Source organism: Rhodococcus sp. NPDC056506, assembly GCF_042794945.1.
Lineage (GTDB): Bacteria > Actinomycetota > Actinomycetes > Mycobacteriales > Mycobacteriaceae > Rhodococcus_F.
Map to the genome: position 1 here is coordinate 1 of NZ_JBHTSW010000003.1, position 57671 is coordinate 57671.

The 57671-nt window shown below is 62.0% G+C and carries 52 protein-coding genes (1 of these 52 running past the window's edge); 28 read left to right on the plus strand and 24 right to left on the minus strand.

Going from position 1 to position 57671, the window contains the following annotated elements; translation table 11 throughout:
* The first annotated feature begins 129 nt into the window (after window positions 1-129).
* Window positions 130-1308: an acyl-CoA dehydrogenase family protein gene (locus ACFQ6H_RS03810; protein WP_378542469.1), complete on the plus strand. Its 1179-nt coding sequence runs from the start codon at window positions 130-132 to the stop codon at window positions 1306-1308.
* A gap of 35 nt (window positions 1309-1343) precedes the next feature.
* Window positions 1344-2264, plus strand: coding sequence for a biphenyl-2,3-diol 1,2-dioxygenase (bphC, locus tag ACFQ6H_RS03815; protein WP_095968411.1), 921 nt, complete (start codon window positions 1344-1346; stop codon window positions 2262-2264).
* A 63-nt stretch (window positions 2265-2327) separates the two neighbouring features.
* On the opposite strand, the gene ACFQ6H_RS03820 is transcribed toward bphC, so the two are convergent.
* The 3 genes from ACFQ6H_RS03820 to ACFQ6H_RS03830 form a co-directional block, all read right to left on the minus strand.
* Entirely contained in the window at window positions 2328-3641 is a 1314-nt protein-coding gene (locus ACFQ6H_RS03820; protein ID WP_378644034.1) for a bifunctional o-acetylhomoserine/o-acetylserine sulfhydrylase, read from the minus strand.
* Between the two features lie 38 nt (window positions 3642-3679).
* Window positions 3680-4195 (minus strand): OsmC family protein, encoded by a 516-nt coding sequence (locus ACFQ6H_RS03825; protein ID WP_007732784.1) that lies wholly within the window; start codon window positions 4193-4195, stop codon window positions 3680-3682.
* 241 nt (window positions 4196-4436) lie between these two features.
* Entirely contained in the window at window positions 4437-5198 is a 762-nt protein-coding gene (locus ACFQ6H_RS03830) for an enoyl-CoA hydratase-related protein (RefSeq protein ID WP_378628950.1), read from the minus strand.
* 117 nt (window positions 5199-5315) lie between these two features.
* On the opposite strand from ACFQ6H_RS03830, the gene ACFQ6H_RS03835 reads away from it, so the two are divergent.
* Window positions 5316-5909, plus strand: a complete 594-nt coding sequence (locus ACFQ6H_RS03835) for a TetR/AcrR family transcriptional regulator (protein ID WP_378531438.1) — start codon at window positions 5316-5318, stop codon at window positions 5907-5909.
* 6 nt (window positions 5910-5915) lie between these two features.
* Here the strand turns inward: ACFQ6H_RS03835 and ACFQ6H_RS03840 are convergent, their stop codons facing one another.
* Window positions 5916-6566, minus strand: a complete 651-nt coding sequence (locus ACFQ6H_RS03840) for a TetR/AcrR family transcriptional regulator (protein ID WP_378644503.1) — start codon at window positions 6564-6566, stop codon at window positions 5916-5918.
* A 277-nt stretch (window positions 6567-6843) separates the two neighbouring features.
* Here ACFQ6H_RS03840 and ACFQ6H_RS03845 point away from each other — a divergent pair, with 277 nt between their 5' ends.
* The 3 genes from ACFQ6H_RS03845 (at window position 6844) to ACFQ6H_RS03855 (ending at window position 10434) form a co-directional block, all read left to right on the plus strand.
* Entirely contained in the window at window positions 6844-7647 is an 804-nt protein-coding gene (locus ACFQ6H_RS03845) for an SDR family NAD(P)-dependent oxidoreductase (RefSeq protein WP_378644036.1), read from the plus strand.
* 72 nt (window positions 7648-7719) lie between these two features.
* Entirely contained in the window at window positions 7720-8841 is a 1122-nt protein-coding gene (locus tag ACFQ6H_RS03850) for a DUF5938 domain-containing protein (protein ID WP_378531440.1), read from the plus strand.
* A gap of 72 nt (window positions 8842-8913) precedes the next feature.
* A complete protein-coding gene (locus ACFQ6H_RS03855; RefSeq protein WP_378644038.1) occupies window positions 8914-10434 on the plus strand; it encodes an AMP-binding protein in 1521 nt (506 codons plus the stop codon).
* Between the two features lie 2 nt (window positions 10435-10436).
* Here the strand turns inward: ACFQ6H_RS03855 and ACFQ6H_RS03860 are convergent, their stop codons facing one another.
* Both ACFQ6H_RS03860 and ACFQ6H_RS03865 read right to left on the minus strand, forming a co-directional pair.
* Window positions 10437-11993 (minus strand): alpha/beta hydrolase, encoded by a 1557-nt coding sequence (locus ACFQ6H_RS03860; RefSeq protein ID WP_378644040.1) that lies wholly within the window; start codon window positions 11991-11993, stop codon window positions 10437-10439.
* 76 nt (window positions 11994-12069) lie between these two features.
* Window positions 12070-12837: a MerR family transcriptional regulator gene (locus ACFQ6H_RS03865; protein ID WP_378446830.1), complete on the minus strand. Its 768-nt coding sequence runs from the start codon at window positions 12835-12837 to the stop codon at window positions 12070-12072.
* Between the two features lie 174 nt (window positions 12838-13011).
* Between ACFQ6H_RS03865 and ACFQ6H_RS03870 the strand changes: the two genes are divergently transcribed.
* The 4 genes from ACFQ6H_RS03870 to ACFQ6H_RS03885 all read left to right on the plus strand — a co-directional run bounded on the left by ACFQ6H_RS03870 (window position 13012) and on the right by ACFQ6H_RS03885 (window position 16486).
* Window positions 13012-13962 (plus strand): TauD/TfdA dioxygenase family protein, encoded by a 951-nt coding sequence (locus tag ACFQ6H_RS03870; RefSeq protein WP_378644042.1) that lies wholly within the window; start codon window positions 13012-13014, stop codon window positions 13960-13962.
* Between the two features lie 131 nt (window positions 13963-14093).
* The gene (locus tag ACFQ6H_RS03875; protein ID WP_378644044.1) at window positions 14094-15224 is read left to right on the plus strand and encodes an ABC transporter permease; all 1131 of its coding nucleotides are present in this window, start codon (window positions 14094-14096) and stop codon (window positions 15222-15224) included.
* Window positions 15221-15907, plus strand: coding sequence for an ABC transporter ATP-binding protein (locus tag ACFQ6H_RS03880; protein WP_378644047.1), 687 nt, complete (start codon window positions 15221-15223; stop codon window positions 15905-15907). Before ACFQ6H_RS03875 ends, ACFQ6H_RS03880 begins: the two co-directional genes overlap by 4 nt.
* Window positions 15908-15934: 27 nt before the next feature.
* Complete coding sequence (locus tag ACFQ6H_RS03885; RefSeq protein ID WP_378644050.1) at window positions 15935-16486, plus strand: TetR/AcrR family transcriptional regulator; 552 nt, start codon at window positions 15935-15937, stop codon at window positions 16484-16486.
* Window positions 16487-16495: 9 nt separating this feature from the next.
* On the opposite strand, the gene ACFQ6H_RS03890 is transcribed toward ACFQ6H_RS03885, so the two are convergent.
* Window positions 16496-16870, minus strand: a complete 375-nt coding sequence (locus ACFQ6H_RS03890; RefSeq protein WP_378644053.1) for a nitroreductase family deazaflavin-dependent oxidoreductase — start codon at window positions 16868-16870, stop codon at window positions 16496-16498.
* A gap of 109 nt (window positions 16871-16979) precedes the next feature.
* On the opposite strand from ACFQ6H_RS03890, the gene ACFQ6H_RS03895 reads away from it, so the two are divergent.
* From ACFQ6H_RS03895 to ACFQ6H_RS03920, 6 genes are all read left to right on the plus strand, one after another.
* Window positions 16980-17654 carry a TetR/AcrR family transcriptional regulator gene (locus tag ACFQ6H_RS03895; protein WP_378644056.1) on the plus strand — a complete coding sequence of 225 codons (675 nt, stop codon included), beginning with the start codon at window positions 16980-16982 and terminating at the stop codon, window positions 17652-17654.
* A 195-nt stretch (window positions 17655-17849) separates the two neighbouring features.
* Window positions 17850-19322 carry an aromatic amino acid ammonia-lyase gene (locus tag ACFQ6H_RS03900; protein ID WP_378644059.1) on the plus strand — a complete coding sequence of 491 codons (1473 nt, stop codon included), beginning with the start codon at window positions 17850-17852 and terminating at the stop codon, window positions 19320-19322.
* Window positions 19323-19421: 99 nt separating this feature from the next.
* Window positions 19422-20537, plus strand: coding sequence for an ABC transporter ATP-binding protein (locus ACFQ6H_RS03905; RefSeq protein ID WP_378531460.1), 1116 nt, complete (start codon window positions 19422-19424; stop codon window positions 20535-20537).
* Window positions 20534-21184, plus strand: coding sequence for an ABC transporter permease (locus ACFQ6H_RS03910; RefSeq protein WP_378446824.1), 651 nt, complete (start codon window positions 20534-20536; stop codon window positions 21182-21184). The genes ACFQ6H_RS03905 and ACFQ6H_RS03910 overlap by 4 nt, the downstream gene beginning before the upstream one ends.
* The gene (locus ACFQ6H_RS03915; RefSeq protein ID WP_378644062.1) at window positions 21181-21921 is read left to right on the plus strand and encodes an ABC transporter permease; all 741 of its coding nucleotides are present in this window, start codon (window positions 21181-21183) and stop codon (window positions 21919-21921) included. The genes ACFQ6H_RS03910 and ACFQ6H_RS03915 overlap by 4 nt, the downstream gene beginning before the upstream one ends.
* An 11-nt stretch (window positions 21922-21932) precedes the next feature.
* Window positions 21933-22841, plus strand: a complete 909-nt coding sequence (locus ACFQ6H_RS03920) for an ABC transporter substrate-binding protein (RefSeq protein WP_378644065.1) — start codon at window positions 21933-21935, stop codon at window positions 22839-22841.
* Between the two features lie 650 nt (window positions 22842-23491).
* Here ACFQ6H_RS03920 and hutG read toward each other — a convergent pair.
* The 11 genes from hutG to ACFQ6H_RS03975 all read right to left on the minus strand — a co-directional run bounded on the left by hutG (window position 23492) and on the right by ACFQ6H_RS03975 (window position 37112).
* Window positions 23492-24460 carry a formimidoylglutamase gene (hutG, locus tag ACFQ6H_RS03925; protein ID WP_378644068.1) on the minus strand — a complete coding sequence of 323 codons (969 nt, stop codon included), beginning with the start codon at window positions 24458-24460 and terminating at the stop codon, window positions 23492-23494.
* Window positions 24461-24483: 23 nt separating this feature from the next.
* Entirely contained in the window at window positions 24484-25674 is a 1191-nt protein-coding gene (hutI, locus tag ACFQ6H_RS03930; RefSeq protein WP_378644071.1) for an imidazolonepropionase, read from the minus strand.
* A gap of 37 nt (window positions 25675-25711) precedes the next feature.
* The gene (gene hutU / locus ACFQ6H_RS03935) at window positions 25712-27385 is read right to left on the minus strand and encodes a urocanate hydratase (protein WP_317552059.1); all 1674 of its coding nucleotides are present in this window, start codon (window positions 27383-27385) and stop codon (window positions 25712-25714) included.
* 51 nt (window positions 27386-27436) lie between these two features.
* A complete protein-coding gene (locus ACFQ6H_RS03940; protein ID WP_378446819.1) occupies window positions 27437-28873 on the minus strand; it encodes a purine-cytosine permease family protein in 1437 nt (478 codons plus the stop codon).
* Window positions 28874-29075: 202 nt separating this feature from the next.
* Window positions 29076-30440 carry an FAD-binding oxidoreductase gene (locus tag ACFQ6H_RS03945; protein WP_378644074.1) on the minus strand — a complete coding sequence of 455 codons (1365 nt, stop codon included), beginning with the start codon at window positions 30438-30440 and terminating at the stop codon, window positions 29076-29078.
* Window positions 30441-30456: 16 nt separating this feature from the next.
* Entirely contained in the window at window positions 30457-31530 is a 1074-nt protein-coding gene (locus ACFQ6H_RS03950; RefSeq protein WP_378644077.1) for an aminotransferase class I/II-fold pyridoxal phosphate-dependent enzyme, read from the minus strand.
* Window positions 31527-33095, minus strand: a complete 1569-nt coding sequence (gene hutH / locus ACFQ6H_RS03955) for a histidine ammonia-lyase (protein WP_378644080.1) — start codon at window positions 33093-33095, stop codon at window positions 31527-31529. Before hutH ends, ACFQ6H_RS03950 begins: the two co-directional genes overlap by 4 nt.
* Window positions 33096-33205: 110 nt before the next feature.
* Complete coding sequence (locus ACFQ6H_RS03960; protein WP_378644082.1) at window positions 33206-33997, minus strand: IclR family transcriptional regulator; 792 nt, start codon at window positions 33995-33997, stop codon at window positions 33206-33208.
* Between the two features lie 91 nt (window positions 33998-34088).
* Entirely contained in the window at window positions 34089-34751 is a 663-nt protein-coding gene (locus ACFQ6H_RS03965; protein ID WP_317552053.1) for an IclR family transcriptional regulator, read from the minus strand.
* Between the two features lie 37 nt (window positions 34752-34788).
* Window positions 34789-35931, minus strand: coding sequence for a CaiB/BaiF CoA transferase family protein (locus ACFQ6H_RS03970; protein WP_378644084.1), 1143 nt, complete (start codon window positions 35929-35931; stop codon window positions 34789-34791).
* A gap of 11 nt (window positions 35932-35942) precedes the next feature.
* Entirely contained in the window at window positions 35943-37112 is a 1170-nt protein-coding gene (locus tag ACFQ6H_RS03975) for an acyl-CoA dehydrogenase family protein (RefSeq protein WP_378644087.1), read from the minus strand.
* Window positions 37113-37346: 234 nt separating this feature from the next.
* On the opposite strand from ACFQ6H_RS03975, the gene ACFQ6H_RS03980 reads away from it, so the two are divergent.
* The 6 genes from ACFQ6H_RS03980 to ACFQ6H_RS04005 all read left to right on the plus strand — a co-directional run bounded on the left by ACFQ6H_RS03980 (window position 37347) and on the right by ACFQ6H_RS04005 (window position 47182).
* Window positions 37347-41969, plus strand: a complete 4623-nt coding sequence (locus ACFQ6H_RS03980) for an NAD-glutamate dehydrogenase (protein WP_378644090.1) — start codon at window positions 37347-37349, stop codon at window positions 41967-41969.
* Window positions 41970-42078: 109 nt separating this feature from the next.
* Entirely contained in the window at window positions 42079-42834 is a 756-nt protein-coding gene (gene hutC, locus ACFQ6H_RS03985) for a histidine utilization repressor (RefSeq protein ID WP_378446969.1), read from the plus strand.
* Window positions 42835-43051: 217 nt separating this feature from the next.
* The gene (locus tag ACFQ6H_RS03990; protein ID WP_378644092.1) at window positions 43052-44446 is read left to right on the plus strand and encodes a serine hydrolase domain-containing protein; all 1395 of its coding nucleotides are present in this window, start codon (window positions 43052-43054) and stop codon (window positions 44444-44446) included.
* A gap of 96 nt (window positions 44447-44542) precedes the next feature.
* Window positions 44543-45622 (plus strand): dipeptidase, encoded by a 1080-nt coding sequence (locus ACFQ6H_RS03995; protein ID WP_378644094.1) that lies wholly within the window; start codon window positions 44543-44545, stop codon window positions 45620-45622.
* Window positions 45623-45654: 32 nt separating this feature from the next.
* Window positions 45655-46590 (plus strand): alpha/beta fold hydrolase, encoded by a 936-nt coding sequence (locus tag ACFQ6H_RS04000; protein WP_378531488.1) that lies wholly within the window; start codon window positions 45655-45657, stop codon window positions 46588-46590.
* Window positions 46591-46675: 85 nt separating this feature from the next.
* Window positions 46676-47182: a ClbS/DfsB family four-helix bundle protein gene (locus tag ACFQ6H_RS04005; protein WP_378542501.1), complete on the plus strand. Its 507-nt coding sequence runs from the start codon at window positions 46676-46678 to the stop codon at window positions 47180-47182.
* 34 nt (window positions 47183-47216) lie between these two features.
* On the opposite strand, the gene ACFQ6H_RS04010 is transcribed toward ACFQ6H_RS04005, so the two are convergent.
* Window positions 47217-47390 (minus strand): hypothetical protein, encoded by a 174-nt coding sequence (locus ACFQ6H_RS04010; RefSeq protein WP_378644095.1) that lies wholly within the window; start codon window positions 47388-47390, stop codon window positions 47217-47219.
* A gap of 216 nt (window positions 47391-47606) precedes the next feature.
* Here ACFQ6H_RS04010 and ACFQ6H_RS04015 point away from each other — a divergent pair, with 216 nt between their 5' ends.
* Window positions 47607-48401 (plus strand): SDR family NAD(P)-dependent oxidoreductase, encoded by a 795-nt coding sequence (locus ACFQ6H_RS04015; protein WP_378644097.1) that lies wholly within the window; start codon window positions 47607-47609, stop codon window positions 48399-48401.
* A 1-nt stretch (window position 48402) separates the two neighbouring features.
* Here ACFQ6H_RS04015 and ACFQ6H_RS04020 read toward each other — a convergent pair whose 3' ends face one another.
* The 4 genes from ACFQ6H_RS04020 to ACFQ6H_RS04035 are packed head-to-tail and all read right to left on the minus strand — an operon-like array spanning window position 48403 to window position 51169.
* Window positions 48403-48861, minus strand: a complete 459-nt coding sequence (locus tag ACFQ6H_RS04020) for a nuclear transport factor 2 family protein (protein WP_378629073.1) — start codon at window positions 48859-48861, stop codon at window positions 48403-48405.
* Window positions 48862-48912: 51 nt separating this feature from the next.
* Window positions 48913-49701 carry an SDR family NAD(P)-dependent oxidoreductase gene (locus tag ACFQ6H_RS04025; protein WP_378644099.1) on the minus strand — a complete coding sequence of 263 codons (789 nt, stop codon included), beginning with the start codon at window positions 49699-49701 and terminating at the stop codon, window positions 48913-48915.
* A gap of 30 nt (window positions 49702-49731) precedes the next feature.
* Entirely contained in the window at window positions 49732-50028 is a 297-nt protein-coding gene (locus ACFQ6H_RS04030) for a hypothetical protein (RefSeq protein ID WP_378542511.1), read from the minus strand.
* Complete coding sequence (locus tag ACFQ6H_RS04035; protein ID WP_378446803.1) at window positions 50006-51169, minus strand: Rieske 2Fe-2S domain-containing protein; 1164 nt, start codon at window positions 51167-51169, stop codon at window positions 50006-50008. The genes ACFQ6H_RS04030 and ACFQ6H_RS04035 overlap by 23 nt, the downstream gene beginning before the upstream one ends.
* A 237-nt stretch (window positions 51170-51406) precedes the next feature.
* Between ACFQ6H_RS04035 and hsaA the strand changes: the two genes are divergently transcribed.
* The 5 genes from hsaA (at window position 51407) to ACFQ6H_RS04060 (ending at window position 56517) form a co-directional block, all read left to right on the plus strand.
* Entirely contained in the window at window positions 51407-52573 is a 1167-nt protein-coding gene (gene hsaA / locus ACFQ6H_RS04040) for a 3-hydroxy-9,10-secoandrosta-1,3,5(10)-triene-9,17-dione monooxygenase oxygenase subunit (protein ID WP_378644101.1), read from the plus strand.
* A 38-nt stretch (window positions 52574-52611) separates the two neighbouring features.
* On the plus strand, window positions 52612-53904 hold the full coding sequence (locus tag ACFQ6H_RS04045) for a glutamine synthetase (RefSeq protein WP_378644103.1): 1293 nt from the start codon (window positions 52612-52614) through the stop codon (window positions 53902-53904).
* 134 nt (window positions 53905-54038) lie between these two features.
* Complete coding sequence (locus tag ACFQ6H_RS04050; protein ID WP_378644105.1) at window positions 54039-54920, plus strand: SMP-30/gluconolactonase/LRE family protein; 882 nt, start codon at window positions 54039-54041, stop codon at window positions 54918-54920.
* Window position 54921: 1 nt separating this feature from the next.
* Window positions 54922-55938: a TIGR03617 family F420-dependent LLM class oxidoreductase gene (locus tag ACFQ6H_RS04055; RefSeq protein ID WP_378644108.1), complete on the plus strand. Its 1017-nt coding sequence runs from the start codon at window positions 54922-54924 to the stop codon at window positions 55936-55938.
* 30 nt (window positions 55939-55968) lie between these two features.
* Entirely contained in the window at window positions 55969-56517 is a 549-nt protein-coding gene (locus tag ACFQ6H_RS04060) for a pyridoxamine 5'-phosphate oxidase family protein (RefSeq protein WP_378644110.1), read from the plus strand.
* A gap of 112 nt (window positions 56518-56629) precedes the next feature.
* Here ACFQ6H_RS04060 and ACFQ6H_RS04065 read toward each other — a convergent pair whose 3' ends face one another.
* Window positions 56630-57671: the 3' portion of an FAD-dependent oxidoreductase gene (locus tag ACFQ6H_RS04065; RefSeq protein WP_378644506.1), read on the minus strand. It continues 491 nt past the right edge of the window; only the last 1042 of its 1533 coding nucleotides appear in the window; the start codon falls outside the window, past its right edge; it ends in the stop codon at window positions 56630-56632.

Sequence of the window (57671 nt, forward strand, 5' to 3'; positions counted from 1 at the left end):
CACAGGGGGTGCTCCCACTCACCGGGAAGCGTTTCTGCACTTCGGCGGGCTCCCTGCCACCGTTTCATCAACAGATTTTCATTCTGCCTAGGCGCTCGCCGGGTACCGAAACCAGAAAGCCGGAAGATCATGGGTCAGGTTCTAGACAACATTTCACAGTTCGCCGACGAGATCCGCGCCGACGGAGTCGAGGGCGACAAGCTGATGCGCTTGACGGACGGCAGCGCGAAGCGACTGCGCGACTCCGGTGTCATCCGGATGTTCCAGCCGAAGGAGTTCGGCGGCCTCGAGGCACATCCGCGTGAATTCGCCGAGACCGCAATGGCTATCGGCGCGATGGACGGTGCCACCGGCTGGGTCAGCGGCATCGTCGGCGTCCACCCGTGGGAGCTCGCGTTCTTCGACCGCAAGGCTCAGGAAGAGGTCTGGGGAACCGATCCCGATACGTGGATGGCGTCACCGTACGCGCCGATGGGTGTCGCGAGGCCGGTCGAGGGTGGGTACATCCTCAACGGCCGCTGGTCGTTCTCCTCGGGTACCGATCACTGTGACTGGATCATGATCGGTGCGATGGTCGGTGACGAGACCGGTAAGCCGCTGATGCCGCCGAAGCACCTGCACGTGCTGTTGCCGCGCTCCGATTACGACATCGACCAGGACAGCTGGAACGTCGTGGGCCTGCGCGGAACCGGTTCGAAGGATCTGATCGTCAAGGACGCGTTCCTGCCCACCTACCGCACGATCGACGCCGGAAAGGTGTACGACGGAACGGCATGGAAGGAAGCGGGCCGTACGGAGACGTTGTACAAGTTCCCGTTCTCGTGCATCTTCCCGCTCGGTATCACCTCGTCGTTGATCGGTATCGCGGAGGGTGCGTTGGCGTGCAACATGGCTGCGCAGCGTGAGCGGGTGACGGTCAGTGGTGTTCCGATCAAGGAAGATCCGTATGTGCTCTTCGCGATCGGTGAGGCGGCTGCCGAGATCGCTGCTTCTCGGGCTGCGATCTTGGAGACGGTGGATCGTTTCTGGGACATGACGGAGAAGGGGCAGGAGGTCTCGTTCGAGCTTCGTGCGATCGGTCGGCGTACGCAGACTGCTGCGGCGTGGCGGGCGGTGCGGGCGGTGGATGAGATCTTTGCTCGTTCCGGTGGTGGCGCTTTGCAGTTGAGCACGCCGATGCAGCGGTTCTGGCGTGATGCTCATGCCGGTCTGGCGCATGCGATTCACGTGCCCGGTTCCATTTTCCATGCGTCGACGCTCTCGCAGCTCGGTGGCGAGCCGCAGGGCATCCACCGCTCGATGATCTAGTCCCACAAACATTCTCGAAGCAAGGACGGTTAGGAATGACTGAAATTCGGGGTCTGGGATATCTCAGGATCCAAACGCAGGACGTGGCTCGCTGGCGCGAGCTCGTGGTCGACGGACTCGGCCTCGCGGTCGGTAGTGGCCCGGAAGCCGACGGCCTCTACTTGCGCCTGGACGAGCGTCGTGCGCGACTGATCGTCCTGCCCGGCGAGACGGACAAGGCTCTCGCAGTGGGCTGGGAAGTGCGAGATCAGTTCGCGCTCCAGCGTGTTCGTGAAGCGGTCGAGAAAGCCGGAGTCGAGGTCGAGGTACTCTCCGAGGTCGACGCCAGCTACCGCGATGCCGAGCAGGTCATCGCCTTCGACGATCCCAACGGCAATCGCGTCGAGGTGTTCTTCGGGCCGGTGCTCGACCACAGCCCGTTGGTCACCCCGCACGGCGGCCGTTTTGTCACCGGCGATCAGGGCCTCGGCCATGTGGTGCTTCCGGTTACGCGCTTCGACGAGGCATACACCTTCTACACCGAGGTGCTCGGATTCCTCCCGCGCGGTTCCATCCGTCTCGGCGGAATCGACGCGCCGCCGCCGGCCCGTCGAGTCCGTTTCATGGGTGTCAATCAGCGTCACCACAGCCTCGCGCTGTGCCCGGCGCCGCCCGTGGACGAGCCCGGTCTCGTGCACTTGATGATGGAAGCCGAGACTCTCGACGCTGTGGGTCAGGCTCTCGATCGTGTTGCCAAGCTCGGCTTCTCGATCTCCTCGACGTTGGGTCGCCATACGAACGACAAGATGGTGTCGTTCTACGTGCGTGCACCGGGTGGCTGGGATCTGGAGTTCGGGTGCGAGGGCATGCTCGTCGACGAAACCTTCTACACCGCTGAGGAAATCACAGCGGACAGCTACTGGGGCCACGACTGGTCCGACAGTGAACCGCTGGCTGCGTTCACTCCCAAGAGCTAGCTCTTCGCAACGAAAAAGCTCGGCCCCAATGCATGTCGGGGCCGAGCTTTTTCGTGTGTTCGATCAGGAAGCTGCTGCTGCCAAACCGGTTTCGAGGTCGGCGAGAATGTCGTCGATCCCTTCGATGCCAACCGCGAGGCGGACGAGCCCCGGGGTGACGCCCGAAGCGAGCTGCTCTTCGGGGGTGAGCTGCGAGTGCGTCGTCGACGCGGGGTGGATGACGAGTGAGCGAACGTCACCGATGTTGGCGACGTGGCTGTGCAGTGTCAGGGCGTTGACGAACTTCTTGCCCGCATCGACACCACCGGCAAGCTCGAATGCGACGATTGCGCCGGTGCCCTTGGGTGCCAGCTGCTTTCCGCGTTCGTGCCAGGGCGAGGATTCCAGTCCGGCGTACGCGACCGACGTGACTTCGGCGCGGCCCTCGAGGAATTTCGCGACCTTCTGGGCGTTGGACACGTGGCGCTCGATGCGCAGGCTCAAGGTTTCGATGCCCTGCGAGATGAGGAAGGCGTTGAACGGTGCGATGGCCGAGCCGAGGTCGCGCAGAAGCTGAACGCGTGCCTTGAGGGCGTAGGCGGGTGCACCGAGATCGGCGAAGGTGACGCCGTGGTAGCTGGGATCCGGGGTGGTGAAGTTGGTGTGGCGCCCCTGGGTCCAGTCGAAGGTGCCACCGTCGACGATGACGCCGGCGATCGCGGTGCCGTGTCCGCCAAGGTATTTGGTGGCGGAGTGGACGACGATGTCAGCGCCGTGCTTGAGCGGTTGAATGAGGTAGGGCGTTGCGACGGTGTTGTCCACGATCAGCGGGATGCCGTTCTCGTGGGCGACCGCACTGATACCGGGAATGTCGAACACGTCGTTCTTGGGGTTGGAGATGGTTTCACCGTAGAACGCCTTGGTGTTCGGACGGATGGCCGCACGCCAGTGCTCGAGATTGTCCGGGTCTTCGACGAAGTCGACGGTGATACCCAGCTTGGGCAGCGTGTAGTGGAAGAGGTTGTACGTGCCGCCGTACAGACGGGGGCTGGAGACGATGTGGTCGCCGGCCTCGGCAATGTTGAGGATCGCGAAGGTCTCGGCGGCCTGACCGGACGCAACCAGCAGAGCTGCGACTCCACCTTCGAGGGCGGCGATGCGCTGCTCGACGGCATCCTGCGTCGGGTTCATGATGCGGGTGTAGATGTTGCCCGGCTCGGCGAGGCCGAAGAGCGCGGCAGCGTGGTCGGTGTTGTCGAAGACGTAGCTGGTGGTCTGGTAGATCGGCAGTGCCCGAGCGTTGGTGGCGCTGTCCGGGCCCTGCCCGGCGTGGACCTGCTTGGTTTCGAACGACCAATCGGCAGTCGGATCGGCTTCGACGGGGGTGTTCTCGCTCATGAATTCATACTCCGTGGTGAAGGGTGGGTTGATGCGGGTCAGGCGGTTTCGACGACTGTATGCACTGGGACGGGATTGCGGGTGAGATCGAGTACGGGGCAGTGGGCATCGACGGTCTCCTGCAGCTCCAGGTAGCGCTCGCGAGTTTCCGGACCGGTCAGGGTGACGACCACGCGGACCTCGGAGAATCCCGGACGGACCGCGTCGTCGAAGCCGAAGAATCCACGGACGTCGAGATCGCCTTCGGCTCTGGCCGAGATGTCGTCGAGCGCGATACCGAGTTTGTCGGCCCAGACGCGGTAGGTGACCACCTGGCAGGACAGAAGAGAAGCGAGGTAGTACTCGACTGGATTGGCTGCGGTGTTCTCGCCGCCGAGAGCCGGTGGCTCGTCGACCTCGACGCTGTACTTACCGAGAGAAATGGTGCTGGCAACGGCGTCGTGCGCCTGGGCGGAAGCCTTGAAGACGACGTGCGCTTTGCTCGCGTCCTTGTCGATGGCGTCGGCGTTGGCTGCTACGACGGAACTCAGGTGGGAGATGGAAGCGGTGGTCATGACAGAAATGTCCCCTGATCTGGGCGTACATACGAGTATCGACGCGAGCGGCGCTCACGTCGTAGGTCCGATCAGAAGATCGGACACCCGGAGGTACAGACATGCGCAAAATCGACGTGGCGTCGCCGCGTCAGCAGCGTGCCCGTCTCGTATGCGCCAGTTCCCGTCACAGGAGAGACTGTAACCGGTTCACACCCTTTCCGACCAGATGTATAGGAAATCTGTCTCGGATCGTGGTCCGTCATGTAGGCGACAGTCCGCTCCACCGGGGTGTCCGACGACCCGCAAAAGCGTCGAGTCCTTCGGCGATGTCCGGGGAACGCAGCACTGCTTCCTTGGCATCGTCGGTGACGTTCCATCCGACGGCATCGGCTTCGGCGTAGAGAGCGTCGATCGCCTTCAAGCTCAAGCTCACCGAGGTGGGGGAGGACTCGCAGATCTCGGCCGCCATCACCAACGCCTCGTCGAGTGCCTTGCCTGGCGCAGTGACCACGTTGACGACGCCCAGGTCCCTGGCCCGTTCGGGATCGAGTGTGCGGCCGGTGATCAGGAGTTCGCGGGCGATGTTGATCGGAAGTGCCCGAGGTGCCCGAAAGAGTGCACCGGACGTCGCAACCAAACCACGCTTGGTTTCGGGAAGGCCGAATTGTGCTGTGGCAGAGGCGACGATGAGATCACAGGCCAAAGCGATTTCGAAACCTCCACCCAGTGCGTATCCCTCGACTGCAGCGATCAGGGGCTTGTTCCGCTGACGCCGAATGACGCCGTACTCACCGCCGCGAGGCATGCGAAGGTCGGCCCGCTCTCGGATATCGGTTCCGGCGCAAAAGATGTTGGGGGTTCCGGTGATGATGCCGACCCACAGATCAGGGTCGTCGTCGAGAAGATTCAGCGCGGCTTCGATTCCCTCGGCAGTCTCACGGTTGATCGCGTTACGGCGTTCTTCGCGTTCGATCCTGACGATGAGAACGCGGTCATGGCGTTCGGTGGAAACAGTCGACATAATTGGACTGTAGTCCACCTATCGGAGGCGGAGGTGCGTCACCTGACGGGACGGACATTGGACACATTCCGGACTGTGGCGAAGACTGTGTTCTGAGGCGGAGAAGGGCAGGTCGACGTGATTTCCAAACGAGAACAGAACAAGCGCGACACCAACGACAGGTTGCTCTCGGCTGCACGAATTCTGTTCTCGGCGCAGGGTTTCGCCAGCACGACCGTCGACGACATCGCCGAGCGAGCCGAGGTGTCACGAGCCACCTTCTTCAATTACTTCCAGGGCAAGGACTCGGTTCTCGAGGCGCTGCACAGTGATCATCTCGATCAGCTTGCGACACTGGTGGATCAGCTCATGGAATCGCCGATGTCGACTTCTGATCGGATCTCCCGGATTTTTCAGGACTTTGCGCAGCAAGCGATCATGCATCCGCGCTATCTGCGCATGGTGACTGCGGAACTCGAGCGCGACTTCGCCTCCTCCGGAGCGGGGGCGGCCCACGATCATCGGTTCCACGTGGAACTTCTACGGATCGTCACCGCCGGGATCGAAGCCGGCGAAGTGCGATCGGACTATCCGCCGCTGTTTCTCGCGCAGATGATCGGCGGTACTTACGGCGCGTTGGTTCGCTTCTGGCGGCAAGACGCCGACTACGACGTGGTCGGCGAATTCGATCGCGGAGCGAAGTACGTGGCCGAGGGCATTGCCGCTCGCTGAACTGACTCAGGGAGTGGGCACTACCAGGGGCAGCATCTGCTGGACGCTCTCCGAAAGATAGTTCGCAGCAGTCTGATCGCCGGACAGATGACGCAGCAGACTCTGCTGGAACAGGCCGTCGAAAATCGCGTACATCGCCGGCGAGGTGACCGAGGGTTCCACGTCGAGAAGCTCGGCATAACGAGAAACGATGCGCCAGATCATGTTTTCGAGACTCTCGTCGATCGCGGCGACGTCGGCTCGGAAGGACTCCTCGAACATCGACTGCGCGCGCAGGTCGTACCAGAGACGGTGCATCGTCGGTTCGTCGATCATGGTCTCGGCCAGCAGTGCCCCGAAACCGGTTTTCAGTTCCTCCGGCGTCTGAGCGGTGGCGACGATGCCGTCGTAGCGGGTGACGCAGCGCGCCTTGTAGTGGCGGACGCAGTGGGTGATCAGGTCGACCTTGTCGCTGAAATAGTAGTGCAGGACGCCGTGTGAGAACTCCGAATTCTGGGCGATTTCGCGCAGACTGGTGCGCGCGTAGCCCAATTCGGCCAGGGTTTGCAGTGCGGCCTCGGCGAGTTGATCACGTCGCTCGGAGAATTTGTCGACCTGGCGACGCGACACCTTGTCTGCGTTGGACCGTTTGTCTGTGTTGGACCGCTTATCCGACAAGGTGGGCACAGCATTTTTCACTGCCCCACTTGGCTTCTCGACTGTCGTGGTCACGATGGCACGTCCTGTTCCCTGCGGTTTCCACAGCGGCACGATCGCCGCGTCCGAATCAGTGTAACCCCTGGTCTTTGACGAGCGTGTAACAAAATCTTGACAGTCGTCAAGATTTCTCTTGACACTCGTCCAAAGTTGAATACTCTGTGACTCACACCACTTGGCAGCGTCGCTGTGAACGGTGGCATCGCGAGAGTCGTTTCAGTCATGGAGGCAGTCGAAAATGAGCGTGTTTGATCTCGAGGGACGAAAAGCACTGGTCACAGGTGGTGCCAAGGGGCTCGGAGCCGGAATGGCTGAGGCGTTGGCGAAGGCGGGAGCGTCGGTGATGATCGGCGACGTTCTCGAAGACGAGGGTCGCGCCACCGCGGAAGCCGTCGGTTCGGGTGGAGTCAAGACCGGCTTCCTGAAGCTGGACGTCACCGACGACGCCAACTGGGAAGAAGCAGTTGCTGCAACCGCGGAGACTCTGGGCGGCTTCGACATCCTCGTCAACAACGCCGGCATCGAGATTTCCTCGCTGGTGGTGGACCTTGATCCGGGCGACATCCGCCGCATGTGTGAGGTGAACATCCTCGGAACGGCGCTCGGAACCAAACACGGGCTGCGCAGCATGCGTCCGGGTGGCGTCGCCGGAACCGGCGGATCCATCATCAACATTTCGTCGGTGGCAGCAACCATTCCATTTCCCGGCATCAGTGGTTACTCCGCGACCAAGTCCGCGGTCGACCGCTTCACCAGGGTTGCTGCAGCCGAGTCGGGCAAGCTCGGCTACGGAGTCCGCGTCAACTGCATCTACCCGGGTCTTGTTGCCACGGAGATGGGTCTCGGACTCGCAGCGGACATGGAGAAGCTCGGCCTCTGGCCCAGTGCCGAAGCAGCCGTCGGCGACGTCATCGGTCTCACCCCGCTCGGCCGTCTCGGCGAAGTGAACGACATGGCGGACGCCGTGGTGTTCTTGTCCTCCGACGCCGCACGATTCATCACCGGTATCGGCCTTCCCGTCGACGGTGGCATGGGCATGTAACTCGCCCCCCCCAATTCGCACGTACGCCCTTCTCTCGTCCCCCTTCTCACGTCTCCGAAAGGTTCCACGAACATGTCCGAAAAGAAGCCAGTCATCGTCTACGGCGTCTCCGGGTATACCGGCCGTCTGGTGTGTGAATACCTGCGCGAGTTCAACATCCCGTTCATCGCGGCCGGCCGCGACGCCGCTCGCATTCAAGAGGTTCTCGACAAGATCCCCGGTTTGGACACCGTCGATCACGAGGTCGTAGAGGTCGAGCACACGGTCGAGGCGCTCACCGAACTGTTCACCGGTGCTCAGGTTGTCAGCAACATGGTCGGGCCGTTCATCAAGCTCGGCGGCACCGTCGTCGAGGCCGCCTTGAATGCCGGTTGCCACTATATGGACACCACCGGTGAGCAGGACTGGGTACTCGACGTCCAGGAGAAGTTCAGCGACAAGTACCAGGAGAAGGGCCTGCTCCTCTCGCCCGGCATCGCTCAGATGTACACCACCGGTGAGATCGCGGCCAACATCGCATTGGAAACGCCGGGCCTCGACACACTCGACATTCTGGTGCTGTGGAAGGGATTTCCCACCTACGCGTCCACTCAGACGATCTTTACCATCCTCAAGGCGAACTGGTACTACCTCGAGCAGAACAAGTACGTGCAGTGGGCGCCCGGCCAGACCTTCGACGTCGTCGTTCCCGGCCAGCACGAAACTGCGCTGGCATTGCCGTGGGGCGGGACATGTCACCCGGTGTGGTTCAAGAACGATCCTCGGGTTTCCAACGTCAAAGCTGCCGGTGGTGTTTTCGACCGCACCGTGATGGAAGGCGTTGTCGCGACTCAGAAGATCGTGGAGGAGCAGATCAAGACCCTGCCCGCCGACGAGCAGGAAGCCGCCTTGGCCGAGATCGCAGGTTCGGTGCAGGCCGGCATGCCACCGCGTGAGAACCCACGTATCAACACCTCGATGGACTCCGTCTACGCGTCGGGCCCGCTCGGTCGCTCACACGTCGTGATCCACGGCAACTGCAACTACAAGCAGACCGGACTCCTGCACGCATACGCAGCGCATTCTCTAATTCAGCAGGCACCCAAGCGCACCGGACTCGCCTCGGCCTGCCAGGCATTCGGGCATCGCGAACTGCTCGGCGCGCTACGCAGTTTCGGGCTGGCACTGGAACCGGAAGTAACCATCAACACCTAGCCCACGTCCTCGTCATCACGTTCACGGCTCCCGGCGTACATCGCGCCGGGAGCCCCGCCCTGGAGGCTCCCCATGCGTTTGACCGACTATCTCGACAAGGGAGCCTCTCTTGGTTCCACCGCACCGTGTTTGACGATGGGAGAGCGCACTCTCTCCTACGGCGAGGTGCAACAGTTCAGCCGTCGCTTCGCAGCTTCGCTAGCGGCATCGGGCATCGCGCCGGGCGAGAAGGTCGCGATTCTGTCCGGCAATGATCCGATCTCGTTCTCGTGCGTATTCGGAATAAGCCGGGCCGGCGGCGTCTGGTGTCCGATCAATCCTCGCAACGAAGCTGTGGAAAACCGAGACCTGTTGGATCTGTTCGATTGTCGCGCTCTCTTCTTCCAGAAGTCGTACGCCCCGCTGGTCGACCAGATCAAGGACGCGCTTCCCCAGTTGGTGACGCTCGTCTGCATCGACGGCGAATGGGATTCGGCTCAGTCTCTCGAAAGCTGGCTCGGGGAAGAAGAACTCGACGCCGCGGCGCCCGACGACGTCACCATGCTGGTCGGCACCGGTGGTACGACGGGTCGGCCCAAGGGTGTGATGTTGACCGGGCACAACATCGAGACGATGACGGCCATCACCTTGATGAGCTATCCGTTCGAGGGGCGCCCGGTGTATCTGGCGCTCGCGCCGTTGACTCATGCCGCCGGTGTTCTGTGCTTCCCGATCATGGCCCTCGGCGGCGAAGTAGTGATCATGCCGAAGCCCGACCTCGGGTACTTCCTCGCGAACGTTCAGAAGCACAAGGTGACTCACACCTTCCTGCCGCCGACGCTCATCTACATGCTGCTCGAGCACGAGGACCTCGCGGCCACGGATCTCAGCTCGCTGCAATGCTTCTGGTACGGAGCGGCGCCGATCTCCCCGACCAGACTCGCGGAGGCGATCGACAAGATCGGCCCGGTCATGGCTCAGCTGTTCGGGCAGAGTGAAGCCCCCATGATGATTTCGACGATGTCACCGAAGGAGCACTTCGGCTCGGACGGCACTGTCGCAACGTCACGACTTTCGTCGGCGGGTCGACCGTCGCCGTTGGTGACAGTGGGGATCATGGACGACAAAGGCGCACTGCTCGGACGTGGCGAGCGTGGCGAGGTGGTGATTCGCAGTTCGTTGGTGATGGCGGGCTATTACAAGAACCCCGACGCAACCGCGGAAGCGTCAGCCCACGGCTGGCATCACACCGGCGACATCGGGTACCTGGACGAGGACAATTTCCTGTTCATCGTCGATCGCGCCAAGGACATGATCATCACGGGCGGTTTCAACGTCTACTCGGTCGAGGTCGAGCAGGCGCTCATGGCGTATCCGGGGATTCAGGACTGCGGAGTGATCGGGTTGCCGGACGACAAGTGGGGCGAACGCGTTGTGGCAGTGGTGCAACCGCACCTCGGCGCCGACATCGACGGCGCCGAGGTAATGGCTTTCGTGAAGGCTCGCATCGGGAGTGTGAAGACTCCGAAGCAAGTCGTCGTCTGGGACGATCTACCTCGCTCCAAGGTCGGCAAAGTTCTCAAGAACGAGATCAAGAGCGAGCTGACGGGCTGAGATCACGACTCGCAGACCACGTCTTCTGCCGGCAGTGAGCCGTCGAGCAGATACGAGTTGACGGCGGCGTTAGCGCAAGTGTTCCCGTAGCTGGGGAACACCGCATGGGTACGGCCTGGAACTGTCACCAGCCGTGAGCCTTTCATGGCTTCATGCATACCAAGTCCTTCCTCGTACGTCGTGCGGGTGTCTCCGGTTGCCTGGATCTGCAATGCCGGAACATTGCTGTCGATGTCGATCCGCTTCGGGGGCTCACTGCGCCAGAACGCGCAGGGCATGATCGTGTTGTGGGTGCCGGCAAAGATCGGCTGATCATCCCGGTGCTCTTCCAACTTGTTGCGATACCACTGGGGATCACTCGGCATCGATACGTCGCCGCAGACGATGGCGATTGTTCCGGCATAGTCGGGGCCGGTACCCAGTTCGGTCTGGAACCACGCCTGCATCAGACCCGTCAGCTGGGGGTGGATGTTCTCGACGGTCTTGCCGGACGCGAGATCGCGCAACTGGACCAATACCTGTGCGAATGCCTCACTTTCCTTCTCGGTGTCCCCGGTTCCGTTGACGTACATCAGGAATGGAAGGACGTGATCGTCGACGGCGTAGTCACCCATCCGAATCGGAGTGGTGGCTGCGTCCGAGATCAGCTTCTCGATGAGGGCGCGAACTTCGGCGGGCGTCGATCCGAGCGCATAGGTGGAGTTGCGTTCCGCTGCCCACTGCGAGAATCCGTCGATCGCCTTCTCGTTGGCCGGGCCCATGTCCTGGAACATCTCGTATCCGTACTTCTTCGGGTCCGGTGCACTGTCGAGAACCACACGATCGATCCTGTCCGGGAACATCTGAGCGTAGGTCGCACCAAGATAGGTGCCGTACGACCACCCGAAGTACGACGCCTTCTCCTGGTCGAGGGCGCCGCGAATCACGTCGAGATCGCGGGCGATATTCTGAGTATTGATGTGCGGCAGATAGTCCGGATACTTGTCCCAGCATTTGTCAGCGGCCTCACGTGCGAGCGCGACACTCTCGTTCCACCCTTCGTCCGTGGTACCCGGTGAACGCATCCATGACATCTGCTCGACGCCGCAGTCGATCGGCGTGCTCTTGCCGAGTCCCCGAGTGTCCATGCCGATGACGTCGTATGCCGCAGCGACTTCCGGTGTCATGCCCGCATTCAAGATCTCGGGCAAGCCCAGACCACGGCCACCCGGGCCGCCGGGGTTGGTGAGCAGGATTCCACGTCGCTGCGCTGGGTCGGTGGACGCGACCCGCGAGATCGCCACTTCGATTGTCTTCCCGTCAGGGGCAGAATAGTCCAAAGGCACTGTGACCATGGCGCAGTCGCTTGCCGTTGACGTTCCGGTGTCTGTGGCGCATGGTCCCCATTCGACATCCTGGTCGTAGAACGCGCTGAGATTTGGTTGTGGATCTGTCTGCGGGGCAGTAGGTTCCGAACATGCAGCCAAGGCGGGTACGGCGAGTGCGGCAGCGGCGACTGTGAAAGCCAGCCATTTTCGCGGTCGAGGCATGCGTGATCTGGGCATGATGGATCCAGTCATTGTCGTGTCCTTGTGTCGAGCCCGATTCGGGCAGCGTTGATCACCCCACTTCGAATGTGGGGGCTTATGAGGGGGTTCAGGGTCGAGATTGGCGGGCGGCGAACTCGGCCGCCACTGCCTTCGCGAATCTTTCCTGGGTGGCGGTTCGTCGATCCGCTTGGTGTTCGCGCAGTACCGCTACCAGACGAGTGGGTGAAGCACTCTCCGGTGCAGCCTGTTCAGGTAGCACGCTCTCGGTGAAGTCGCAGAACTGAATGGCAAGGGCCGCAATCGTGTCCGCGTCCGCCGGGGCGTCGGCGAGGGCGTCCATGCGAGTGATCAATTCGATTGCCTGCTCGCGGTTCGGCTCGGCCAACGCTCGGTGATGTGCGCTCAGGAGTGAATCGCAGACCTCGGGATCGCCCCCGGAGACCGTGAGCGCGAGGATCAGAAGTTCGCGCTCGTTGTCGATCCATGCTGTCGGCGCACCGGCCACGACGTACTGTGCGAGCACTTCGGAAAATGCATCGGGTAGTTCGGGATCGGCGTTGCGGCGTAGTGACTCGATGTGGGCACGTTGAACAGCGATCTGTTCGGCCTTGGTTGCCAATTCCTTGTCGAGGGCGTCCAGCGCGGACCGAGTGTCGTGAGCATCGCCGTCCAGGAGTTCGGCGATCTTGGCGACGGGGATCCCCAGATCGCGCAGACGACGGATCCGGCTCAGTCGTGCCAGGTCCACCGCCCGGTACATGCGGTAGCCGTTGGGTTGGCGTTGTGGTTCCTCGAGAAGCCCGTTCGAGTGGTAGTAGCGCACGGATCTGACTGTGGTGCCGGCCAAATTGGCCAGCTCGCCGATGGTCATCATCGTTCTGCCCTCCCGTGATCGAAGCGGATTCCGTCTGTGGAAACCATTCTCCAACCCTGACGCGGCGTCAGGGTCAAGGTTCGAATGAAGAACGTGACCGTTGACACGTTAAGGACTTGACCTTAACCTGGATTCTGTCCGTTACGACATCGTCGATTTCGAGGAAGTGCCCTGATGGCTACCCTTTTTCCTGCGGCAACGATCTTTCCGATTCCCACCGATCCGCTTGCGGCCTACGGTCCACTCGTTGCTCGCCGGAATCCCGAGTCGGTTACCCCGGCGCCGTACGAACACTTTGTGGTCAAGGCGGTCACTCCGACGATCGGAGCGGAAATCTCCGGTATTCGACTCCGTGGGGACCTGTCGGATTCCGTGATTGCGGAACTCCGCCGAGCCCTCCTCGAATGGAAAGTCCTCTTCTTTCGGGATCAGGACCTCGGCCGAGCGGATCATCGAGCTTTTGCCGAGCGTTGGGGCGATCTCGAGCAGCATCCGTTCTTCAAATACACGCAACCCGGGCAGACGGACGTCGATGTCACGACACTTGCCAAGGATGCAATGGTCGGCGGAGTCGAGAACAACTGGCACAACGACGTCACGTGGCACGAGTTTCCGTCGTTCGCAGCGGTGCTTCGTGCAGTCGAGGTGCCAGAGGTAGGTGGTGACACGTTGTGGGCGGATACCGCAGCCGCCTACGACCTACTTCCGGAAGACATCAAGAAGCGTATCGACCCGCTTGTTGCAGAACATGATTGGATCAATTCTTTCGGTAGGTCGATGCCGGCGGATGCGGTCGAGATGTTGCGTCCGAAGTTCCCCGCTGTGCAACATCCGGTGGTTCGGGTCATTCCCGAAAGCGGCAGGCGGGTGTTGTTCGTCAACATGACCTTCACGCAACGGATCCTCGGAGTGTCAGAAGAGGAGTCGAACCAACTCCTCACGATGTTGTATCGACACGTCAACCGTCCGGAGTTTCAGGTCCGTCTCAAGTGGGAGCCGAATACCGTTGCCTTCTGGGATAATCGGACGTGTCAGCACTATGCCGCCAGTGACTATTTCCCGGCGCGACGCGTGATGGACCGAATCTCGATAGTCGGAGATCGACCGATGGGTGTTGCGGACTGACGAGCCCCAACCTCTACTACGGGTAGTAGTAATGCAGCTCACATAGTTTTTCGACGCCTTGTCGATATGATTTCGACAAGGCGTCGATAAAAGTCGGCGTGACTCGGACCGACGACTTTGGAGCTTCCCGAATGTTCCTCGCCCTGCGTGAACTGTGGTTCGCGCGAAACCGTTTCCTCTTGATGGGTGCCGTGGTTGCCCTCATCTCGATCCTGATGGTGATCCTGTCCGGACTCTCGTCCGGCCTGGTCAATGACGGTGTCTCCGCATTGCAGCGGACGCCGATTCAGGCGTTTGCCTTCGCGCCGGACACCAAAGCCGACTCGGCGTTCTCGCGCTCGGTCGTCACCGAGGAGCAGGCGCAAGCGTGGCGCACGCAACCCGATGTCCAAGACGCCGAGCTCTTCGGCAACATGATCGTCAATGCAAAAACTCGCAGTGGCACGCCTGTCGATCTCACGCTCTTCGGCATCGAACCTGGCTCCTTCCTCGAGCCGGTCTCCGCCGACGGGAGGGGACTGCAAGCCGACACGGACATCATCGTCAGCTCTACCTTCCGCGATGACGGTGTTGCGATCGGTGACACCGTGATACTCGATCGACTCGGTACGGAGCTGACAGTTGTCGGATTCACCGAAGACAAGCGCACTTTCGGTCACGTCGACGTCGCCTACCTGCCACTGCGTACTTGGCAGGAGGTTCACGCCGGTGCCAATATCGGCGAAACCGCCAATGCCAGTGCCTATTCCGAAGCAAGTGTTGTTGCGATTCGGGGTATTGGTGGCGCGTTGCCGGACCTCGTGTCGGGCGATGCGGCGGCGGGAACGTCCGCAAAGACGCTCGAGGAATCTTTCGACTCCTCACCAGGCTTCTCCGCGGAAATGATGACAATGTCGATGATCAAGGCGTTTCTGTACGCGATCTCGGCGCTGGTGGTCGGTGCATTCTTCAGTATCTGGACGGTTCAGCGTGGTCGTGAACTCGCAGTGTTGCGCGCAATGGGAGCCTCCACCGGCTTCCTGCTTCGTGACGGCATGGCGCAGGCACTGGTAGTGCTGCTTGGTTCCATCGGCATCGGTGTGTTGCTGGGCTTGGGGCTCGGTTCGGGACTCGAAGGCGGGGGGATGCCGTTCGCCCTCGAGTCCGGCCCTGTCGTCAACGGCGCAGTGCTCTTGGCGGTACTCGGGCTGGTCGGCGCAGCCGTTGCCATCGTCCGCGTTACCCGTGTCAACCCGCTCACCGCTTTGGGAGAAAACCGATGACCACAGTCGAAAAGACCACAACCGGATTGGTATTGACCGCTGTCAGTCTTCGATTCGGTGACGGTGACTCCACCGTGCTCGCCCTCGACAACGTGAACCTCGAGGTCTCGGGCAGCGAACTTGTCGCGATCGTCGGACCGTCAGGCGCTGGAAAGTCGAGCTTGCTCGCTGTGGCCGGCGGACTCGGTCGGCCGTCGAGTGGAACGATTGTCATCGACGGCGTCGACGTGTCGGCGATGCCTGCCCGTGCCCTGGCCAAACTTCGACGAGACAAGGTCGGCTTCGTCTTTCAATCCGGCAATCTGATTCCAGCACTGACGGCGCGCGATCAGCTTCGGCTCATTCCCAAGCTCACGGGGAGGCCGGGTCGCGATCCCGAGGAATTGCTCGACTCGGTCGGTATGAGTCACCGTGCAGATCGTCGACCTGGTCAACTCTCCGGCGGTGAACGCCAGCGCGTCGGTATCGCTCGGGCTTTGATGAGCAATCCCTCGCTACTGCTCGTCGACGAGCCGACGGCTGCTCTCGACCGCAAGCGCAGCCATGAGGTGGTCGAACTGCTCTCGCGCGAAACCCACGAGGCCGGCGTCGCTACGATCATGGTGACCCACGATCACGACGTGCTCGGGCACTGCGACCGCATCCTCGAAATGGTTGACGGTCGGTTGCGTCAGAGCGAGTAAGCCCGCAAGGGGACTGGAGGAGATTCGGTGCCGAGGATCGATGCGCCCACTGTGGTCGAGCATCGTGCTGCTCAGCGCCGAGCCCTCCTCGACGCTGCACACACTCTTCTGTCCGAGGCTCCGGACCGGCCGCCGGGGCTCGGTGAGGTGGCGGCGAAGGCCGGGCTCGCCAGGTCGAGTGCCTACCACTACTTCCGGTCCCGGGAAGATCTCCTCAGCGCCGTCGTCGAAGACATGTTCCCGCGCTGGAACGACAAAATCGTCGAGGCGATGGCAGGCGCCGACGATCCGGTATGGGCCTACGTCGAAGCAAACCTCCAATTGGTTGCCGACGGGGAGCACGCGATCGTCGGAGCGTTGGCGACGCTGACCCCGCAAACGTTTCGAGATTCGCGGATCATGGAAATGCACGACAGTCTTGTGCTTCCTCTGGTCGAGGCCCTCCGTCTCCGTGGTGTCTCGGACCCGAAGCTCACTGCCAAGCTGATCAACTCGCTGGTGCATGCGGGTACTGAACTGATCGAATCCGGTTGCAGCATGGAGGAAGTCAGGTCCGCAGTGCGTGAGGTCCTCGCGTGACGGGCAGCCTCAGGCAGTAGTCAGATCCATGCGGAGGTACTCGGTGATGCGGAGCAGTCTCGGGGGTTGGGATACGTCTGAGGAAAGTGCCTGAAATGCTTCGTCTTTCGCGACGAGACGCGGGGCGCCAAGGCTCACCTCCGTCTCGTCGACCGACAGTCGAGCGCTTCCCGCTTTCAAGACGTTCTGCACCCAGTCCGAGCCTGATCCGTACACCAGGATGAAGACGTAGCCGCCGTCGACCGGATAGGCGTCGAGAGGCGTCCGATAGGTCGTGCCGGATGTACGTCCGACGTGCGTCAGCACCGGCCACTTCCCGCTCGAGATTGCGCGAGGATTGAACACTCGCTTGTTGACGTGTCCCCACCATCTCGGCATCGGCATTGTGATCTCCCTTCAGGATAGCCTTACGGGCGTAAGGCAGGCTTACAGCTGTAAGGATGACTTACGCCTGTAAGGTTGTCAACGTATTCGTTCCTCGGAGGGGGTCTGTGTGTCACGACAGCAGCGGCAGCCGCTGAACAGAGCTCGCGTGCTCGCGGGGGCGATCCGCGTTGCCGACGCGGGTGGCGTCGAGGCCGTCACGATGCGACGGGTGGCCCAGGAATTGGGCATCGAGGCGATGTCGCTCTATCACCACGTGCCGAACAAGGACGCGATTCTGGACGGCGTCGTCGACGCAGTGTTCGAGGCGATCGACCTACCCGACAGCGAGTGTGCGGATTGGCGAGATGCAATTCGTGGACGCGCGTCTTCCGCTCGCAGAGTCCTGTCGCAGCACCGTTGGGCTCTCGGTCTGCTGGATTCGCGGCGCAACCCTGGCCCGGCGACGCTGCGTCACCTCGACGCTGTGCTCGGAGTTCTCCGGAAGGCCGGGTTCACGGTGCCGATGGCCGCTCACGGGGTCTCGCTGATCGACAGTTACATCGGCGGATATGTTCTCCAGGAGGCGAATCTACCGATCAGCGGGCCCGGCGGCGTCGAAGAAGTTGCGAGTGACATCCTCGAGCGCCTTCCGGCTGAAGAGTTGCCCTTCCTTCACGAGATGATCGTCGATCACGGTCTGAGTCCGGCTTACGATCACACGAGTGAGTTCGCCTACGGTCTCGATCTCATCCTCGATGCGCTGGAGGCGCGTCGGGCATCGGCGACACCGGCCCTCGAATAGCGACGATTCGTGTCCAGTTGCTCACTCCTACTGAGGTGACGCAAGGTGTGTGCACGCGGATGAGCTGCAGTGTCCCTATTGACAGGTGGCTGTATATACAGGACTATACATTCATCAAAAGTGACCCAAGGCACATTGCGTAGATGATGTGATGCACGCCCGCGGTGGCCGAGTCCTTCGATCGATGGAGTTCTGATGACTGAACGTCTTCCTGCGGAAGACCAGACGGAAGACAACAGTGTCCTGCTCGACGGGAGGGGGCTCTCGGTTCACCGAGTGAACGAAGTTGCTCGAGAGCCGGCGTTGATTCGACCTGCCGATGCGGCGCTCGACCTGACTCGGCGGTCATGGGAGACCGCGGTTCGGGTTTCCTCCCGTCAGGCGGTGTACGGGCGCACTACCGGGGTAGGCGGGAATCGCGAAACATCCGTCTCCGACGGTGTGCAGCAGGATCTGAGGCTTCTGAGAAGTCACGCAACGGGATCGGGCCCCAGGCTCCCTGACCGGTTGGTGCGCGCCGCGATCGTCATCCGCACCAACCAGATCCTCAACGGCGGCTCCGGTATGCATCCCGACATCATCGACGGTCTGGTTGCTGCTGTTGCTTCACAGAACCTGCCGACAGTGCACGCACGCGGCGCGATCGGAACGGGTGACCTGAGTGCGTTCTCCGAAATTGCCTTGGGGCTGATCGGCGAGAGCCCGCTTCGTGACGGACGCACAGGGGTCAGTTGGACTCCACACCACGGTGATGCACTTCCCTTCATCTCCACCAACGCGATGACGGTGGCGATCGCCGGCGACACCAGCATCGAAGTTGCGGGGTGGCTTCAGCACTGCTTGGTTGTCAGCGTCCTTTCCGTGCTCGCGTCGCGAAGTTCTGTCGAACCGTTTGCTGCACAGGTGCAATCGGCAAGAATGCACTTCGGTCAAGCGGAAGTCGCAGAGAGGGTTCGCGATCTGCTGGCACCACACGACATCGCACCAGCGAGGGTTCAGGACTCGTTCGGGTTTCGCGCCCTACCTCAAATCTTGGGTGCCACCTGGCAAGCGGTGCATCGACTGCAGAACACGCTGAGTATCGAGATGAATTCGTCTTCGGAGAATCCGCTGGTGTCGGTCGAAGACGACATGGTGTTCCACAATGGGAATTTCCATGCGATGCCGATCGCGCTTGCAGTCGACGAGGCGAAGTTGGCGATCGCCAGTGCTGCCCTGCTCTCGCAATGTCGGCTCGCCAACCTCTCCGATCCTGCAGTCACCGGCCTTCGTGCGTTCCTCGCGGACGGTCCGGACGGCAGCAGCGGCACCATGCTTCTCGAATACACGACTTCTGCTGCCATCGCCGAGATCCGCTCGTCGGCAGCTCCGGGGTCGTTGGGCCACACGGTAATTTCGCGCGGTACCGAGGACCATGCAAGTTTCGCATCCCAAGCTGCAACTCAATTGGCGGACATCCTCGGCCAATCTCGATTGGTGCTGGCGTGCGAACTGATCTCCGCCGTTCGCGCACTTTCGCAACAGCAACGTGAGTTGGATCCGGCGACCGAGCTCGGCGCGTACCTTGCGCGTGCGCGCATGGTGCTGGATGCGAGGACCGAAGATCGTTCGCTCAGTGCCGATCTGAGTGCCGGTGTGAACTTTCTTTCTCAGCCGATCGGCCCGTAAGCAGGTGAACTGAATCACAAGTAGGTGTGTGCTCGAACAGAACTCGACCAATTTTCCTGGGTGCGTCCGGACTCAGGTCGACACGAAAGTAGTTCGTAGATGATCAAATTCGACAAAGTCACCAAGGCGTATCCAGACGGAACGATTGCCGTCGATGCTCTCGATCTGGAGTGCCCGACGGGAAAGATCACCGCGTTGGTGGGTCCTTCCGGCTGCGGCAAGACAACCTCACTTCGCATGATCAACAGGTTGATCGAACCTACGTCAGGCGCGATTTCGCTCGACGGTGAGTCCACGGCGGGAATGGATCCGGCACTTCTGCGTCGACGCATCGGGTACGTGATCCAGCACGCCGGTCTCTTTCCCCATCGCACCATCGTCGACAACATTGCGACGATGCCCCGCCTGCTCGGGGCGAGCAAGAAGGAATCACGAACTCGCGCTATGGAACTGCTCGAAACGGTTGGTCTGACAACTAACTTTGCCGACCGCTATCCGTGGCAGCTCTCCGGTGGACAACAACAGCGAGTCGGTGTCGCGCGAGCGTTGGCCGCGGATCCGTCATTCATGCTGATGGACGAACCGTTCAGCGCCGTGGATCCGGTCGTCCGTGGCCAACTGCAAGACGAGTTTCTCCGCCTGCAAAAGGAGATCGGAAAAACGATCATCATCGTCACCCACGACATCGACGAAGCACTGAAACTCGGGGATCAAGTAGTGGTTCTGCGTACCGGAGGCATTCTTGCGCAGGCGGCGACGCCCCTCGAGTTGCTCACTCAACCCGCCGACGAATTTGTTGCCGATTTCGTCGGGCGTGACCGTGGGTACCGATCGTTGGGATTCACGACTTTGGACGGCGAGCTGCCGACAGTTTCAGAACCCGTCGCACATTTGGGCGATTCCGCTGCGGCGGCCCGCGCACTCACAGGCGATACGTGGCTCTTGGTAGTGGACCCCGCGAACAAGCCGCTCGGGTGGGTGAAGCCGGACGCACTTATGGATCGTATTCGCCCGGACGACTTGAATCTCAGTGGAACACTTGCTGATTCCAAAGGCACGATGCGAGCTCTGTTGGATGCGGCGCTGTCAGCGCCGAGTAAGCGTGGCGTTGTCGTCGATGATGCCGGACACCTGGTGGGAACCGTCACCGCCCACGCTGCGGTGGAAGCCATCGAGGCCGCCGACCTGGCCGACGCGGGGAGAGCACTCCGATGAACTTCGAGTGGCTCGGACGCCAGTCCGATCGGATCATGGACCTGGTGGGTTGGCACATTCTTCTGTCGTTGATTCCCTTGGTGATCGGCTTGGTGGTCGCGTTGCCGATCGGCTGGGTCGCCTATCGCAGTCGCCGATTGCATCCCTACGTGGTGGGCACGGCCGGATTGCTCTACACGATCCCCTCGCTCGCGCTGTTCGTCCTCCTGCCTCCGATCCTCGGTACCAAGATTCTCGATCCGATGAACATCATCGTGGCGCTCACTGTGTACACCGTTGCCCTGCTCGTACGGGTAGTGGCCGATGCGCTCGATTCGGTTCCGCCGGAAACGGTTCTGGCGGCAACGGCGATGGGCTACCGGCCATACCAGACGCTGTTGAAAGTGCAGTTGCCGGTTGGAGTTCCGGTGATCTGCGCGGGTTTGCGCGTAGCAGTCGTCTCGAACGTAAGTCTTGTCTCACTCGGCGCACTTCTGGGGATCCCGCAGATTGGTTCGTTGTTCACTCAGGGATTTCAGTTGCGCTTCTACACTCCCATCATCGCGGGTATCGCTCTGTGCCTGGTGCTGGCGTTGATCCTTGATCTCCTCATCATGTTGGCGAATCGGTTGCTGACACCGTGGACCCCGAAAGTGACTACATCATGATCAACTACCTTCTCGACGGATCCCACTGGACCGGGCCGGACGGCATCCCCACCCTTCTCGTGCAACATCTGATGTATACATTCGCTGCGCTGGCGGTGGCGGCGGTCATCGCGATCCCGCTCGGTCTCTACATCGGACACACCGGACGGGGATCCGTTGTGGTTGCTGGACTGGCGAACTCGCTGCGAGCGCTGCCGACCATCGGTCTGCTGATCCTGCTGGTTCTCATCATCGCGCCCTCTTTTCCGAACAAACTCGCGTACCTGATTCCCAGTCTCATCGTCCTGGTACTTCTCGCGATCCCTCCAATCCTCACCAATACGTATGCCGGCGTCCGAGCGGTCGATCAGGCTGCGGTCGACGCCGCGCGGGGAATGGGATTTCGGTCGATGCGGATCTTGACCGAGGTCGAAATTCCGTGCGCCCTGCCACTCATGTTGTCCGGCATCAGAAGTGCTGTTCTTCAGATCGTCTCCACGGCGACTGTCGCCGCGTACATTTCGTTGGGTGGACTCGGCCGGTTGCTGATCGACGGAAAGGCCCAGAGCGACTACGGCCAGATGGCGGCTGGAGCCGTGCTGGTATCGCTGATCGCCCTGGTCTTCGATCTCGGAATCGGCGCACTGACCGCGCGGGTCGTTTCGCCCGGCATCACCAGGCGCGATCGGAAGAAGAAGACAGAGAAGACCGCCGCCCCATCACCGCGCACTGCTGTGCCTGCGCCCGCACCGATCTGAGGACATTCGAGATGAAAAAGGTATTGATCGCCGCGTTGGTCGGTGTGACAGCTGTTGCGTTGTCCAGTTGCGGAATCGGCAAGGACCCCTTGGCTACCGATGGTGGTGGTAGTGCCGAGGGCGCCATAGTGATCGGATCCGCCGACTTTCCCGAGAGTCAACTGATTGCGACCATTTACGCCGAAGCGCTTCGTGCCAACGGTATCGACGTTACCGAGAAGTTGAACATCGGTAGTCGAGAACTCTACGTACCGGCATTGCGCGACGGTTCCATCGATCTGATTCCCGAGTATTCCGGCGCCTTGTTGCAATATCTGGACAGTAAGACAACGGCGACGGCGTCAGATGAAGTGTCCGCTGAAATCGATGCGAAACTGCCCAAGGGCCTGGTGGCTCTCGAGCCATCACCCGCAGAGGACAAGGACGTACTTGCCGTCAAACAGGAGACAGCGGAAAAATATTCGCTGGAGACCATCGAGGATTTGGTGCAGCATGCCGACGAGTTGACTCTCGGCGGTCCGCCGGAATGGAAGACGCGTGAGAACGGCGTTGCGGGGCTGAAGACCAAATACGGCCTGACTTTCCGGGAGTTCCTGGCCCTCGATGCAGGTGGGCCCCTGACGCTCAACGCGCTTCTGAGCGGGCAGATACAGGTAGCCGATGTCTTCAGCACCGATCCTGCGATGCGCTCGGAGAACTTGGTCGCGCTCGAGGACACGAAGCACCTCTTTCTCGCCGAGAACATCACGCCGATCATCAACGAATTGAAGGCTCGCGATGACGTCCGCTCAGTGCTCGCGGGCGTTTCGGCGGCGCTGACCACCGAGGACCTCATCGAGATGAACCAGCGCGTCGCTGATCTCGACGACATGAGTGACATCGCTCAGGACTGGTTGCAGGAGAACTCCCTGGTGCCATGATCGAAGGCCCGGTGTTGTTCTCGTCGTCGGTCGAACCGACGATATCGATAGGACGCGGGCCGGGGTAACGTCGCGAAGTCAGGCGTGCCTCGGCCTCACGGGGACCCGTTCAGACCAAGGATTTCCACATGCCGAGAAGCCGACCGCGCACACCCGTTGGACGAGTTCGGAACGACGCAGCCACTGCAACCAGGGTTGTAGTGGCCGGCGTGTGTCTGGTGTTTTCGCTCATTTCGGTCCGCTCACGCTCGGTATTAAACAAGCAGAAGCTTTGTCGTCCTTGGGAAGTCAAGCCGGAACGGTTGCTCAATTCTCAGTTGCACCGTGGTCCCCTTCACAATTGCCGACGGCGTCCACATCCGAGGGGTGCGGAACGATCACGTACCCCCAGACAGGCGTCATCGCCTCCATCGACAATCTGGAAGGCGGTATCACTTGTGAGGGGTCAATGGATGTCGCCCAAAGGTACCTGAATGACACGTCGCTCAGCCATGGCGAAAACACCTGGTCAGCGGAGTTCGACGGTTGGCTGTGCAGTGTCTTGACTGCAACCGCCAGCGAGGTCGAAGGGCTCAGTTTGAAGTGCTCGGACAGAACTCGTGGAACCAGTTTTCAGGCGGTTCCGTAGATCTGCTGGAGGCCCGCCGAGTTCAGCGCTGAACCGGCACGTGCTTCGTGACTATCCGGTGGATCAGGCGAGCAGCCGTTCGGGCAGTGCGATTGTCGACGTCGAGGCTCGGGTTCAGTTCGGCGACATCGAGAACCGCGAGCTTGCCACTGGACGTGACTCGGTCACAGACGTATTGGATGGTTTCGAGGCTGACTCCGTAGGCCGCAGGTGCGCTGACGCCCGGCGCCACGGCAGCAGGGAGGACGTCGAGGTCGATGGTCAGGTAGACCAGATCGACGTCGTCGAGGAAGCCTGCGAGGAACTGATCCACGACGCCTCGACCGATCGCTCCGCATTCGTCGTCGAGCAGATAGCGAACGCCAAGGCGGTGAGCAGTGTCGAACAATGCAGTGGTGTTGCTCGGCTGGCTGATTCCGATCACGCTGTACTGATGCGACGTGCCTGCCGCTGCTTCGTCCTCGGCGATCTGACGAAAGGGTGTGCCGGAGCTGGGTATCGGGTCGCCCCGCAGGTCGAAGTGCGCGTCGAGATTGAGGATTCCGAGTTTGGCTCCGGCGGTACGCATCTCGGATCCTGCGACGCCGAGGTACGTGCCGTAGGCGATTTCGTGTCCTCCCCCGAGAACGACGGGGAAGTGTCCCGAATCGAGCGCAGCGCTGACGGCGTTCCCGAGCGAGGCTTGACCGGCCTCGAGCTCTTCACCAGACACGGCAACGGTTCCCGCGTCCTGAATCTGCAGCGGTTCGGCCAGCGCCATGGAGGCCAAACCCGCTCGCAAAGCGTCCGGGCCGTCTGCAGCACCGCGCCGTCCCTTGTTGCGCCGGACGCCTTCGTCGCTGGAGAAACCGATCAGGACGCAGTCGCCGGGCGTCTGGTCTACCGAATACGGTTGCACGGCATGGTGCCAACGCAAATGCTCGGCAGTGGTGCCGTCGGAGCGCCCTGTCCACGGCGTGGGTTCGATGTCGACTGCGATCTGATGTGCCACAACGGCCTCCCGGTGAGTGTATTTCAGTAGCTGGTTGCGAGTGCGCCGTTTTTCCAGACGTCGCGCACCAGCGGCACTCCCGGGCGGTAGGCGAGGTGGAGGTACGACGGTGCATCGAGCGCGATGGCGTCGGCACGTGTTCCGAGAGAAAGGGTTCCGACGTCGGAGCGCTGCAACGCCCGGGCGCCTCCTGCAGTGGCGGCCCAGACTGCTTCAGCGGGCGTCATGTGCATGTCTCGCACCGCAATTGCGATGCAGAACGGGAGGCTGGTGGTGTAGCAGGTGCCGGGGTTGCAGTCGGCGCCGAGAGCTACGGTGACTCCGGCGTCCAGCAGTGCGCGGGCGTCGGGGTACTTGTTGCGGGTGGAGAAGTCGGCACCTGGCAACAGTGTTGCGACGGTGGAACTCTGAGCCAGGGCGTCGATGTCCTCGGCGGTGACGTACGTGACGTGATCGACGGATGCGGCACCCATTTCGACGGCAAGCTGGACTCCTGGTCCTTCGCCGAGTTGGTTTCCGTGGACGCGGGGGATCAGTCCGGCGGCGACGCCTGCGCTCAGGACTGCGTGTGCCTGTTCGCGATTGAACGCACCGCGCTCGCAGAAGACGTCGATCCATTTCGCGTGTGGCGCACAGGCAGGGATCATCTCGTCGCACGCCATGGCAACGTAATCATCGGCGCGGCCGGCATATTCGGGTGGTGGAACGTGGGCCGCCAGCAGTGTGACCTCGTCGGTGAACTGCCCGGCGATCATCGCGCTGCGTAGTTCGCTCTCGGTGTTCTGCCCGTACCCGGTCTTGCATTCGACGGTTGTGCTGCCCGAGCGCAGGGATTCGTCGAGTAGGCGTCGAACATTGGCCTGTAATTGTTCGTCGGTGGCCGAGCGTGTCGCTTCGATGGTGTTGCGGATGCCGCCGGCAGCGTACTTTTCGCCCGCCATCCGAGCTGCGAATTCCTCGGCCCTCTCGCCACCGAACACCAAGTGCGAGTGGCTCTCCACGAAGCCGGGCAGGAGTGCCCGGCCGCCGATATCCTGACCGATATCGGCAGCCGGGGCGTCGGCGGAATCGCCGACCCAAGCAACAACGCCGCCGTCGAAGACGATTGCCGCGTCGTGTCGTACGCCGAGCATGCCCTCACCCAGAGTCGGGTCATTGGTGACGAGGGTTCCGATGTTGGTCAGAACTGTGGTTCGAGAACCATTCGTGGTCAATGTAATTCCTAACTCAGGGTGAGGTGGTGGAGCTGGTTCAGTTCTCGGTCATCGGGATACGGACGCCGCGGGTGGCTGCGGTGTCGATGGCGTGGTCGTATCCTGCATCGGCATGCCGGATGACGCCCATACCGGGGTCGTTGGTGAGAACTGCTTCGAGCTTCTTGGCTGCGAGTTCGGTGCCGTCGGCGATGCACACCTGTCCTGCGTGGATGGAGCGTCCCATACCGACACCGCCACCCTGGTGAAGTGAAACCCATGAAGCGCCGGATGCGGTGTTGACCAGGGCGTTGAGCAGCGGCCAGTCGGCGATCGCGTCGGACCCGTCGATCATCGATTCGGTTTCGCGGTACGGCGAGGCGACCGATCCGGAGTCGAGGTGATCGCGGCCGATGGCGATCGGTGCGGACAGCTCGCCCGAGGCGACCATCTCGTTGAACTTGAGACCCGCGAGGTGACGCTCACCGTATCCGAGCCAGCAGATGCGAGCCGGAAGACCCTCGAAGGCAACCTTTTCGCCTGCCATGGTGATCCAGCGGCGCAGGTGCTCGTTCTCGGGGAAGAGTTCGAGTATGGCCTTGTCGGTGGCCTCGATGTCCTTGGGATCACCGGAGAGCGCTGCCCAGCGGAAGGGACCGAGGCCTTCTTCGAAGAGCGGGCGGATGTAGGCGGGAACGAATCCGGGGAAGTCGAAAGCGCGGTCGTAGCCCGCCTTGCGAGCCTCGTCGCGGATGGAGTTGCCGTAGTCGAACACCTCGGCGCCGGCATCCATGAATCCGACCATGGCCTTGACGTGTGCGGCCATCGCGTTGCGGGAATCTTCGGTGAACTTCTGCGGATCCTTCTCCGACATGGTCTTCATGTCGGAGAAGTCGATGCCGATCGGCAGGTAGGCGAGGGGATCGTGCGCCGAGGTCTGGTCGGTCACGATGTCGATGGGGGCCTTCATCTCCAGCAGCGCCGGGAAGATCTCTGCCGCATTGCCTTCGAGGCCGATGGAGAGTGGCTTCTTCGCATCGCGTGCCGCGGTCGCCAATTCGAGCGCGTGCTCGATACTGTCGGCCTTGGTGTCGAGATACTTGTGGGCGATACGACGGTCGATGCGGGTGATGTCGCAGTCGACGCAGATCGCGACGCCGTCGTTCATCGTGACGGCGAGAGGCTGAGCGCCGCCCATGCCGCCGAGACCCGCAGTGAGGGTGATCGTTCCGGCGAGCGATCCGTTGTAGCGCTTCTTCGCGATGGCGCCGAAGGTCTCGTACGTACCCTGCAGGATTCCCTGGGTGCCGATGTAAATCCAAGAGCCTGCGGTCATCTGGCCGTACATGGTCAGGCCGAGGTCTTCGAGACGGCGGAACTCTTCCCAGTTCGCCCAGTCGCCGACCAGGTTGGAGTTGGCGATCAGCACTCGCGGTGCCCACTCGTTGGTGCGGAAAACACCGACCGGCTTGCCGGACTGCACCAGCATGGTCTCGTCGTTCTTCAGCGTCTTCAGCGTGGCGACCATGGCGTCGAAGGCAGCCCAACTACGTGCTGCGCGACCGGTTCCGCCGTAGACGACGAGGCTGTCCGGGTGCTCGGCAACATCGGGGTCGAGGTTGTTCATGAGCATGCGCAGGGCGCCCTCTTGCTGCCAACCGAGCGTCGTGAGCTCGGGGCCGCGGGGAGCACGGACGGGGCGCGGCTCGTGGCCGGGGGTGCTGATTTCCATTGTGTTCTCCTAGCTTGCTGAAGTTCGAGCTGTTCGAAAAGTGGTGGGGGATCAGACGCGAGAGTCGGTCATCGCGGTGTGATCGGGGTAGATCATCGACGCAGGCGGATTGCTCGTGCGCTTGGCGAGTGGGTAGTAGATCAGGCCGGTGAATACGATTCCGACGATCCAGGAGATGTCGGCGCCGCCGAGCATGTCCGTGACGGGGCCGGTGTACAGCTTCTGTGCGAGGAACGGGATCTGGGCGAGAACGCCGGCGGCGTAGCAGGCCAGCGCGGTGAAGTTCCATGCGCCGTATCGACCGTTGACGTCGTACAGCGCCGGAATGTCGATGCGCTCCTTGGAGATCAGGTAGTAGTCGATCAGGTTGATCGCACTCCACGGCGTGAACACCATGAGCAGCACCAGGACGAAGTTCTTGAAGTTGTCCAGGAAGTCGGCGCTGGCGGCGATCGCGATCAGTACCGAGATCGCGGTGAAACCGAGGATGTAGAGGGTGCGCGCGGTGCTCGAGATTCGTGACTGTCCGTTGAAGGCTGTGACGGTGGTCAGAATCGACATGAATCCGCCGTAGGCGTTGAGCACGTTCACCGTCAGCTTGCCGACCAGGATGACGAAGTAGATCAGGAAGGCGATGGCGGCCGGCCCTGCCAGGTCTCCCATGAAGCCGACCTGGTTACCCAGGAACGCATCGCCGGCGCAGGCCGCGACGAGGACGCCGAAGGTCATGGACCACTGCGATCCGATGACGCTGCCGAGGAACGTCGACCAGAAGGTGGTGCTCTCGGAGGTGCTGCGCGGCAGGTAACGCGAGTAATCGGCGACGTACGGGCCGAAGGTGAGCTGCCAACCGGCACCCAACGAGATCGCGAGCAGGAAGGTGACGATGTCGAAGCCCTTGATGCCGACGTACGAGGCGACGTCGTACTCGAGGAACAGTCGAACGGCCAGGTAGGAGAATCCGACGATGCCGACGACGGTGGCGACCTTGCCGACGATGTGGATGAGCTTGTAGCCGGTGACCGCGACGAATGCGGTGAGGAGACCGAAGACGACGATGCCGACGGTGGGGCTGTCGATGTGCAGGATCTTGTTGACCGCTTGTCCTGCCAACACGGTGCCCGTGGCAGCGAAGCCGAGGTACATCAAAATGACGAGAACGAGCGGGACGACGGCTCCCTTGACACCGAACTGTGCGCGACTCGAGATCATCTGGGGGAGGCCCATGCGCGGACCCTGTGCGGAGTGCAGCGCCATGACAGCGCCACCGAAGATATTGCCGATCAGAAGTCCGACGATCGCCCAGATGGCGTCGGCGCCGAATACGACGGCGAGGGCACCGTCGACGATTGCAGTGATCTGCATGTTGGCGCCGAACCAGAGAGTGAACTGGCTGCGCGGGGTGCCGTGTCGTTCTGCATCCGGGACGACGTCGATAGTGCGTCGTTCCGGAGTGAGGATGACCTCGGCCGGTCCATCGTGAGTCATAGGCCTGTCTTTCTGCTGCGAGCCCGTCGAGCGACGGAATCGACGTCGGGGTATTGCCCACCTTCTTCGTGCTTTGTGCCTGTTGCTCGGCGCTCTGTGCGCTGGGTCACTGTCACTGCGGATAAATGTATATGCCTGTATATACAGGCGTCAATACCCGCGACCCGTTTTCACGTAAATGCTGTGTAACACCACTCGGGAATCAGAAACCCTTACCCGGGTTGAGGATTCCGAGCGGATCGAACGCGGCCTTGATCGATCGGTGCAGTTGCATGCTGTCCTCGCCGATCTCGAGAGAGAGCCACCGGCGCTTCAGAACGCCGACGCCGTGCTCGCCCGTCAGGGTTCCGCCGAGTTCGAGAGCGCGCCGGAAGACCTCGTCCGCGGCGGTCCACACGGCGTCGGGGACCGAGCCGTCGGCAGTGCGGTCGAAGACGAAGGTCGGATGGACGTTGCCGTCACCGGCGTGCGCGACCGTCATGATCTTCACCGAGTGCTCGGCCGCCGCCCGGTCGATACTTTCGAGCATGTCGGGCAGTTTCGACCGCGGAACTCCGACGTCTTCCACGAGGCATTGCCCGAGTCGTTCGGACGCGGGGTAGGCGAGCCGACGGATCTCGAGTAGCTGCGCGGCTTCCGCTGCGTCTTGTGAGACGGCGACAAAATCTGCGCCGGCCTGCTCGAAGTGGTTCTCCATCGCTGCCGCTGCTGCGTCGGCGTCGACCCCGTCGGCCTGTGCGATGAGCATCGCGGCAGTGTTGTCTTCCAATCCGATTCGTTTCCAGTCGTCGACTGCGCGCAGAGTCGCGCGATCGATCAGCTCCAGCAGACTCGGCCCGATCCCGTCACGAACGACAGCGGCAACGGCGTCCGCTGCGGAGCGGAGAGAATCGAAACTGCCGACGACGGTGACCGGTGCTCTCTTGGGCTTGGGCTGCAACTTGAGGGTGGCGCTCGTGACGACTCCGAGAGTTCCTTCCGAGCCGACGAGAAGGCTGGTCAAGTCGTATCCCGCAACACCTTTGACGGTCCTTCGGCCCGTCCGCACGATCCGACCGTCGGCTAGCACCACCTCGAGACCCAAGACCGAATCGCGGGTGACACCGTACTTCACACATCGAAGTCCGCCGGCGTTGGTGGCGATGTTTCCACCGATCGTGGAGAACTCGAAACTGCTCGGATCGGGGGCGTACATCAGCCCGTACTCGTCTGCCGCTCGACTGATGTCGGCATTGATCACCCCGGCTTCCACGACCGCGAGCTGATCGTCCGGATTGATCTCGAGAATCGAGCGCATGCGAGTGGTCGAGATGACCAGACAGCCCTCGACGGCTGTCGAACCGCCCGCCAAACCGGTTCCCGCGCCGCGAGTTACCACCGGGACCCGTTGAGCAGTAGCCCATTTCAGAGCCTCCGAGATGTCGGCCGCAGTTTCGGCGAGCATGACGGCCGCCGGCTGGCCGGGTTTGGCGAGATGGGCCTCGTCGCGACGGTACGAGTCCATTACCGACGGGTCGGTGATCAGGCGACTCGAACCGATCGACCGAGCGAGTTCGTGGACGGACATTCTTATCTCCAGTCGGTCAAAGGTTGTGTGCGAGTGTGTCCACAGCGGCGATCACGGCGTCTTCTGCTGCCCGCTCGCCGACGGTGACCCGCACTCCCTCGCCGGGGAACATTCGGACCGAGACACCTTGCGCGACGCAGGCCGCTTCGAGTGCAGACGCTCTCTTGCCGAGGGGGATCCACACGAAGTTGGCGCCGCTCGGGACGGTCTCGACGCCGCGCAGAGTCAATTGCTCACGTAGGTGAGCGCGACCCGCAGTGACCGTTTCGACTATCGAATCGGTGTGCGCCGGATCGGTCAAGGCCGCGCAGGCCGCGGCCTCGGCAACTGCGCTGAGTCCGAAGGGCGGTGCAGCGCTGCGAAGATCGGCTGCGATCGCCGAGGTGGTGGCGGCATAGCCGGCACGGAGTCCGGCCAATCCGTAAGCCTTGGAGAAGGTTCGGAAGACGACGATGTTGGGAAAGGTTCGAAGCAGGTCGACGCCGTCGACGTCGCTGGTCGCGAACTCCCGGTAGGCCTCGTCCAGGAGGATGAGGACGTCACCCGGGATTGCGCGGGCGAACGCGACGAACTCGGCGGTCGAGAACTCGCTTCCGGTCGGATTGTTGGGGTTGCAGACGAGTACCGCGCGGGTCTGCGGGGTCACGGCTGCCGCCATTGCACTCAGATCGTGCCGATGTTCGGAATCGAGTGCGACGGGTACACCGCTCGCCCCGGCGATTCCGATCAGTATCGGGTACGCCTCGTAGCTGCGCCACGGGTAGACGACCTCGGTGCCCGGACCCGTGTACGCAGTCAATACCTGCTGGAGCAGTGCCAACGACCCGGCGCCGGCCAAGACCTGGTCGTCGCCGACGCCCAGGCGATCGCTCAACCGGGCGATCAGCGTGTCACCGAACAACGACGGGTACAAGTGTGATTGTGACGCCGCGAGATTGACGGCGTCGAGAATTGCGGCCGAGGGTGCAACCGTCGACTCGTTGCTCGACGCCCGCCACCGAACCTGCTCGAGGCCGGCTGCTTTGGAGTATCGAGGAAGTGCTTCGATTTCGGGTCGAGGACGAGGCCTCAGCGCTCCGGGCGCGGTCATGCCAGGGCGCCGATCGCGTTCTCCGCGGCGGCAACGAGTGCGCCGGACGCGGCCAAGTCCACTGCCGCTTCGATCTCGGGCGACAGGAAGCGATCGGTACCCGGTCCCTGCACCTTCTCGCGCAGGGTTCGGAGTACTGCTCCGGTGGCGGGGGAGGGCTCGAGTGGGGAGCGCAAGTCGATTCCTCTTGCTGCAGTGAGTATCTCGATCGCAAGTACTCGGGTGAGACCGTCGATGGACCGGCGGAGCTTGCGTGCACCCGACCATCCCATGGAGACGTGATCTTCCTGCATGGCCGAGGAGGGAATCGAATCGACACTGGCTGGGCTCGCGAGTCGCTTGAGTTCGGACACGATGGCAGCTTGCGTGTACTGCGCGATCATCAGTCCGCTGTCGACTCCAGGATCGTCGGCGAGGAAGGGGGTCAGGCCGTGATTGCGTGCTACGTCGAGGAATCGGTCGGTGCGGCGTTCGCTGATACCGGCGACGTCCGCGGTCACGATGGCGAGGAAGTCCAAGACGTAAGCCACGGGAGCTCCGTGGAAGTTGCCGTTCGAACGAACCCTTCCGTCGAGGGTGACGACGGGATTGTCGACAGCACTGGCCAATTCGCGTCCGGCGACGAGGCGGGCGTGATCGACGGTGTCGCGTGCGCCGCCGGCGACCTGCGGGGCACAGCGAAGTGAATACGCATCCTGAACTCGGGTGCAGTCAGGGCCCGCGTGGCTGGCGACGATCGGGGAGTCGGCAAGCAAGCGCACCATGTTCGAGGCCGCCGCGCCCTGCCCGGGGTGGGGACGAAGAGCCTGAAGATCGGCGGCGAATACCTGATCGGTGCCGAGCAGACCCTCGACGCTCATCGCGGCCGCGATGTCGGCCAACTTGAGCAGATGATCGAGATCGGTGATCGCGAGGGCCAGTTGGCCGAGCATCCCGTCGGTGCCGTTGATCAGTGCGAGGCCTTCCTTCTCGGCCAGAACCACCGGTTCGAGGCCATGGGCAGCCAATGCCGTTGCCGCATCGGTGAGTTCACCGTCCGCGGTGCGGACGGAACCTTCTCCGATGATCGCCATCGCCACGTGCGCCAGTGGCGCCAGATCTCCCGAGCATCCGAGGCTGCCGTATTCGTGGACCACCGGGGTGATGCCTGCAGTGAGTAGGTCGGCGTAGGCCTGCGCGACCACGGGGCGCACTCCGGTCCGTCCGGTGGCGAGCGTCGACAGGCGCAGGAGCATCAAGGCCCGAATCACTTCGCGTTCGACTTCCGGGCCCGAACCTGCCGCGTGTGAGCGGATCAGGCTGCGCTGCAACTGCGTCCGCAGATGCGCTGGGATGTGGCGGGTGGCAAGTGCGCCGAATCCCGTGGAAACTCCGTAGACCGGCGTGGGGTCTGCAGCCAGGGCCTCGATGCGTGCGCGACTTTCGGTGATCGCGGCCAGTGAGTCCGCGGTCAATGCGACGCCGTGACCGTTGCGCGCGACGTCGACGACGTCGGCGATGGTGACAGCGCCGATTCCGACCTCGATGGTTCGGGTGGCTGTCCGGGTGGCAGGGGTGGCGTTCATGGGACTCCAATGATGATGCGATGGCTGTCGAATAAAGTCTTGTATACGAGACCCTAGTCTTGAATATGAGACGAAAACAAGACCCGAGAAGGCCGGAACGGAGAAATTTGTTACATGTCGGCGGGCGGAGTCTCCACCATTCGATCGCCGAGGTCGGCGGAGAACTCGGCGCTGACCGTGCGTACTCGGTCGGCGATCAGTGCACTCTCCGCGGCGGATTTGGATCCGGAGAGGAAGGTGACGCCGAGAGCTGCGACCGGACGGCCGTCCCGCGTGATCACCGGACTGGCGATGCAATTGATCCCGGATGTCGTCGCATTCTCTTCGACCGCATACCCGCTCTCGCGTGCTTCGGCGAGCAGTTCTCGCAGTTCGGCGAGGGACGACGGCCCCGTTCCGGTCCGCGTCGGCCAGGTGTATCCCTCGTAGAGAGCGCTGATCTGTTCTGCATCCAGACGGCTCAGAATCGCCCGCCCGACTGCGGTGAGGTGAGCCGGAAGGCGGGTCCCGATTTCGGTCACCAACCGCACGCCCGGCTTGAGCGGTTCACGTTTGTCGAGGTAGATGACATCGGAACCTTGAAGTACCGCCAGATGGGACGTCTCATCCGTCGACTGAGTAAGGGCCAGCATGAATCGTTGGCCCTCGCGGTGCAGTGGGCCGGAGCGCATGTACGACGCACCGACCTCGAACGCCGAGACACCCAGGGTCCAGGCGCGTTGATCAGCCCAGTACGAGACGAACCGTCGATCTCGCATGACGTTGAGAAGATGATGCGTCGTGCTCTTGGGCAGGTCGAGGGCGCTGGAGATTTCCGCGGTCGCCAGCGGCACACCCCGGCGAGCCAGGAGATCGAGCACGTCGAGAACACGCTCAGCGGATTTCACGCGGCTCGTGCTCATGGGGGTATGTCCTTACAGGTAGGTCGGAAGGCGGAGCGGGGGAATCACATTGTCTCGGATACGAGACTGGATCGCCAAGTGTTCGGGGCGGTTAGTGAGTCTGGCTGCCGAGTTCAGCGGACAACCGGGCGCAGTGCTCCACCAAGACGCGGCCGTGGCTGGCGCAGACCTCGTCCGTCAGACGGAAGGTGGGGCCGACCACGCTGAGCGCTCCGGCTATCTGACCGACCGCGTTGTAGATCGGCGCGGCAACTCCGGTCGAGTGATCCTCGATGGTGTCGTGGGCGATGGCGTACCCGCTCTCGCCTACCTTGCCGCTCAACGCTGCGCCGACGGCGGTGCCGTCCAGGGGAACGCTCTGGCCAACCCAACCCATGTGACGGATCGCGTGTGTGCCCTCGATCTGATCGAGGTACAGCGCAGTATCTTTCGGTCCCATCGTCGACAGGTAGGTCGATTCCCTCGTGGTTTCGGCGATGGCCTTCATCGCGGGCCGGGCTCTCGGCAACAGTTGATTGTCACCGAGAGCGCGAGCCCCGATCTGCAGTAGCCGCGGGCCGACGCGATAGACGTTGTCCTCGCCCCGGACTACGAACTCGGTCTGTTCGAGGCTTCTGATCAGGCGAAGCGCGGTACTGGTTGCCAGATCGGTCGCCTTGGCGGCGTCGCCGAGAGTCAACCCGCCGTGCTCGACGATCGCACCGAGAAGTTCGAAGGTGCGATTCGCGCTGCGGGTCACGTCGCCGGGGGCCATGTCCTACTCCAAGTGCCGAGGGATGTCTGCGCTGAATCTATCGCGAGCCCGGCAGCACCTCACCGTGGTGCTCGTCCAGCAGGGGGCTGCGGCGAACCTGCGGGCGTCGGCTCTCACCGAACACGACGGGTTGTCGTACGTAGGAGATCTTTCCTGCTACCGGGTGCTCGAACGATTCGACGACCCCCCGATACTCGGCCTGCGCGGAGGTGAGCGCCTGCTGGACGTTCCAGATCTCCGACCCGGCGAGGCCCGCGTCGCCGAGAATGCCGACCACGTCGGCGACGGTCTTTCCGGCAGCCCAGTTTTCGATCTCCTTACGCAACGCCGGCTCGTTCTCGGTCCTGGCGGTGTCGTCGGCAAAACGAGGATCTGCGATCAGGTCGACGCGATTCATCGTCTGCGCCAATTTCTCGAAGCCCGATTGGCTCGCAACCGCGAGGACAAAGAGTCCGTCATCGGCCTTGTAAGTGTCGAAGGGTGTGGAGACCGGATGTCGGTTGCCGACGCGTGGGGGAGTGAGCCCCGTGGACTGCAGCTGGCTGTGCGCTGTCGGCAGCATGGCGAGCATGCTGTCGAACATCGCGACGTCCAGGTGCTGCCCGAGTCCGGTCGCCTGTGCGCTCAACAGGGCGGTGCTGATTCCCCAGGCAGCGAACAGCCCGGCGACCAGGTCTCCGAACGACTCACCCAACCGGGTCGGCCCGGATTCTTCCGAACCGGTGATGCTCATGATTCCCGAAAGAGCTTGGACTACAAGATCGTAGGCGGCGGCTCCGGACATCGGTCCGTCCTGTCCGAAACCGGAGATGGACGCGTACACGATCCGCGGATTGCGAGCCCGCGCAGCCTCGTAGTCGATTCCCAGGCGCTTGGTGACACCCGGGCGAAAGTTTTCGACGACGACGTCCGCGGTCTCGACGAGCGTCAGCAGCGCCTCACGGTCCTCGTCGTTCTTGAGGTTGAGCGCCACCGAACGCTTGCCGCGATTGAGCACGTTGAAGTAGATGCTCTCGCCGTCGCGGAACGGGCCGAGGTGCCGAGAGTCTTCACCGTGTTCGGATTCGATCTTGACGACGTCTGCGCCGGCATCGGAAAGCAATGCGGTGCAGTAAGGCCCGGCCAGGACACGTGAGAGGTCGATGACCCGGATGCCGTCGAGTGGGGGAAGTGCAGTCATGTCCGCGCCTTTCAGAATTCGGTGGAACGCGGCGACGGAGCATTGCCGGCAATGGTGAGCAATTGAATCTGCGAGGTGCCCTCGAAGATGCGGAGAATGCGGCAATCGCGGTACAGGCGTTCGATTTCCGATTCGCGCATGAAACCTGCGCCACCGTGGATCTGCACGGTTTGATCGACGATCGAGAAGCAGGCTTCGGTGGCGACGTACTTCGAAATCGATGCGGCGCGGCGGATGTCCTGGCCGGCGTCCTTGACGTCGGCGGCCCAGTCGGCGGTGACGCGTGATGCGACAAGTTGCGCGTCGCAGCCACCGAGAAGTAGCTGGATTGCCTGGAAGTCGAAGATCGGCGTGCCGAACTGCTTTCGCTCCGTTGCGTACTCGCGTCCCAATTCCCAAGCGCGCAAAGCGATGCCGTTTGCCATTGCCGCCACGTCGATGCGCGCGCGGTTCAGGGCGGTCAAGGCGATGTTGCCGCCGCGACCTTCGGTGCCGATCACGGAGTCGAGTGGCAGAACGACGTCGTCGAGGTAGACGGTGTACGTCGGGGCCGAACGAATTCCCATCTTGTCCTGCGGCTCCGAGTAGCTGATTCCGGGAGTTCCCTTGGGGACGACGAAGGCGGTGATGCCTCGGAATCCTGCGCTCGGGTCCGTCTTGGCGAAGAGCACGACCAGGTCGGCTTCCTTGGCGTTGGAGATGTACGTCTTGGATCCGGAGAGATGCCAGCCGTCGTCCTCGCGTCGGGCGACGGTACGCATCGAGGCGATGTCGGAGCCGGCATCGGGTTCGGTGAGTGCGAAGCCCGCCAGCAGTTCGCCCGAGGCGAGCTTAGGCAACCAGCGCAGCTTCTGTTCTTCGGACCCGCCGACGAGGATCGGCTCGAGGCCCAGGTAGTGGGCGGTGTAGATCGATGCCAGCGCGGCATCGGTGCGTGCAACTTCTTCGATGGCGACCAGTTGGGTTCGTGTCGAGAGACCCAGTCCGCCGAATTCCTCCGGAACGGAAATGCCCATGAGGTCCTGCTGCCCGAGGCGCTTGACCAGTTGTGCCGGGAACTCCTTGGACTCGTCGCGTGCGGCTGCTCCCGGGTGAATCTCGGCGTTGGCGAAGGCTCGGACGGTACTGCGGAACTCTGCGAGATCAACGCTGTCGATGTCGTGCGCGGTCTGGGTAGTCACGGGGGCTCCTTCGAGGCGAGGTAGTTATGAATTTCATCTAATGAAATCTAATTGCCACTAGTTGGCATGATCTGACTATGGCTGAGGGTGGCGAATTTGTCCAGGGGTGAAGCTGTTGTGTCGCGGCTCACGTTCTGCAATGATCAACTTGTCTAAGCCTGTATAGACAAGTTGATCGCGGATGGAACCCACTACCAGTCGGAAGCAGCGTGGCTTTCGGCGGAAGGTGCTGACATGAGCCTCGTTTCAGTCGACACGACACCGGACTCCGAGAATGTGAGGAGGGTGTCCAGTACGTATTTCGAGGGCTTGTCGGCTGATCGATACGCGGCGCTTGCCGAAGACCGCAAGCTGGCGATTGTCGCGGCGCACATGGACCTTTCGCATGGAAGAGGACTCAATTCGTCGATCTCGCGACTCGCGCCGGCCGGGGAGTTAGGGGATGGCCCGGCGATTCAATACGTCGGCGACGACATGCCGCAGCTCGTCGAAGCGGTACTGGCGACACTTGCCCGCGCCCGCGTGGAACCGGAATTCGTGGTGCACCCCGTGCTGCGCACTGAAGACGCCCCGATTGGGGAGCGGACCGAATCATGGATCCACGTAGGACTACCCGCGCATTGTTCGGACGAGCAGGCGCAGGTGATCGCTGACGACGTCGCCGGAATCCTCGACCGTATTGCGCGTGCCTTCCGCGATTCCGTGCCCCTGCGGGATCTCGTCGACGAGGCGCGCGAGCAACTGGACTCGAACGGCTACGCCGAAGAAGCTGACTTTCTCCGGTGGTGCAGCGCCGGAAACTTCAGTGTCGTCGGCGGTGTGAGGACTGCCGACAGTGACGAGCCGTACGCCCTCGGCGTGCTCCCCGATCCGACCGGCTCTTCGGATGCGAAAGCGGCGCCCCTCTCGATCGCAGTGGTGTACCTCCGGCAAGGGTTCGGTGGATCCGAATACGCCACCGAGATCGACGTGTCCATCGGTGACCGTGCGTACCGATTCATCGGGTTCTTCACCGCGGCCGGTCTGGTCGCCGACGTCAGGCGAACCCCGCTCGTGCGAGGACGCGTCGCAGACATCTTCGATGCCTCCGGATCCACCGTCGATTCGTTTGTCGGACAATCGATGCTGGCAGTTATCCAGTCGATTCCGGTCACAGTGCTCCTGGCAGCCGAGCCGGCCCGAATCGCGGACGCGCTGGACGAACTCACTTCTGTGGACGGCCGAACGTCGATCCATCTGTTCTTGCAACCGGTGGGAAGTTCCCCGGCGACGGGGCGAGATCAAGAGTTGTCGGCTTTGCTCTTCGTTCCGCGCGAGAAATTCAGTACGACGATCAGGACAACGGCCGAGTCGGTACTCGCCGACGCACTCGGTGCCCGCAACATCGAGTTCTCCAGTCGAGTCTCGGAATCCCCCTTGGCCGTCGTACATTTCACGGCCACGGTCGGCGGCGGCGCGAACTTCGCGTCGGCGCGACAAGCACGGGAGATTCGGGACCTCGTCGTCGACGCGTGCCTGACCTGGGACGAGCGATTCGTTCTGGATGCTTCGAACTACGACGAGCGGCGCAGGCGTGCTCAGTTCGCCGAGCGAGTTCCGGTGGCGTACAAGCAGGATTTCGACGCCGTCCGAGCCGCCGAGGACATGGTGGTGTTCGAGGGCCTCGCGCCCGGAGAGGTAAGCCCACGACTGGCCCGATCTGTCGACGGACTCGGTACTCACCGACTCGGACTGTACGTATCGGGTGACCCGCTCTCACTGGGCGAGGTGCTGCCGGTATTGCAGAGCCTGGGTGTCGACGTGGTCGACGAGCGGCCGTACGAGATCGCACCGGTGGGATCGGAACAGTCCTGGATCTACGAGTTCACGCTCGACTATCCGAGCGCTCCGGTCGAGCGCTTCGACAACTTTGCCGCGCGGTTCGGGGCGGCGTTTGCCGCGGTTCGAAACGGCTCCGCCGAGCCGGACTCGTTCAACGAACTTGTCGCGATCGCGGGACTCGGTTGGAAACAGGTAGTGGTGCTGCGGGCATATGCGGAGTTCTTGCAGCAAGCGGGATTTCCGTACAGCACCAGTCGCGTCGCCGAGGTGCTTGCCGATCATCCCGAGATCGCCGGCAGATTGTGCGAATTGTTCGAGAGCCGTTTCGATCCCGACGTCGTCGACGGCGATAGAGGTACACGTGCAGCAGCGGAGGTGGAAACGGCCGTGGCACAAGTGCAAGGACTCGACGCCGATCGGATCCTGCGCGCATTGTCCGAACTGGTCCGTAACACGTTGCGTACCAACTATTTCGTTTATCCCACTGAATCGATCGGTGCGCTCTCGTTGAAGTTCGATTCGGAGAAAGTGTCCGTATTGCCGTTCCCTCGACCGAAGTTCGAGATATTCGTGTACTCACCCGATGTCGCGGGTGTGCACCTTCGCTTCGGTGCGGTGGCTCGCGGCGGCTTGCGCTGGTCGGACCGGAAAGAGGACTTTCGCACCGAGGTACTGGGATTGGTGAAGGCGCAGGCAGTCAAGAACGCAGTCATCGTGCCTGTCGGCGCGAAGGGCGGATTTGTCGTCAAACGCCCACCGGTTCCAGGACTGGGTGCAGACGCAGACCGGGAAGCTGCGTTGGCGGCCGGGATCGATTGCTACCGAACCTTCATCAGCGGACTACTTGATCTGACCGACAACGTCGACAAGCAGAGCGGCGCAGTTGTTGCGGCGCGAAGGGTCGTTCGCCACGACGGTGACGACACGTATCTTGTTGTCGCCGCGGACAAGGGAACTGCAAAGTTCTCCGACTTCGCGAACGAGGTGGCCGCGGAGTACGAATTCTGGCTCGGCGACGCCTTTGCATCCGGTGGGTCGGTCGGGTACGACCACAAAGCCATGGGTATCACCGCGAAGGGCGCCTGGGAAAGTGTCAAGCGGCACTTCCGTGAGCTCGGCGTCGACACCCAGAACGACGACTTCACTGCGGTGGGGATCGGAGACATGAGCGGCGATGTCTTCGGCAACGGCATGTTGTGCAGCAAGCACATTCGCCTGATCGCGGCGTTCGATCATCGGCACGTGTTTGTCGACCCGAACCCGTCGCCGGAGCGCTCGTACGTCGAGCGATCACGTCTGTTCGCTCTCCCACGATCCTCGTGGGCCGACTACGACCCGGCGTTGATCAGTGCAGGCGGCGGAGTGTGGGAACGCTCGGCGAAGCGCGTCCCGATCAGTGACGAGATGCGTCAGGCACTCGGTCTCGAAGACGACGTCACCGAACTGACTCCACCGCAGCTGGTTCGGGCGATTCTGTGCTCACCGGCAGATCTGTTGTGGAACGGCGGCATCGGGACGTACGTCAAGGCGTCCGGTGAGTCCGACCTCGAAGTCGGAGACAAGAGCAACGACACGGTTCGGGTGAACGGCAACGAAGTCCGTGCTCGGGTGATCGGTGAGGGAGGCAACCTCGGCCTCACCCAGGCGGGACGAATCGAGTACGCACACGGCGGCGGGCGGATCAACACAGACGCGCTCGACAATTCCGCGGGAGTCGATTGCTCCGATCACGAGGTGAACATCAAGATTCTTCTCGACTCCCTCATCAGTTCAGGCGCCGTCGCAGACTCACATCGTGTCGAACTACTGGAATCGTTGACCGACGAGGTCGCCGAACTCGTTCTTGCAGACAACCGTTCACAGAACGAACTGATGGGCACCACGCGTGCGGACGCGGCGGCGATGATCGGTGTGCACGGCAGGGTGATTTCCAGCCTCGAATCCAGAGGGATCGTCGACCGAGCAATCGAGGGGTTTCCGACCAAGAAGCAGTTCGCCGCGGCCGAGAAGACGGGAACGGGGCTGACGTCGCCGGAACTCGCCACACTGATGGCGCACGTCAAGCTCGATCTGAAATCCACGCTGTTGGCGGGAAGTTCGATAGACAATCAGATCTACCGCCAGGCGCTGGCGAACTATTTTCCGGAGGGTGTTCGACATGCCGGGGGTGACGCCCTCGACCGGCACCCGCTGCGGCGCGAGATCGTTGCGACCGTGCTGACGAACAACGTGGTCGATCGTGGCGGCATCACCTATGTGTATCGGCTCGGTGAAGAAGTCGGCGCCGATCCGGAAGACGCAGTACGTGCCTTCACCGTGGTCTCCGAGGTATTCGGACTGTGGGAGTTGTGGAACGACATCAGCGAAGCCTCGATCTCGACTGCCGTGTCCGACGAGTTGATCCTGCTCACCAGACGACTGCTCGACCGGGCGTCACGGTGGATGCTGACGCGTCGGCCTCAACCGCTGGCCGTCGGGGCCGAGATCAGCCGATTCGGTGATCGCATCGCGGAGGCGTCGGCAGAACTCGGTGGCTGGCTGGTGGGCGCCGATCAGCGGAACCTGGCTGCGCGAACGGTACTCATCACGGACAAGGGCGCACCCGAGAACCTGGTCAGGCGAGTGGAGATCCTGCTCGATCAGTTCGGTCTGCTCGACGTGGTGGAGATCGCGGACCTCGCCGATCGCGCGATCTCGGAGACCGGCGAACTCTACTTCCGGCTCGGTGAGCACGTCGGGCTCGTCCCGATGCTCAACCGCGTGTCTGCATTGAGCAAGGACGGAAAATGGAATGCGTTGGCGAGGTTGTCGTTGCGTGACGAGTTGTACTCGACGGTGCGAGCCTTGACCCTCGACGTCTTGGCCGACGCGGAAACAGGTGACTCGACAGCGGAAAAACTCTCGAGGTGGGAAGAAAGGAATGCGTCGAGAATAGAGAGGTCCACTCTCGCGCTCTCAGAGATCGAGGCATCCGGGCAACACGATCTTGCTGCGCTTTCGGTTGCGACGAGCCAATTGCGGCGCATGGTGGGCTAGGTCGGGCGCCGGCACTCGCGGTTGGATCGGAAAGGTGCACCAGGCGGATAGACTTCGGAGGCCGAACGGGAGAACCGACTCGGTGGTTTTCGACGAACGGGTGGTGGCGATGGCGATTGCTGAAGTGGACGCAGAACTCGCCGTGCTGTTCAACGAGGCAGGCGGCGAGTCCGCCCCTGCCTACGAACGGGTCAAGAACCTCGTGATCTCGCAGATCAATTCGGGTCGGTGGACCGAAGGTGATCAGTTGCCTTCGGAGAATCAACTGGTCAGTGCGCTGGGGCTGTCACGTATGACGATCAATCGAGCGCTTCGCGAACTCACCAGCGACGGTCTGATCGTGCGGATGATGGGGGTCGGCACCTTCGTCGCCGCCACGAAGACCGCGTCCCCGCTGTTCGAAGTCAAGAACATCGCCGACGAGATTCAGCGGCGCGGCCACCGTCATCGAACCGAGGTCGTGTTCGTTCGTGAGGAAGAAACCGACCACGGGCAGACGTTCCTTCGTGAATCGGTGGGCAAACGGGTGTTCCATTCGCTGATGGTGCACTTCGAGGACGAAACTCCGATTCAGGTGGAAGACCGGTTCGTGAATCCGAACGAGGCGCCCGACTATCTGCGCCAGGACTTCACTGCGATCACCCCCAACAACTACCTGAGTGACGTTGCGCCTCTGGTTCGCGGCGAACACGTCGTGGAAGCGGTGTTGGGGAGCCCGGACGAATGCGAACTGCTCCGCATAGATCGAGGGGAACCGTGCCTGCTGATTCGCCGCCGCACCTGGTCGGCCAACGGGTTGGTCAGTGCGGCGCGCTTGATCCATCCGGGTTCACGCAATCGCTTGGAAGGAACCTTCGAGCGCTGATCGCTTCGAATGGCGAGACCTGAACACAGGCTCGTCCGATCGCACCATTTTCGGGTGCAACTTCGGTGCAATCGACCAGGACGTGACTGCGAGCACACTGAGATCATGGGTGGACGGTTATCGCTTCCGCAACCTCACGTCCCGACGAGTGAGACCAGAGCGGATCGCAGCAACACCGTCCAAGCCACTCGCTTCCATGATCGAAGGAGTTCGACCTGTGACCGACTTGCCCAAGGACCTACTTGTCGCCCCGAAGTGGCAGGAACGCCTCGACGAACTGGCAGCCAAGCATTCGGTACCGGGTGCGCAGGTCGGCGTGATCGCGCTGGGCGAAGACGGCGCTGCGGACATTCGTGTCATCACCACCGGAGTGACGAGCCTGAACACGCGCGTCGACGTCGACGCAGACACGCTGTTCCAGTACGGATCCGCGAGCAAGATCTGGACGACGACGCTGATCATGCAACTCGTCGACGAGGGCAAGCTGACGTTGGACACCCTGGTGGTGGAGGTGCTTCCGGAGTTCACGATCGCAGACCCTTCCAACACGAAGGAAATCACGATCCGCCAGTTGCTCACGCACACAAGCGGTATCGACGGAGACTTGTTCAACGACACCGGTGACGGCGACGACTGCGTCGAGAAGTACGTCGACGAACTCGCTACCGCGATCAGCGTCACCGAGCCCGGCGGGCATCTGAGTTACAGCAACGCGGGTTTTGCCGTTGCCGGCCGCATCGTCGAGGTCCTTCGTGAGATGACGTGGGACGAGGCGTTGGTCGAATATCTCTGGAAGCCACTCGGATTGACGCACATCATCACCAAGGCCAAGGACGCGCCGCTGTTCCGCACGGCCGTCGGCCACGTGGCCAACCCGGATCGGACGTCGCCTGACAAGGTGGTTCCGACCAAGCAGTGGCTGCTCCCGCGCGGTATCGGACCGGCCGGAATCATCACCGGATCTGTCAGCTCTCTGCTGACTTTCGGTGCTGCACACATGCGTGACGGCCTCGCGTTGACGGGTGAGCGCATTCTGTCCGAAGAATCCGCACGCCTGATGCGAACCCCGCAGTTCGACCTGACTGCGGTCTCGAGCGTCGATCAGGCTTGGGGTCTCGGCTGGATCCTGTCCGACTGGGGCGGTGTGACATCCGCGCAGCACGGTGGTGCGACGATCGGCCAGATCACTCGTTTCCACACTTTCCCCGAACTCGGCCTGGCCATGGCCGTTGTCACCAACTCGCGTGGCGGCGGTGCCCTGGCCCACGACATCGAGAAGGAGATCGCCCAGGAGCTTGATCTCGTTCTGCCGGAACCGAAGTCCGAGGCGGATGCGGCAGAGATCGACCTGTCGCACATGCTCGGAACCTATGAATCGACAACCGTTCGAATCGAACTCACGCGCGGCGACGACGGCGGATTCCAGGTTCAGAACTTCGCCAAGATCGAGATCGACGGCGAGCCCCCGGCCGCGCCCACCAAGGTCGTGCCGCTGTCTGCTTCCCGGTTCTCGATCAGTAACGAGAGCGCCTCGGGGGAGATGGCACATCTCACGATCGATGGCGAAGAATACTTGTACATGACACGGCTTTTCAAGAAGATTTCCGACTAGCCGCGGCGAGATGATTCGCTCCGTTGAATGAAATCTCGGGCAGGTCGAGGGCGATGAGGGCCCTCGACCTGCCCGCACTACTTTCGAGGAAAGCTAATGATGAAACCTCTCGCTCCCTTTCCGGACGTGAATCACCCAGCGGCACTGGATGCTTACGGCCTTGCGCCGGTCATCGACGGTCACAACGATCTGGCATGGACGGCTCGCGAGAGCGCCGACTACTCGGTGGAGAATCTCGAGAAGGATTCCATCTTCCAAACCGATATCGACAAACTCGGTCGTGGTGGAGTCGGTGCGCAGTTCTGGTCGGTTTACACCCCGTGTGACATGACCGAGCCAGAGGCGGTTCAGTACACCCTCGAACAGATCGACTTCGTGTACCGGATGATCGAGCGGTACCCGGATACTTTCGAATTCGCGCGCACCGGCAACGACGTGCGTCGAATCTGGAGTGAGGGCAAGGTCGCGTCCTTGTTGGGCGCGGAGGGCGGTCACAGCATCGGCAGCTCGCTCGGTGTCCTGAGAATGATGGCGCGCCTTGGTCTTCGGTACATGACCCTGACGCACAACGACAACACCGGGTGGGCGGACTCCGCGACGGATACGCGAGTGCACGGCGGTCTCACCGACTTCGGTCGCGAGATCGTGCGCGAAATGAATCGGCTCGGCGTACTCGTCGATCTGTCGCACGTCTCGGCGGAAACGATGAGAGATGCCATCGAGACGTCGTCGGCACCGGTGATCTTCAGTCATTCGTCCTGCACTCAGCTGTGCGGTCACCCCCGCAATGTTCCCGACGACGTTATGCGGTTGCTCGCGGACAACCGAGGCGTGATCATGATCGCCTTTGTGCCCATGTTCCTTTCTGCCGAATACAACGAGTGGTTCAAGGGCGGACGGGTCGGCCCACGGCCGGCGATGACGGTGGACCATCTGGCCGATCACGTCGAGCATGCCCGAGACGTCGCGGGCATCGACCACATCGGTTTGGGTAGTGACTACGATGGGTTCGACGACTTTCCGGACGGTATGCAGGACGTATCCGGTTTCGCGGTGTTGATAGACCGTCTGGCGGAACGCGGTTGGTCCGCGGAGGACTTGGCAAAGCTGATGGGCAACAACGTGTTGCGTGTGCTCGACGAGACCAGTGCGGCCTCGATATCGAGCCTTTCCTAGCCGTATCGACGCCCGAGAAGATGAGGATGAGAATGAAGAAGATTCGTACCGTTGCACTGAAGGTGGTTGCTTCGGTGTCCGTAGTTCTAGTTGTGCTGGTATCGATTGCGCTCGTGTTCAATGTCAGCTCCAGCAAGGCGAGCGTTCCGACCGGGGACACGGGCAACCAGTTCGTGTCCGTCGACGGAAAGAACATGAGCTACTCGATCCGCGGCAACGGCGATCAGACCATAGTGCTGCTACCCGGGTTCGGAACGTCCGCACCGATTCTCGACTTCACACCGCTTGTCAACGAGCTGGCGCCTGACTACCGCGTCGTCACGATCGAGCCCTTCGGCTACGGGCACAGTGACCAAACGGACAAGGACCGCACGACTGCGAACATCGTCGAAGAGATTCATACGGCAGTACAGTCGCTGGGGATTGACGAATACATCCTCATGGGACACTCGATCACTGGTGTCTATGCACTGGACTACACCGCGAAGTACCGCGACGAGGTCACCGCATTCGTGGGCATCGACAGCAGTGTTCCAGGGCAGCCGAATATGGATACCAAATTTCCGATCGACGCACTCCGAGTGGGAAGGCAGTTGGGCTTGTCGGAACTGCTGTCCAAGTTCGTCGGTGGTGAGAACTCGGACGAGTACCTCGACGCCGCAGCAAAGGACGAGATGCGACAGTTGACTGCGAAGAACAACTTCAGCGACACCTACCTCAACGAGATGGACCATCTTTCCAGCAACTTCGCAGAAGCAATCGGCAGGACGTTCCCGGCCGATCTTCCGATTCTGTTGTTCGCCGTGCAAAATTCCGAAGTCGAGGGCTGGACTGCGCTGCACGAAGGGCAGGCCGCCTCCGTTGATCACGGAGAGTTGATCTTGCTGGACGGGGACCACTACCTGCACCACACCCGATCAAAGGAGATCGCCGAGAACGTCAACAGGTTCTTGGGCGAGCTGAACTAGATTTGGTAGACGTTGAGTTGAACGCGGAGTCATCGCATTGCGGTGACTCCGCTTCTTCCATCTCTACCGATCGTTTGGAGGCATTGTGGCGCAGAACTTTTCACGCCTCGAACTGATGAGTGAGCTGGACTCGGCGTATTTGAAACTCGACGTGTTACTTGACGGCGCCGCCGAGGCCGATTTGTTCGACGCCATTGCCGTCGATGCGTGGACGGTGCACGACGTACTCGCGGTGCGTGTCTGGTGGGCAGAGGCCGTCGTAGAGTGGATAGGCGCCGGACTGCGTGACGAGACACCACAAACGCCTGCTGCAGGTTACAAGTGGACGCAAACTCCTGCACTGAATCAGTCGGTTGTCGACGCGAGCACCGACGTTCCGATTCCGGTGCTTCGGGATCGCTTGGAAGCTGCCGTGGCGTTGTTACGCAGATACGTCGAGACCCTCGACGACGATCAACTGCTGTCGGTCGGGGTTTTCTCGTGGACCAGGACGTGGCCGGTGTCGAGGTGGATTGCCGTCAATACGATCACCCAATATGCGTCTTTGTCGAAATTGATTCGGAGACTACTGAAATCGACGAATCAGCTCTGAATACGGTGCATCCGCCAGACCGTCGGTCCGTCGGTCAGTGAGATTTTGCCTGCGACCGTGAAACCGAACCGTTGATAGCCGCGACGCGTTCCACGTGGGAGTCTTCGGCGACGCACCAGTTCGTCCAGGGGTAGTCGGCAAACGCCTCACCGAGGACCTCGGCGGCACGGTCGAGGTCGGTGGACAGCGATCGAACAGAATTCTGCATAGCGCCACTTCAGCACAGTCGAGCCTGACGTCGCCACTCGATTTCGGCGGTGTAGCAGGTGCGCGGGCCGCGGTCACGTACTTGTGAGTTCATTCAAGAAAGTTGGACGCAGCCGTCGAACCTGCGTTCACTGGTAGTGATCGGGTAATCGCCTAGCTGTCAATTCCGGGCACGTGAGATCCGGGTATGGCGATTCTCCGCGAAGGGAACAGATATATGAACAGGCTCGAAGGCAAGAATGTAGTGATCACAGGCGCCGCCAGTGGAATCGGGCGTGCAGCAGCAGAACTCATGGCGGAAGAAGGCGCCAACGTGCTGGTCGCCGACCTCGATCCGGCGCGAGCCGAGGAAGCGGCGGCGGCGATTCGCGAGACCGGTGGCAATGCACTGGGTTTCGGCGTCGACGTCATGAACGAGGACTCCTTGGCTGCGATGATCGAAAAGGCGGTCGCCGAATTCGGGGGCATCAATGTCTTGTGTAATCACGTGGGCGGTAGTAACCCGCGCAAGGATCTCGACCTGCTCCGGATGGACTTGGACGAGTGGGATCGCGTGATGTCGCTCAACGTGCGTAGCACCGTGGTCGCTTCACGCCTTGCCATTCCGCACATGAACAGCGCCGGCGGAGGATCGATCGTCAACACGGCCTCGGTAGGTGGATTGATCGGCGATTCCCTGCAATCTGCCTATGGATCAGCCAAGGCGGCGGTCATCCGGTTGACTCAGTACATTGCAGTCCAGTACGGAGCGAACGGTGTTCGGTGCAACGCCGTAGCGCCGGGTGCGATCATGACACCCGCACTCGTGGACAACATCCCAGCTGACGTCATCGAAGGCATGAAGCAGGCAAACGCCCTGCCTTACCTCGGCGAACCCGAAGACATCGCACAAGCCATGGTCTACCTGGCGTCGGATGAATCTCGCTACATGACGGGGCAGACTCTGGTGCTAGACGGCGGACTCACCAGCAAGAGTCCGCTCGCGACCGGCCGTTCGTCGATGTTGAGCTGAGTCAGCTCCGCCAACCGCTGGGGCCGGCGCCCAGAACCTCGATAGATCCCTGACTGGCGTGTGAATGCTTGGTGCGGTGCGTCATTCGCCACGCGCCGTCCACCCGAGCCCACGAATCGTGGTAGTCGCCGAGGGTGAAGAAGTTCAGGTGAGCCTTGCTCCCGGTGCCCACATGCATGTCGCTGACATAAGAGCGGCTGGTGGCGAGATCGCCGACCACCTCGACCAGAACATTGCCGATCAGATGTTGGGTGGGTCCGCACTCGTCGAGGAACGAGCGGATGGATGCCACGACCTCGGCAGGCCCGCGAAGAGTTCCGGTGCCCAGTTCCGCCGTAGCGTCCGGCGTCATGATCCGGTGGAGTTCATCCCAGTCGCGGGCGTCCATGGCTCGCGCGAACTCGAAGACGGCGCGCGTGATCTCGCGTTCGTCGAGGAGAGTGGTGATGTCGATGCTCATGCTGTGCGCCTTTCTTAACGTCGGGGGGTTAATAAAGGCGCACAGCAGATGTCAGCGGTTGAGCAGCTTGCGCATCGCTTCGGCAGCGCCCTTGACCATCTTGTCGCGGGGGAAGCCACTGCGCTTCTTGGCGCCTTCGTAGTTTCCTGCAGCAACCCAGATCGGGCCGTCGGCAAGGTGTTCGAGACCTTCACGTGCAACATCTTCGGGTTCTGCGACGTTCATACCCGGGATGTCGAAATTCAGTCCCGCGCGAATCATAGCCGGTGTGCGAGTGACACCGAGAATGAACTCGACGACGTGAACGCCGTACGGCTGGAGTTCGAGCCACAGGCTTTCGGCGAAGATGCGCCCGAATGCCTTGGACGCCGCGTAGATGCTCTGGTGCTCGGAACCCATGAAGCCCGCAAGTGAACCGAGCAGCATGATGCCGCCGTGTCCGCGATCCTTCATCAAACCGCCGAAGTGGTGCGAGAGTTCGAGTTGCTTGTTGATGTTCAGTTCGATGACTCCGGCAAATCCGTTCAGATCGCCGGTGACGAACTCATGGCCGTAGCTGTTGGCACCGGCGTTGAAGATGAGCAGACCCACCTCGACGTCGTCGGTGACGGCTTTGATCTGATCGAGCGCGTCGGGAACGAGCAGATCCAATGCGAGAGTGCGTACTTCGACGCCATTGGCGCGCGCCTTGGACGCGGTCTCCTCGAGCGGACCCGGCTTGCGGGCGATGAGCACCAGATTGATGCCGAGCTTGCTGAGCTCGTCGGCGAACCCTGCGCCGACACCTTCGGAACCGCCGGCGATGACTGCCCACGGGCCGTAGTACTGAGGATCGATCATTACTACCTTCTTCGAAAGATGTTGGCTTGGCTAGTGAAACGGAGCCGGTACGGGTTCACTGTCGTCGACGATCGGCTTGGGTACCGGGTCTTCGTCGAGGATCTCGATCTCCCCGGCCCTGGCCGCATCGACGATGGACGCGATCAAGGCGCCGCACTCCTTGCGGGGAGCACCCGGTCGACCCTCTCGTTGCCCGAATTCTCGTTCGTCGGCAATTTCGAGGCACTTGGCGCGGGCCTGGTCGCTCCACTGAACAGTGGTGTGTTCCCAACTGTTCTTCTGGACCAGGACCTGCGCCTTGCACTCAGCGCACTGAAGAGGCTGCATCTTCTTCGGCCTTCTTCGCCGCGAGGTTGTCTTCGACTTCCTTCTGCCAGGCGGCGACAGGGCGTGCGGTATCGAGTTCGAATTCGAATCGCTCGGTCATCTCGGGAGCGATGTCAGCGACGTCGACGTAGAACTGCTCGTACCAGCGACGGAGCTGGTAGACCGGGCCGTCCTCTTCGCACAGGAGCGGGTTCTCGATGCGAGTCTTGTTCTTCCAGATCTCGACGTCCTGCTCGAAGCCCTTGGCGATGAACGTGCCGAAGTTCGCGGCCATCGCGTCGGCGGCTTCGCCCTGGAAACGATCCGACTTCTTGACGATGATGCCGTACTGAAGCACGAACTTGTCCGCACTGACCGGGTAGTGGCAGTTGATGAGCACGGAGTCGACGTTGTAGTCCTCGTACTCGTAGGTCAGGTCGTCGACCATGAAGGAGGGACCGAAGTACGTGGCAACCGAGTTGCTGCCGACCATCTTCGGGGTGCCTGCTGCGTGGGGACGCATGTCCGAGCGAGCGACGCCCCGCATGTACTGCGTTGCTGCGTGGCCTTCGAAGACGTTCTTGAAGTACGTCGGGAACGAGTAGTGCACGTAGAAGAAGTGCGCCATGTCGACGATGTTGTCGACGATTTCTCGGCAGTTCGTGTCGACGGTGGTTGTGTACCAGACCCAGTCGCTCCACTCGTCGCTGAGCGCGCCTTCGATGCGGGGGATGGCCACGTCGTCGGTCGGCGGGTTGCCCTCGGGGTCGTGCCAGACGAAGAGCATGCCGTCCTGGTCGAGGGTCTGCCAAGCACGCGTCTTGGCCAGTGGAGGAACGCGTCGTGCGTAGGGGATCTTCTGGCACTTGCCGTTGCCGCCCCAACGCCAGTCGTGGAACGGACAGGCAATGGCGTCGCCCTTGATCGTGCCCTGGCTCAGGTCGCCACCCATGTGGCGGCAGTACGCGTCGAGGATCTTGACGTTGCCTTCACTGTCGGCGAAGACGACAAGTTTGGTGCCGAACGCCTCGATCGAGTGTGGCTGGCCGTCCTTGAAGGACTCCGTGAGTCCAATGCAGTGCCATCCACGTGCAAAGCGAGTGGGCGCGGTTCCAGCTTGGATCTCGCGAACCTCGTCGTTGTCGGACTGAGTGATCGTCACGATGAGTCCCGTCCTTTCCAGGGGCAGTGTCGACGCCCGACGCTAGGGGAGCGTGAATTGCCTCTGGGGCGTCGTCTCACTGGCCGGGACCAGCGGAGAGCACGAGGATCGGGCGGCTGATCCCGGCCTCCGGGACTTCGGATCACCGGAACGCATGACCGACATATCGTGACGGGGCAGCCGTTATGTCTATCTGCCGATCCGCTCCCTCACGGTTCGGTGCGAGGAGTGTCTCCCATGGTCAACAAGGTTCTGAGCACAGTCCGTGATCTGCTTCCGAAGATCGCGGCCCGCGCTCAGAAGGTCGACGATTCGCGCAAGATCTCCGAACGGACCATCCGAGAACTGTCCGAAGCCGGCGTCTTCTCGATGCTGGCGCCGAAGAGATACGGAGGCGCCGAAAGCGACCCGGTCCACTTCTACGAAGTGATCCGGGCAATCTCCGCTGCCTGTGGCTCGACGGGCTGGGTCGCCTCGGTGGTGGGGGTGCACCCGTGGCATCTGGCGCTATTCGACGACCAAGCCCAGGCCGACGTGTGGGGAGAGGATCAGACGACGCTCATCTCGTCCGCCTACGCACCGGTCGGACGGCTGACGGCGGTGGATGGCGGCTACGAGCTTTCGGGCCAGTGGGGCTTTTCCTCCGGCTGTGATCACGCGAGTTGGGCGTTGCTGGGAGCGATGGTGGTCGGCATGGACGGCCGTCCCGTCGATTTCATGACGGTGTTGGTGCCGCGCACCGATTACGAAATCCGTGACGTGTGGGATGTCGTGGGTATGCGGGGCACCGCGAGCAACGAGATCGTGGTCGACGAGGCCTTCGTTCCCGAGCACCGATTGAAGCGCAACTACGAGACCGCACAACTGCGTGGACCCGGCCAAGCGGTCAATCCTGGCCCGCTGTACAAACTTCCGTTCGGGAGCATCTTCACCTCGACGGTGGCCGCCCCGTGTGTGGGCATCGTTGCCGGTTGTTACGAGGGGTACCTGGACGTGATGCGTGAGCGCGTCCGTCTGAGCTTGGGTGGTGGACGGTTCAGCGAGGATCAGTTCGCTCAAGTTGCCGTCGCACGTGCGTCATCGGAGATCGACGCTGCGATTCTGCAGATGGATCGCAACATCCGGGAGATGTACGAACTTGCTGTAGCCGGCCAGGAGTTTCCGCTCTCGATGAGGCTTCGGGCCCGTCGTGATCAGGTTCGCGCGACGGAACGTTCGGTGGAAGCGATCGACATGCTGTTCAAGACAGCAGGCGGTAACTCCCTCTCTCGTGGAAACCCGATCGAGCGTGCGTGGCGCGACGTTCACGCAGGGAGCGTTCACGTTGCCAACGAACCGGAGCGCGCGTTGGCGCTGTACGGCCGGGCAGCGTTCGGGCTGCCGGTGGAGGACAACCTGATCTGACGGGTTGGCGCGTCACCGGGTGGGGTATTTGCCTCTGAATGAGGGAAGTTCCGGCTCTGACCATCGGCTCGCTCGTCGACATGGCAGGTGTTGCACGAGCGAAAGTGATGCCTGCGGCCCGAACTGGTGTCTTCGAGGAAGTCGGTGCGGGAGTGTCACCGAGTTGGAACGTCTTCTGCAGCGATGATCGGATTGCCTTCACCGATTCCTTCTCCGTCGTGGGCGATCTCCGACTACGTATCGACCGATCCGATCTCCGCGATCTCGGTGGTGGTGTGTCCTGGGCGCCCGCGACTTTGCATGAGCAGGACGGTTCGACGGCTGCCGTGTGCACGCGATCCGCGCTTGCTGCCGTCGCTGCGCGGCTCGCCTCCGACGGCCTCGAAGCCCGTGTCGGCCATGAGGTCGAGTTCACGCTTTTCGGTGACGCGTGTGGCGGTGAATGGTCGGCCTACGGGCTGGATGCGGTCGTTCGGCATGAGGACTTTCTCAAGGACCTCCTGCACAATGCCGAACGCGCACAACTACATATCGAACAAGTCCATGCCGAATACGGGCCCGATCAATTCGAGATATCGATCGCTCCGAGCGCTCCTGTTCAAGCCGCCGATCTCGTGGTGTTGGCTCGGATCTTGATCAGCCGTACGGCCAGAGCGCACGGATTGGCGGCCTCGTTCTCGCCGATTCCCACCCTGGGCGGCGCAGGAAACGGCGCACACCAGCACTTTTCGTTGACCGCGAATGGTAGTTCGGTCTTCTCCGGCGGCAGTCGGGAGCATGGAATGACCGACGCTGGAGCTTCCGCTTTGGGCGGAATCCTCGCTCATCTGACGGAGTTCACGGCCGTCTTCGCGTCTTCACCGCTCTCCGGCCTCAGGCTGCGCCCGGACAATTGGTCGGGGGCCTACGTCTGTTGGGGGCTCGAGAACCGCGAAGCGGCACTGAGGTTCTGCGCAGAGTCGCCGTCGAATCCGCACGGCGCCAACGCCGAAGTGAAAATCGTCGATCCATCGGCCAACCCGTATCTGGCGACCGCTGCGATACTTGGCCTTTCGCATATCGGTATCGGCAATGCCGCGCCATTGCCGCCGGAAATTGTGGTGAACCCGTCGACTCTCACGGAGGCGGAACGTGATGAGCGCGGGGTGACCCGAGTCCCCACCGATCTGCGCGAGATAGTGCAGAAGTTCAACTCCTCCTCGGTGGCGAAGGAAATCTTCGGGGAGTCGATCATCGAAGCGATGGTGTCCGTGAAGGGAGTTGAGCGGAAGACGTTTTCCCAGATGGACGAGGCGACAACCGTCGAGCGGCTTCGATACACCTGGACCTGAGGGGTTGGGAATCCGCTTTCGGCGTCTTGGAAGAAGTTCGAACCGGCGACTAGTCGGGAATCGGACACCGCGACAGCGGTGCCGGTGATTGAATGAGACTGATACTTCATTCATCACCGACTCAGGAGAGCCTGATGGCACCAGAAGTTGCGGTAGTTCTCGAGGGATACACCTACTTCGAATGCCCGCGCTGGCACGAGAACCGGATCTGGGTGTCGGACTTCTACACCTACCAGGTGATTTCGGCCCGCGAGGACGGGACCGACATACGCGTAGAGGCGGAGGTTCCAGGGCAGCCGTCCGGGCTGGGGTGGCTTCCGGACGGCAGATTGCTGGTCGTCTCCATGCGGGACCAGAAGATTCTGCGGCGAGAATCCGACGGCGAGTTGGTGGTGCACGCAGACTTGTCCGGGTACGTCAGTGCCAACGTCAACGACATGCTGGTCGACTCGCAGGGACGAGCGTACGTGGGCAACTTCGGGTTCGATCTGATGAACCTGGCTCCCGTCGAGACGGCAGATCTCCTCCGCGTCGACCCGGACGGGTCGGTGCACGTTGTGGCACGAGATCTCCACTTCCCCAACGGGATGGCTTTGACGTCAACCGGAGATCTACTCGTGGACGAAACCTTGGGGAATCGAATCAGCGCGTTTGCCGTCCAACCGGATGGCTCGCTGGGGGAGCGCCGCGACTGGGCGTCGTTCGGACCGGTGCCTGGTGGCCCCGAGATGGAGACCACTCTTGCACAGATTGTTGTTGCAGCCGATGGTTGTTGCATCGACGGAGACGATTCGATGTGGGTGGCCGATGCCCTCGGAAGTCGAATTCTCCACGTGGACCCGTCTGGCAAGATAATCGATGAAATTGCCTTCGAGAGCGGCGTCTTCGCTTGCGGGCTCGGCGGTTCCGACGGTCGTACGCTGTTCGTGTGTGCCGCCCCGGACTTCAACGAACACGCTCGCAAGGTGGCTACCGAAGGAAAGCTGCTGTCGATTCGACTGGAGCCGTTGGCCTGACATGGAATTGGTGACCTCGCTACCTGCCGACACCCCGCTGCGGCAGGTAGCTCAGTACGTCGGCCGCATCGAGAATCTCGGTTTCGACACGGTGCACATCTCCGAGACCATTCGCGATCCGTTTGCGGTGGCGGCACTCGCCGTCGAGCACAGCACCACCCTCACCGTCCGGACGTCGATGGTTGTCGCGTTTGCGCGCAGTCCCATGGTGACGGCTTTGGCTGCGTGGGATCTGGCGGACTTCTCGGGTGGCCGATTCCAACTGGGGCTCGCGACGCAGGTGCGGGGAAACATCGTCGGGCGGTACTCGATGCCGTGGACGGATCCTGTTGCGCAACTGCGTGATTACGTCAGCGCGGTACGTGAGATCTTCCGAGTGTTCCAGGAGGGCGGTGAACTCGACCATGCCGGAACGCACTACACCTTCAACCGTCTGCAACCCTATTTCAACCCGGGGCCGATCGGCGTCCCCGCACCCGAGATATGGACAGGGGGAGTGAACTCTCGCATGTGCTCATTGGCCGGAGCCGTCGCCGACGGTTTTGTTGCTCACCCCACCAGCTCCCATCCGAAGGTGCTCGCGGAGAGGATCATTCCGGCTTTGGCGGCAGGCGGAAGGAAGCCTCGATTGATTGCCGCTCCGAAGACGATCACCGGCAAAGATCGTGCTGCGATACTTGCTCAACGAGAAGCGGTGCGCAGTGAACTTGCCTTTCTCTACTCCACACCGGCGTACCGAGTTGCGCTGGAGGTCCTCGGATTGTCCGAGGTCGGGGAGAAGCTGACTGCGATGGCGCGAACGGGCGATTGGGCTCGACTACCCGCCGTTCTCGCCGACGAGGTTCTCGACATCTTGGTCACGCAATGCACTTACGCCGAACTCCCCGAAGCGCTGAGTTCGAAGTACGCGCACCTCTGCGACGGGATTGCACTGGCAGTGCCGACGGATCCCGCCGACGACGTCGCTTTCACAGCGATGTGTGAGGAGCTTCGAGCCGCCGCAGCGTCTGCCCAGTGACGTCCAATCGGCGCGATCTACACTTTCGGCATGGGGCGCGTCTACGAAGGCATCGATGAAAAGCTCACCACGTGGTTGCAGGCTCAACCGTTGTTCGTCGTTGCCACCGCACCGTTGTCTGCTGACGGGTTGGTCAATTGCTCACCCAAAGGGGGAGTCAGATCGTTTGTGGTGCTGACATCTACCCAGGTGGCGTACCTCGACCTGACTGGTAGCGGAGTGGAAACTATCGCGCATGTGCGCGAGAACTCGCGAATAACTCTGATGTTCATGGCATTTGGCGGACCACCGAAGATTGTACGGCTTCACGGCAATGCGCGCGTTCTACTGGCAGGGTCGGAACCGTTCAACGAGCTGGTCGGTAAGTTCCCCGACCACCCGGGGCTGCGGTCCATCGTCGTGGTTGATCTGACGCGCGTCTCGGATTCGTGCGGATACGCAGTACCGCTGATGGACTACCAATCCGACCGTGGCGTGCTCGACCGCGTGGCGGAGAAGAAGGGCCCGGAGCGGCTCATCGCCTATCGCGCCGAGAAGAACGCGAAGAGTGTGGACGGTTTGCCCGGTATCGACCCGTAGTGACAACATCGGGACGCCGTGAGAAAGAAAGGCCGTGAGAAAGAAAGTGGGGCAGCCGATTGCGATATCGACTGCCCCACGATCTGTTGCCACACAGTGTGATTGAACTACGTTACTTCGCCATGTCCTGGGCTGCTCGGTAGGAGAAGACCATTGCCGTTCCCAGTGGAACTCCGGGGCCGGGGTAGAAGCGGCCGCTCAGTGACGCGCTCGTGTTGCCGGCGGCGTACAGGCCGTCGATGGCGCTGCCGTCGGCGCGAAGGACTCGACCGTTGACGTCGGTGACCAATCCGCCCTTGGTGCCGAGGTCACTGAGGACGATGCGAGCTGCGTAGAACGGACCGTTCTCGATGGCCGTCAGCGCCGCATTCGCGCCGCCGTTGGGCGGGCAGAAGAATGCGTCGTACGGGTCCTCTCCGCGGTGGAATTCTTCGTCGACGCCCAGTTTTGCTGCATCGTTGAACTTTTCGACGGTGCTGCGCAATGCGTCGGCCGGTAGTCCGGTCTTGGCGGCGAGCTCTTCGAGAGTATCGGCGCCCACCCAGGTTCCGGCTTCGAGGTGTTTGGCTGGTGCCGTGTTCGGGATGCAGATGGCGGGCAGCCCGCCACCCTCGCGTGAGTCGAAGATCATGAACGACGGTACGGCAGAACCGTTGTCGTCGTGAGCATCCATTGCCCGGCCGAACTGGTCGTACGGAAGCGACTCGTTGAGGTAGCGCTCGCCCGCCTTGTCGACGACGAGGCCGCCCCGAACGCCGACCATGAAGGCTGCGCTGCCGTCGGGCTGCTCTACGCCGGGGCAGAACCATGCCTGATCGAGCAACGCGGTTTCGCCACCGACAGCGACACCGGCAGAGATCGCGTCGCCGGTATTGGCACCGAACGGGCCCATGCTCCAGATTGCCTTGCCAGGGGTGCCGGCCTGCTCACGCATCTCGGCGTTGCCTTCGATACCGCCCGCTGCCATCAGGACACCGCGGTTGGCCTTGATTCGCTGGGTTTCGCCGCCCGATTCGACCTCGGCCCCGACGACTCGTCCGTCTTCGACGATCAGGGAGGTGAGAACGGATTCGGTTCGAAGTTCTGCTTTGCCGGTGCTCTGGACTGCGGCCAGCAGACGGCCGATCAGTGCGCGCCCACCGATCATCGGGCCG

Excerpts from the sequence above, each read along its gene's own strand:
- ACFQ6H_RS03810 (WP_378542469.1), top strand. The coding sequence starts at position 130 with ATGGGTCAGGTTCTAGACAACATTTCACAGTTCGCCGACGAGATCCGC.
- bphC (WP_095968411.1), top strand. The coding sequence starts at position 1,344 with ATGACTGAAATTCGGGGTCTGGGATATCTCAGGATCCAAACGCAGGAC.
- ACFQ6H_RS03820 (WP_378644034.1), bottom strand. The coding sequence starts at position 3,641 with ATGAGCGAGAACACCCCCGTCGAAGCCGATCCGACTGCCGATTGGTCG.
- ACFQ6H_RS03825 (WP_007732784.1), bottom strand. The coding sequence starts at position 4,195 with ATGACCACCGCTTCCATCTCCCACCTGAGTTCCGTCGTAGCAGCCAAC.
- ACFQ6H_RS03830 (WP_378628950.1), bottom strand. The coding sequence starts at position 5,198 with ATGTCGACTGTTTCCACCGAACGCCATGACCGCGTTCTCATCGTCAGG.
- ACFQ6H_RS03845 (WP_378644036.1), top strand. The coding sequence starts at position 6,844 with ATGAGCGTGTTTGATCTCGAGGGACGAAAAGCACTGGTCACAGGTGGT.
- ACFQ6H_RS03850 (WP_378531440.1), top strand. The coding sequence starts at position 7,720 with ATGTCCGAAAAGAAGCCAGTCATCGTCTACGGCGTCTCCGGGTATACC.
- ACFQ6H_RS03855 (WP_378644038.1), top strand. The coding sequence starts at position 8,914 with ATGCGTTTGACCGACTATCTCGACAAGGGAGCCTCTCTTGGTTCCACC.
- ACFQ6H_RS03860 (WP_378644040.1), bottom strand. The coding sequence starts at position 11,993 with ATGACTGGATCCATCATGCCCAGATCACGCATGCCTCGACCGCGAAAA.
- ACFQ6H_RS03865 (WP_378446830.1), bottom strand. The coding sequence starts at position 12,837 with ATGATGACCATCGGCGAGCTGGCCAATTTGGCCGGCACCACAGTCAGA.
- ACFQ6H_RS03870 (WP_378644042.1), top strand. The coding sequence starts at position 13,012 with ATGGCTACCCTTTTTCCTGCGGCAACGATCTTTCCGATTCCCACCGAT.
- ACFQ6H_RS03875 (WP_378644044.1), top strand. The coding sequence starts at position 14,094 with ATGTTCCTCGCCCTGCGTGAACTGTGGTTCGCGCGAAACCGTTTCCTC.
- ACFQ6H_RS03880 (WP_378644047.1), top strand. The coding sequence starts at position 15,221 with ATGACCACAGTCGAAAAGACCACAACCGGATTGGTATTGACCGCTGTC.
- ACFQ6H_RS03890 (WP_378644053.1), bottom strand. The coding sequence starts at position 16,870 with ATGCCGATGCCGAGATGGTGGGGACACGTCAACAAGCGAGTGTTCAAT.
- ACFQ6H_RS03900 (WP_378644059.1), top strand. The coding sequence starts at position 17,850 with ATGACTGAACGTCTTCCTGCGGAAGACCAGACGGAAGACAACAGTGTC.
- ACFQ6H_RS03905 (WP_378531460.1), top strand. The coding sequence starts at position 19,422 with ATGATCAAATTCGACAAAGTCACCAAGGCGTATCCAGACGGAACGATT.
- ACFQ6H_RS03910 (WP_378446824.1), top strand. The coding sequence starts at position 20,534 with ATGAACTTCGAGTGGCTCGGACGCCAGTCCGATCGGATCATGGACCTG.
- ACFQ6H_RS03915 (WP_378644062.1), top strand. The coding sequence starts at position 21,181 with ATGATCAACTACCTTCTCGACGGATCCCACTGGACCGGGCCGGACGGC.
- ACFQ6H_RS03920 (WP_378644065.1), top strand. The coding sequence starts at position 21,933 with ATGAAAAAGGTATTGATCGCCGCGTTGGTCGGTGTGACAGCTGTTGCG.
- hutU (WP_317552059.1), bottom strand. The coding sequence starts at position 27,385 with ATGGAAATCAGCACCCCCGGCCACGAGCCGCGCCCCGTCCGTGCTCCC.
- ACFQ6H_RS03940 (WP_378446819.1), bottom strand. The coding sequence starts at position 28,873 with ATGACTCACGATGGACCGGCCGAGGTCATCCTCACTCCGGAACGACGC.
- ACFQ6H_RS03945 (WP_378644074.1), bottom strand. The coding sequence starts at position 30,440 with ATGTCCGTCCACGAACTCGCTCGGTCGATCGGTTCGAGTCGCCTGATC.
- ACFQ6H_RS03950 (WP_378644077.1), bottom strand. The coding sequence starts at position 31,530 with ATGACCGCGCCCGGAGCGCTGAGGCCTCGTCCTCGACCCGAAATCGAA.
- hutH (WP_378644080.1), bottom strand. The coding sequence starts at position 33,095 with ATGAACGCCACCCCTGCCACCCGGACAGCCACCCGAACCATCGAGGTC.
- ACFQ6H_RS03960 (WP_378644082.1), bottom strand. The coding sequence starts at position 33,997 with ATGAGCACGAGCCGCGTGAAATCCGCTGAGCGTGTTCTCGACGTGCTC.
- ACFQ6H_RS03965 (WP_317552053.1), bottom strand. The coding sequence starts at position 34,751 with ATGGCCCCCGGCGACGTGACCCGCAGCGCGAATCGCACCTTCGAACTT.
- ACFQ6H_RS03970 (WP_378644084.1), bottom strand. The coding sequence starts at position 35,931 with ATGACTGCACTTCCCCCACTCGACGGCATCCGGGTCATCGACCTCTCA.
- ACFQ6H_RS03980 (WP_378644090.1), top strand. The coding sequence starts at position 37,347 with ATGAGCCTCGTTTCAGTCGACACGACACCGGACTCCGAGAATGTGAGG.
- hutC (WP_378446969.1), top strand. The coding sequence starts at position 42,079 with ATGGCGATTGCTGAAGTGGACGCAGAACTCGCCGTGCTGTTCAACGAG.
- ACFQ6H_RS03995 (WP_378644094.1), top strand. The coding sequence starts at position 44,543 with ATGATGAAACCTCTCGCTCCCTTTCCGGACGTGAATCACCCAGCGGCA.
- ACFQ6H_RS04000 (WP_378531488.1), top strand. The coding sequence starts at position 45,655 with ATGAAGAAGATTCGTACCGTTGCACTGAAGGTGGTTGCTTCGGTGTCC.
- ACFQ6H_RS04010 (WP_378644095.1), bottom strand. The coding sequence starts at position 47,390 with ATGCAGAATTCTGTTCGATCGCTGTCCACCGACCTCGACCGTGCCGCC.
- ACFQ6H_RS04015 (WP_378644097.1), top strand. The coding sequence starts at position 47,607 with ATGAACAGGCTCGAAGGCAAGAATGTAGTGATCACAGGCGCCGCCAGT.
- ACFQ6H_RS04020 (WP_378629073.1), bottom strand. The coding sequence starts at position 48,861 with ATGAGCATCGACATCACCACTCTCCTCGACGAACGCGAGATCACGCGC.
- ACFQ6H_RS04025 (WP_378644099.1), bottom strand. The coding sequence starts at position 49,701 with ATGATCGATCCTCAGTACTACGGCCCGTGGGCAGTCATCGCCGGCGGT.
- ACFQ6H_RS04030 (WP_378542511.1), bottom strand. The coding sequence starts at position 50,028 with ATGCAGCCTCTTCAGTGCGCTGAGTGCAAGGCGCAGGTCCTGGTCCAG.
- hsaA (WP_378644101.1), top strand. The coding sequence starts at position 51,407 with ATGGTCAACAAGGTTCTGAGCACAGTCCGTGATCTGCTTCCGAAGATC.
- ACFQ6H_RS04045 (WP_378644103.1), top strand. The coding sequence starts at position 52,612 with ATGAGGGAAGTTCCGGCTCTGACCATCGGCTCGCTCGTCGACATGGCA.
- ACFQ6H_RS04050 (WP_378644105.1), top strand. The coding sequence starts at position 54,039 with ATGGCACCAGAAGTTGCGGTAGTTCTCGAGGGATACACCTACTTCGAA.
- ACFQ6H_RS04055 (WP_378644108.1), top strand. The coding sequence starts at position 54,922 with ATGGAATTGGTGACCTCGCTACCTGCCGACACCCCGCTGCGGCAGGTA.
- ACFQ6H_RS04060 (WP_378644110.1), top strand. The coding sequence starts at position 55,969 with ATGGGGCGCGTCTACGAAGGCATCGATGAAAAGCTCACCACGTGGTTG.